General features: G+C 59.2%; 58 protein-coding genes (2 of these 58 only partly in view). 39 read left to right on the top strand and 19 right to left on the bottom strand.

The features are described from left to right. A protein-coding gene (locus NDI79_RS21960; RefSeq protein WP_310930767.1) for an ArsR/SmtB family transcription factor crosses the window boundary here: on the bottom strand, positions 1–59 show its start. It extends 292 nt beyond the left edge of the window; only the first 59 of its 351 coding nucleotides appear in the window; its start codon is at positions 57–59; its stop codon lies off the left edge, out of view. A gap of 116 nt (positions 60–175) precedes the next feature. On the opposite strand from NDI79_RS21960, the gene NDI79_RS21955 reads away from it, so the two are divergent. Further along, entirely contained in the window at positions 176–820 is a 645-nt protein-coding gene (locus NDI79_RS21955) for a plastocyanin/azurin family copper-binding protein (RefSeq protein ID WP_310930766.1), read from the top strand. 36 nt (positions 821–856) lie between these two features. On the opposite strand, the gene NDI79_RS21950 is transcribed toward NDI79_RS21955, so the two are convergent. Then, on the bottom strand, positions 857–1,327 hold the full coding sequence (locus tag NDI79_RS21950; protein ID WP_310930765.1) for a hypothetical protein: 471 nt from the start codon (positions 1,325–1,327) through the stop codon (positions 857–859). Positions 1,328–1,536: 209 nt separating this feature from the next. On the opposite strand from NDI79_RS21950, the gene NDI79_RS21945 reads away from it, so the two are divergent. The 5 genes from NDI79_RS21945 (at position 1,537) to NDI79_RS21925 (ending at position 7,772) form a co-directional block, all read left to right on the top strand. After that, complete coding sequence (locus NDI79_RS21945; RefSeq protein ID WP_310930764.1) at positions 1,537–2,271, top strand: S16 family serine protease; 735 nt, start codon at positions 1,537–1,539, stop codon at positions 2,269–2,271. A gap of 102 nt (positions 2,272–2,373) precedes the next feature. Next, on the top strand, positions 2,374–5,154 hold the full coding sequence (acnA, locus tag NDI79_RS21940) for an aconitate hydratase AcnA (protein WP_310930763.1): 2,781 nt from the start codon (positions 2,374–2,376) through the stop codon (positions 5,152–5,154). A 109-nt stretch (positions 5,155–5,263) separates the two neighbouring features. Further along, complete coding sequence (locus tag NDI79_RS21935) at positions 5,264–6,433, top strand: NAD(P)/FAD-dependent oxidoreductase (protein ID WP_310930762.1); 1,170 nt, start codon at positions 5,264–5,266, stop codon at positions 6,431–6,433. Between the two features lie 97 nt (positions 6,434–6,530). Then, complete coding sequence (locus NDI79_RS21930) at positions 6,531–7,085, top strand: DoxX family membrane protein (RefSeq protein ID WP_310930761.1); 555 nt, start codon at positions 6,531–6,533, stop codon at positions 7,083–7,085. Between the two features lie 6 nt (positions 7,086–7,091). Continuing rightward, positions 7,092–7,772 (top strand): methyltransferase family protein, encoded by a 681-nt coding sequence (locus tag NDI79_RS21925; RefSeq protein ID WP_310930760.1) that lies wholly within the window; start codon positions 7,092–7,094, stop codon positions 7,770–7,772. A 172-nt stretch (positions 7,773–7,944) separates the two neighbouring features. Here NDI79_RS21925 and NDI79_RS21920 read toward each other — a convergent pair whose 3' ends face one another. Continuing rightward, on the bottom strand, positions 7,945–9,279 hold the full coding sequence (locus NDI79_RS21920) for a permease (RefSeq protein ID WP_310930759.1): 1,335 nt from the start codon (positions 9,277–9,279) through the stop codon (positions 7,945–7,947). A 181-nt stretch (positions 9,280–9,460) separates the two neighbouring features. Between NDI79_RS21920 and NDI79_RS21915 the strand changes: the two genes are divergently transcribed. The 4 genes from NDI79_RS21915 (at position 9,461) to NDI79_RS21900 (ending at position 12,006) form a co-directional block, all read left to right on the top strand. Then, positions 9,461–9,760 carry a hypothetical protein gene (locus tag NDI79_RS21915; RefSeq protein WP_310930758.1) on the top strand — a complete coding sequence of 100 codons (300 nt, stop codon included), beginning with the start codon at positions 9,461–9,463 and terminating at the stop codon, positions 9,758–9,760. Continuing rightward, entirely contained in the window at positions 9,757–10,056 is a 300-nt protein-coding gene (locus tag NDI79_RS21910) for a hypothetical protein (RefSeq protein ID WP_310930757.1), read from the top strand. The genes NDI79_RS21915 and NDI79_RS21910 overlap by 4 nt, the downstream gene beginning before the upstream one ends. Positions 10,057–10,147: 91 nt before the next feature. After that, positions 10,148–11,446, top strand: coding sequence for an APC family permease (locus NDI79_RS21905; protein WP_310930756.1), 1,299 nt, complete (start codon positions 10,148–10,150; stop codon positions 11,444–11,446). A gap of 56 nt (positions 11,447–11,502) precedes the next feature. Beyond that, on the top strand, positions 11,503–12,006 hold the full coding sequence (locus NDI79_RS21900) for a metal-dependent hydrolase (RefSeq protein ID WP_310902007.1): 504 nt from the start codon (positions 11,503–11,505) through the stop codon (positions 12,004–12,006). Positions 12,007–12,045: 39 nt separating this feature from the next. On the opposite strand, the gene NDI79_RS21895 is transcribed toward NDI79_RS21900, so the two are convergent. Further along, positions 12,046–12,624, bottom strand: a complete 579-nt coding sequence (locus NDI79_RS21895) for a hypothetical protein (RefSeq protein ID WP_310902008.1) — start codon at positions 12,622–12,624, stop codon at positions 12,046–12,048. Positions 12,625–12,675: 51 nt separating this feature from the next. On the opposite strand from NDI79_RS21895, the gene NDI79_RS21890 reads away from it, so the two are divergent. The 7 genes from NDI79_RS21890 to cyoE all read left to right on the top strand — a co-directional run bounded on the left by NDI79_RS21890 (position 12,676) and on the right by cyoE (position 19,382). Next, positions 12,676–12,984, top strand: a complete 309-nt coding sequence (locus NDI79_RS21890) for a hypothetical protein (RefSeq protein WP_310902009.1) — start codon at positions 12,676–12,678, stop codon at positions 12,982–12,984. Then, on the top strand, positions 12,981–13,571 hold the full coding sequence (locus NDI79_RS21885) for a hypothetical protein (protein WP_310902010.1): 591 nt from the start codon (positions 12,981–12,983) through the stop codon (positions 13,569–13,571). The genes NDI79_RS21890 and NDI79_RS21885 overlap by 4 nt, the downstream gene beginning before the upstream one ends. Before the next feature lie 231 nt (positions 13,572–13,802). Next, positions 13,803–14,474 carry a cupredoxin domain-containing protein gene (locus tag NDI79_RS21880; protein ID WP_310902011.1) on the top strand — a complete coding sequence of 224 codons (672 nt, stop codon included), beginning with the start codon at positions 13,803–13,805 and terminating at the stop codon, positions 14,472–14,474. Beyond that, positions 14,474–16,207 (top strand): cytochrome c oxidase subunit I, encoded by a 1,734-nt coding sequence (locus NDI79_RS21875; protein ID WP_310902012.1) that lies wholly within the window; start codon positions 14,474–14,476, stop codon positions 16,205–16,207. Before NDI79_RS21880 ends, NDI79_RS21875 begins: the two co-directional genes overlap by 1 nt. Then, positions 16,200–17,084 (top strand): cytochrome c oxidase subunit II, encoded by an 885-nt coding sequence (locus NDI79_RS21870; RefSeq protein WP_310902013.1) that lies wholly within the window; start codon positions 16,200–16,202, stop codon positions 17,082–17,084. Before NDI79_RS21875 ends, NDI79_RS21870 begins: the two co-directional genes overlap by 8 nt. Positions 17,085–17,086: 2 nt before the next feature. Further along, positions 17,087–17,902 carry a cytochrome c oxidase subunit 3 gene (locus NDI79_RS21865; protein WP_310902014.1) on the top strand — a complete coding sequence of 272 codons (816 nt, stop codon included), beginning with the start codon at positions 17,087–17,089 and terminating at the stop codon, positions 17,900–17,902. Positions 17,903–17,906: 4 nt separating this feature from the next. Next, complete coding sequence (cyoE, locus tag NDI79_RS21860) at positions 17,907–19,382, top strand: heme o synthase (RefSeq protein WP_310902015.1); 1,476 nt, start codon at positions 17,907–17,909, stop codon at positions 19,380–19,382. 38 nt (positions 19,383–19,420) lie between these two features. On the opposite strand, the gene NDI79_RS21855 is transcribed toward cyoE, so the two are convergent. The 8 genes from NDI79_RS21855 to NDI79_RS21820 all read right to left on the bottom strand — a co-directional run bounded on the left by NDI79_RS21855 (position 19,421) and on the right by NDI79_RS21820 (position 26,417). After that, on the bottom strand, positions 19,421–20,122 hold the full coding sequence (locus tag NDI79_RS21855; RefSeq protein ID WP_310902016.1) for a DUF7546 family protein: 702 nt from the start codon (positions 20,120–20,122) through the stop codon (positions 19,421–19,423). Positions 20,123–20,203: 81 nt separating this feature from the next. Continuing rightward, positions 20,204–20,584 carry a plastocyanin/azurin family copper-binding protein gene (locus NDI79_RS21850; RefSeq protein WP_310902017.1) on the bottom strand — a complete coding sequence of 127 codons (381 nt, stop codon included), beginning with the start codon at positions 20,582–20,584 and terminating at the stop codon, positions 20,204–20,206. A gap of 44 nt (positions 20,585–20,628) precedes the next feature. Beyond that, positions 20,629–21,330 (bottom strand): DUF1405 domain-containing protein, encoded by a 702-nt coding sequence (locus NDI79_RS21845; RefSeq protein ID WP_211087805.1) that lies wholly within the window; start codon positions 21,328–21,330, stop codon positions 20,629–20,631. Positions 21,331–21,343: 13 nt separating this feature from the next. After that, on the bottom strand, positions 21,344–21,814 hold the full coding sequence (locus NDI79_RS21840; RefSeq protein WP_211087806.1) for a hypothetical protein: 471 nt from the start codon (positions 21,812–21,814) through the stop codon (positions 21,344–21,346). Positions 21,815–21,816: 2 nt separating this feature from the next. Next, complete coding sequence (locus NDI79_RS21835; RefSeq protein ID WP_211087807.1) at positions 21,817–22,818, bottom strand: DUF63 family protein; 1,002 nt, start codon at positions 22,816–22,818, stop codon at positions 21,817–21,819. Then, complete coding sequence (locus NDI79_RS21830; protein WP_245333057.1) at positions 22,815–23,018, bottom strand: DUF7123 family protein; 204 nt, start codon at positions 23,016–23,018, stop codon at positions 22,815–22,817. Before NDI79_RS21830 ends, NDI79_RS21835 begins: the two co-directional genes overlap by 4 nt. 40 nt (positions 23,019–23,058) lie before the next feature. Next, positions 23,059–25,665, bottom strand: a complete 2,607-nt coding sequence (locus NDI79_RS21825; protein ID WP_211087809.1) for a heavy metal translocating P-type ATPase — start codon at positions 25,663–25,665, stop codon at positions 23,059–23,061. A 161-nt stretch (positions 25,666–25,826) separates the two neighbouring features. Continuing rightward, positions 25,827–26,417, bottom strand: coding sequence for an AsnC family transcriptional regulator (locus NDI79_RS21820; protein ID WP_211087810.1), 591 nt, complete (start codon positions 26,415–26,417; stop codon positions 25,827–25,829). 133 nt (positions 26,418–26,550) lie between these two features. Here NDI79_RS21820 and NDI79_RS21815 point away from each other — a divergent pair, with 133 nt between their 5' ends. The 5 genes from NDI79_RS21815 to NDI79_RS21795 all read left to right on the top strand — a co-directional run bounded on the left by NDI79_RS21815 (position 26,551) and on the right by NDI79_RS21795 (position 31,670). After that, positions 26,551–26,748, top strand: a complete 198-nt coding sequence (locus NDI79_RS21815; protein ID WP_211087811.1) for a heavy-metal-associated domain-containing protein — start codon at positions 26,551–26,553, stop codon at positions 26,746–26,748. A 534-nt stretch (positions 26,749–27,282) separates the two neighbouring features. Then, the gene (locus tag NDI79_RS21810) at positions 27,283–29,247 is read left to right on the top strand and encodes a copper-translocating P-type ATPase (RefSeq protein ID WP_245333066.1); all 1,965 of its coding nucleotides are present in this window, start codon (positions 27,283–27,285) and stop codon (positions 29,245–29,247) included. A gap of 5 nt (positions 29,248–29,252) precedes the next feature. Further along, on the top strand, positions 29,253–29,873 hold the full coding sequence (locus NDI79_RS21805) for a methyltransferase family protein (RefSeq protein ID WP_211087813.1): 621 nt from the start codon (positions 29,253–29,255) through the stop codon (positions 29,871–29,873). Next, complete coding sequence (locus NDI79_RS21800) at positions 29,870–31,015, top strand: succinylglutamate desuccinylase/aspartoacylase family protein (protein WP_211087814.1); 1,146 nt, start codon at positions 29,870–29,872, stop codon at positions 31,013–31,015. Before NDI79_RS21805 ends, NDI79_RS21800 begins: the two co-directional genes overlap by 4 nt. Continuing rightward, entirely contained in the window at positions 30,984–31,670 is a 687-nt protein-coding gene (locus tag NDI79_RS21795; RefSeq protein WP_211087815.1) for a class I SAM-dependent methyltransferase, read from the top strand. Before NDI79_RS21800 ends, NDI79_RS21795 begins: the two co-directional genes overlap by 32 nt. Before the next feature lie 9 nt (positions 31,671–31,679). Here NDI79_RS21795 and NDI79_RS21790 read toward each other — a convergent pair whose 3' ends face one another. The 5 genes from NDI79_RS21790 to NDI79_RS21770 form a co-directional block, all read right to left on the bottom strand. Further along, positions 31,680–32,561, bottom strand: a complete 882-nt coding sequence (locus NDI79_RS21790) for a class I SAM-dependent methyltransferase (RefSeq protein WP_211087816.1) — start codon at positions 32,559–32,561, stop codon at positions 31,680–31,682. Between the two features lie 7 nt (positions 32,562–32,568). Continuing rightward, positions 32,569–32,940, bottom strand: a complete 372-nt coding sequence (locus NDI79_RS21785) for a hypothetical protein (protein ID WP_211087817.1) — start codon at positions 32,938–32,940, stop codon at positions 32,569–32,571. 59 nt (positions 32,941–32,999) lie between these two features. Continuing rightward, positions 33,000–33,494, bottom strand: a complete 495-nt coding sequence (locus NDI79_RS21780; protein ID WP_211087818.1) for a DUF411 domain-containing protein — start codon at positions 33,492–33,494, stop codon at positions 33,000–33,002. Between the two features lie 158 nt (positions 33,495–33,652). Beyond that, positions 33,653–33,928, bottom strand: coding sequence for a DUF7521 family protein (locus tag NDI79_RS21775; RefSeq protein WP_211087819.1), 276 nt, complete (start codon positions 33,926–33,928; stop codon positions 33,653–33,655). A gap of 3 nt (positions 33,929–33,931) precedes the next feature. Further along, positions 33,932–34,282, bottom strand: a complete 351-nt coding sequence (locus tag NDI79_RS21770) for an ArsR/SmtB family transcription factor (RefSeq protein WP_310902020.1) — start codon at positions 34,280–34,282, stop codon at positions 33,932–33,934. A gap of 111 nt (positions 34,283–34,393) precedes the next feature. On the opposite strand from NDI79_RS21770, the gene NDI79_RS21765 reads away from it, so the two are divergent. Together NDI79_RS21765 and NDI79_RS21760 are read left to right on the top strand one after the other, a co-directional pair. Continuing rightward, complete coding sequence (locus NDI79_RS21765; RefSeq protein WP_211087821.1) at positions 34,394–34,960, top strand: DoxX family protein; 567 nt, start codon at positions 34,394–34,396, stop codon at positions 34,958–34,960. Between the two features lie 30 nt (positions 34,961–34,990). Beyond that, entirely contained in the window at positions 34,991–35,380 is a 390-nt protein-coding gene (locus tag NDI79_RS21760; RefSeq protein ID WP_211087822.1) for an SHOCT domain-containing protein, read from the top strand. Between the two features lie 118 nt (positions 35,381–35,498). Here the strand turns inward: NDI79_RS21760 and NDI79_RS21755 are convergent, their stop codons facing one another. Then, positions 35,499–35,792, bottom strand: coding sequence for a PadR family transcriptional regulator (locus NDI79_RS21755; protein WP_092893800.1), 294 nt, complete (start codon positions 35,790–35,792; stop codon positions 35,499–35,501). A 136-nt stretch (positions 35,793–35,928) separates the two neighbouring features. Here NDI79_RS21755 and NDI79_RS21750 point away from each other — a divergent pair, with 136 nt between their 5' ends. The 5 genes from NDI79_RS21750 (at position 35,929) to NDI79_RS21730 (ending at position 38,340) form a co-directional block, all read left to right on the top strand. Next, the gene (locus NDI79_RS21750; protein WP_211087823.1) at positions 35,929–36,096 is read left to right on the top strand and encodes a DUF1931 domain-containing protein; all 168 of its coding nucleotides are present in this window, start codon (positions 35,929–35,931) and stop codon (positions 36,094–36,096) included. A 75-nt stretch (positions 36,097–36,171) separates the two neighbouring features. Continuing rightward, the gene (gene xseA, locus NDI79_RS21745) at positions 36,172–37,224 is read left to right on the top strand and encodes an exodeoxyribonuclease VII large subunit (protein WP_310930755.1); all 1,053 of its coding nucleotides are present in this window, start codon (positions 36,172–36,174) and stop codon (positions 37,222–37,224) included. A 3-nt stretch (positions 37,225–37,227) separates the two neighbouring features. Next, positions 37,228–37,410 (top strand): exodeoxyribonuclease VII small subunit, encoded by a 183-nt coding sequence (gene xseB, locus NDI79_RS21740; RefSeq protein WP_092635467.1) that lies wholly within the window; start codon positions 37,228–37,230, stop codon positions 37,408–37,410. A 147-nt stretch (positions 37,411–37,557) separates the two neighbouring features. After that, a complete protein-coding gene (locus NDI79_RS21735; RefSeq protein WP_310930754.1) occupies positions 37,558–37,932 on the top strand; it encodes a hypothetical protein in 375 nt (124 codons plus the stop codon). Positions 37,933–38,115: 183 nt separating this feature from the next. Beyond that, a complete protein-coding gene (locus NDI79_RS21730) occupies positions 38,116–38,340 on the top strand; it encodes a hypothetical protein (protein WP_245333058.1) in 225 nt (74 codons plus the stop codon). A 20-nt stretch (positions 38,341–38,360) separates the two neighbouring features. Here NDI79_RS21730 and NDI79_RS21725 read toward each other — a convergent pair whose 3' ends face one another. After that, the gene (locus tag NDI79_RS21725; protein ID WP_211087827.1) at positions 38,361–38,564 is read right to left on the bottom strand and encodes a hypothetical protein; all 204 of its coding nucleotides are present in this window, start codon (positions 38,562–38,564) and stop codon (positions 38,361–38,363) included. Between the two features lie 139 nt (positions 38,565–38,703). On the opposite strand from NDI79_RS21725, the gene NDI79_RS21720 reads away from it, so the two are divergent. From NDI79_RS21720 to NDI79_RS21675, 10 genes are all read left to right on the top strand, one after another. Further along, positions 38,704–39,126, top strand: coding sequence for a hypothetical protein (locus NDI79_RS21720; RefSeq protein WP_004594540.1), 423 nt, complete (start codon positions 38,704–38,706; stop codon positions 39,124–39,126). Between the two features lie 25 nt (positions 39,127–39,151). Next, complete coding sequence (locus tag NDI79_RS21715) at positions 39,152–40,807, top strand: DUF8186 domain-containing protein (protein ID WP_310930753.1); 1,656 nt, start codon at positions 39,152–39,154, stop codon at positions 40,805–40,807. 179 nt (positions 40,808–40,986) lie between these two features. Next, positions 40,987–41,718, top strand: a complete 732-nt coding sequence (locus NDI79_RS21710; RefSeq protein WP_310930752.1) for a hypothetical protein — start codon at positions 40,987–40,989, stop codon at positions 41,716–41,718. Beyond that, a complete protein-coding gene (locus tag NDI79_RS21705; RefSeq protein WP_310930751.1) occupies positions 41,708–43,054 on the top strand; it encodes a TrbL/VirB6 family protein in 1,347 nt (448 codons plus the stop codon). The genes NDI79_RS21710 and NDI79_RS21705 overlap by 11 nt, the downstream gene beginning before the upstream one ends. Positions 43,055–43,060: 6 nt before the next feature. Continuing rightward, the gene (locus NDI79_RS21700; protein WP_310930750.1) at positions 43,061–44,074 is read left to right on the top strand and encodes a TraC-like domain-containing protein; all 1,014 of its coding nucleotides are present in this window, start codon (positions 43,061–43,063) and stop codon (positions 44,072–44,074) included. Continuing rightward, on the top strand, positions 44,071–46,155 hold the full coding sequence (locus NDI79_RS21695) for a VirB4 family type IV secretion system protein (RefSeq protein ID WP_310930749.1): 2,085 nt from the start codon (positions 44,071–44,073) through the stop codon (positions 46,153–46,155). Before NDI79_RS21700 ends, NDI79_RS21695 begins: the two co-directional genes overlap by 4 nt. Then, positions 46,148–50,518, top strand: coding sequence for a primase-like DNA-binding domain-containing protein (locus NDI79_RS21690; RefSeq protein WP_310930748.1), 4,371 nt, complete (start codon positions 46,148–46,150; stop codon positions 50,516–50,518). Before NDI79_RS21695 ends, NDI79_RS21690 begins: the two co-directional genes overlap by 8 nt. A gap of 39 nt (positions 50,519–50,557) precedes the next feature. Next, complete coding sequence (locus NDI79_RS21685; protein WP_310930747.1) at positions 50,558–52,582, top strand: hypothetical protein; 2,025 nt, start codon at positions 50,558–50,560, stop codon at positions 52,580–52,582. Between the two features lie 191 nt (positions 52,583–52,773). After that, the gene (locus tag NDI79_RS21680) at positions 52,774–56,973 is read left to right on the top strand and encodes a protein NO VEIN domain-containing protein (protein WP_310930746.1); all 4,200 of its coding nucleotides are present in this window, start codon (positions 52,774–52,776) and stop codon (positions 56,971–56,973) included. Positions 56,974–57,489: 516 nt separating this feature from the next. Continuing rightward, positions 57,490–57,671 carry the 5' portion of a DUF8069 family protein gene (locus NDI79_RS21675; protein WP_310930745.1) on the top strand. 109 nt of this gene lie beyond the right edge of the window, so 182 of the gene's 291 nt are visible here — the first part of the coding sequence; its start codon is at positions 57,490–57,492; its stop codon lies beyond the right edge, outside the window.

Raw genomic sequence — 57,671 nt, 5'->3', positions numbered from 1 at the left:
CGTGCATAGTCGTCGTCAAGGATTTCGAGGATCCCCGAGATGTCTCGCTCCTCACTCACAGTTCCTGTTGTTGTGGATGGGTATATAAAGGAACGCCGATTTGCCGACCCAGCAAATCTGCTTTCCGGACTATATGCCCAGCCCGTGTAGGTTCACCTGTAAGGTGACCGATGCCATGACCGACTCACTCACGCGTCGACGGATGCTCCAGCTGACTGGCGGTGCGGCAGTCGTTGGACTCGCCGGGTGTACCGGAACGCAGAACAACGACGGCGGAGCGGCGAACGGATCGCCAACCGAGAGTGGCCACGACGACGGCACTGAGACCGGGCACAACGACGAAGAAAGTAGCCACGACGATGGCGGTCACGACGAGGCGGTCGGAGCGCCGTCCGATACGGCCGAAGTGAGCATGATTACTGAGGACGGGAGCTACCACTTCGAGCCACACGTCGTGCGGGTGAACGTCGGTGGGACTGTGACCTGGCACAACGAGAGCGGGAGCCACTCGACGACCGCCTACCACCCCGATAACGATCAGCCCCAACTCGTCCCCGACGGCGCAGCGGCCTGGGACAGCGGCATCCTCTCCGAGCAGGGCGTGACGTTCGAGCACACGTTCGAGACCGAGGGTGTCTACCACTACTACTGTACGCCCCACGAGAGCCTCGGGATGATCGGGAGCGTCATTGTGGGCGAGCCGGACCCCCACGAACAGGTCGCTCTCGAGGAACTGCCGGCTGACAAGCCCGACCGCGTCCGCGAGAAGCTCGAAGAACTGAACGGGATGATTCGGACAGCTCTCGGCGACGACCACTAATCCTTCTGTACTTCCTTTTTAGCGGCGTTTCAATTCCTACCGTACGAGTAGGTTGTATCCGACGTGAACGACCGCGAGACCGAGATATCCGAGAAGGAGTATCATCAGAGTTCGTCGCGAGATCGACGGAAGACCGATCTCGTCGGTGCCGTGGATCTGCTCGCCGAGCGCGTATGCGAACCGCCCAGCAAACAGAGCGAACGGCAGGTGAATGAATACCAGCGGTAGCACCAGCGAGTCGAACTGGGCTGTCGCCTCCAGACGCGATAAGTACTCGAGTTTGAGTACGAGTTCGAGAAGTGCGACAGTCAGCCCGGAGACCACAGTCGCGAGTAGTCCCTCGGTTTTCGAGAGGAGCTGGCCTTGCCGGTAGCTCCATCCATAGAAGACGAGTATCAGCGGAATGAATCGGACGAACGCCTCCTCAACGAGCCCGACCAGAAGCGTCCACGTGGTGACGGTCGTTACCTGGAGCAGGGCGAGTTCGAACTGGTAGGCGCTCCACACACCGATACCGGTCACGACGCTACTTATGACGACGAGCTCGCCCAGTGACCGATACCGTGGTAGCATGAGTGACGACGGACGTATTATACGTGGGAGAGCGGCCAAAATAGGCGTACCCGTTCGAAGTCGGTGCTGCGAAGAGTCTTTACTATCGAGCCCCGTGTTACACGATAACACAAATCCCAACCGTAGCCGCTCACCATACTGCTATGTCATCCGACGAATCCGCGTCCGTCTCTCGACCGGCCGATACGGAGCGCGACGTAATCGACCGGATTGAAGAGACGGTTCTATCACGTCGGGCGTTTCTTGCCGGACTCGGCCTGGGGGGTGTGGGCGGCGCTGGGGCAGTTTTCGGTCTCACGCGAGCAGGGGAGGGGTTTCAGTCGCTGGCGACGCTCGCTGGTGGGGCCACGCTTCCTGCACCAACTCGGTACTATCTTCCAGCAGTCGACGGCTCCGATAGTGGCCTCGTGATTCCTGTGACATTCGAGTTCGCCGATGGGGAGGGCGAGCTGTTTGTGAATCTGAACGGGATCGAAGTCCGCCACGATCTCCAGCTCGCCCTCCGTGAAGCGACCGCGACAGCCACGCGACTCACCGATAGTTCACTCGCCAACACGGCGACGCACGTCACGTTCGATCCTCCCACGTCCGGCGTGCTCGCGCTTCGCGGGAAGAGCTGGGAAGCAGGACTCACGATCGCCCTCGTCGCCAGTCTCCGTCGGCAGTCGCTCACACAGGAGACGCTCATCACGGGAGTCGTCGACGACGAGGGAGCGTTGCTTCCCGTTGGGGAGATCGAGACGAAAGCCCGTGCCGCACGTGCTGTCGGTGCACAGGAGCTGGTCGTTCCGGCGGGCGAACCGACGGAGGTGGCTGTTCAGGGACTCCGAATCATCAGGGCGCGCTCTATCTCGGAGGCGCTCGATCGGATTCTGTGACCGCAATGTCCAGCGATTGACTACGCCGAGTGCATGTATTGCCCAGTTTTTGCGATTGCTGCTGGGCTATGATTCAAGGCCTGGGTCGGTGTAGTCCACGGTATGGTCAAAATCGATCCATTCGACGCAATACGTGAGTTCGAGTTCGACGGGGATGCCTACCGTATGGCGGACCTCACCGCTCTCGAAGAAGCGGGCCTTTGCGAACTGGACCGTCTTCCAGTCAGCATCCGGGTGCTCCTCGAATCCGTCCTTCGGAACGTCGACGGGGACACCATCACCGCCGACGACGTTCGGAACGTCGCGTCATGGCAGCCCGACGTCCCGGACGTCGAACTCCCGTTCACTCCCTCACGAGTCGTCCTTCAGGATCTCACCGGTGTCCCTGCCGTCGTCGACCTCGCAGCGCTCCGAGCAGCGGTTGACCGGAAAGGCAAGGATCCCGCGATCGTCGAGCCAGAGATTCCAATTGACCTCGTGATCGACCACAGCGTCCAGGTCGACTATTTCGGCTCCGAGGACGCCTACGAGAAGAACGTCGAACTGGAGTACGAGCGCAACGGCGAGCGGTATCGAGCGCTGAAATGGGCGCAGCAGGCCTTCGACGACTTCCGCGTCGTCCCACCGGGAACGGGAATCGTCCACCAGGTCAATCTCGAATACCTCGGACAGGTCGTTCACGCCCGCGAACAAGGTGGGGACGACTGGCTGCTCCCGGATACGCTCGTCGGCACGGACAGTCACACGCCGATGATCGGCGGCATCGGCGTCGTCGGCTGGGGCGTCGGCGGCATCGAAGCCGAAGCCGCCATGCTCGGCCAGCCCATCACGATGAAACTGCCCGAGGTCGTCGGCGTCCGCCTCACCGGCGAACTCCCCGAAGGGGCGACTGCGACCGACCTCGTACTTCACGTCACTGAACAGCTTCGCGAGGTCGGTGTCGTCGATCGGTTCGTCGAGTTCTTCGGCCCGGGCGTGTCGAACCTGACTGTTCCGGATCGGGCGACCATCGCGAACATGGCACCCGAACAGGGCTCGACCATCAGTATGTTCCCCGTCGACGAGGCGACACTCGACTACCTCGAACTCACGGGCCGTGACGAGGAGCACATCGACCTCGTTCGTGAATATCTCGACGCACAGGGACTGTTCGGTGAACAGAACCCCGAGTACACCGAAACGGTCGAACTCGACCTCTCGACGATCACGCCGAGTCTCGCAGGACCGAAGCGGCCCCAGGATCGCGTCCCGATGGACGACATGAAGACGCACTTCAGGGGGCTGGTCCACGGCGAATTCGAGGACGAACTCGACGAGGTCGACGAGGACGCACTCACCCGATGGCTCGGTGAAAGCAGTGCGCCCGACACCGATCGACCTGACCCCGACCTTCCGGGACCGGATGTTGGCGACCTCACCAAACGAGTCGAAGTCGATGTGAACGGTGAGACGACCGAAATCGGCCACGGAAGCGTCGTGGTGAGCGCCATCACCAGTTGTACGAACACCTCGAATCCGTCCGTGATGCTCGCGGCGGGCCTCCTCGCTCGCAACGCTGTTGAGCGTGGGCTCGACGTCCCTGCGTACGTCAAGACGAGTCTGGCCCCGGGCAGTCGCGTGGTCACCGAATATCTCGAAGCGTCGGGACTGCTCCCGTACCTCGAGGACCTCGGCTACAACGTCGTCGGCTACGGCTGTACGACCTGTATCGGCAACGCCGGGCCGCTCCCCGAGCCCATCGAGCGCGCAATCGATGCCGAGGACCTCTGGACGACGAGCATTCTCTCGGGCAATCGCAACTTTGAGGCACGCATCCATCCGAAAGTGCGAGCGAACTATCTCGCCAGTCCGCCGCTCGTGGTCGCCTACGGCCTTGCTGGTCGGATGGATATCGACCTCGAACGTGACCCGCTCGGAACAGATGACAACGGCAATCCGGTGTATCTCTCGGATATCTGGCCTGACGCCGACGAGATCCACGCGGCGGTTCACGACAGCGTCGACTCGTCGATGTTCGAGGAGAAGTACGCGGAGGTGTTCGAGGGGGACGAGCGCTGGGAAGCGCTCGATGCACCCACCGGTGATGTCTACGGGTGGGACGATTCTTCGACGTACATCCGCGAACCGCCCTTTTTCAAGGATTTCCCGCTGGAGCAACCGGGCGTCGCGGATATCGAGGACGCTCGGACGCTCATGTTGCTCGGTGACACGGTTACGACCGACCACATCAGTCCAGCGGGACCGTTTTCTCGCGAGCAGCCGGCCGGGGAGTGGCTCGTCGAACAGGGCGTCGAACCCCACGAGTTCAACACGTACGGCGCTCGCCGGGGCAACCACGAGGTAATGATGCGCGGCACCTTCGCCAACGTCCGTATCGAGAACGAGATGCTCGACGACGTCGAGGGTGGTTACACGATTCACCAGCCAACGGAAGAACAGACGACCGTCTTCGAAGCGAGCCGCCGCTATCGCGAGGACGACACGCCGCTGGTCGTGTTCGCCGGCGAGGAACTCGGCACCGGGTCGAGCCGCGACTGGGCCGCAAAGGGGACTGACCTCCTGGGCGTTCGAGCGACCATCGCCGAGAGCTACGAGCGTATCTTTCGTGACAACCTCGTCGGCATGGGTGTCCTCCCACTCCAGTTCGCCGACGGTGACTCGTGGGAGTCGCTCGGCCTCGACGGTTCGGAACGAATCGCGATTCACGGGCTCGACGACGGCCTAGACGTGAACGACAATCTCACAGTCGTTGCAGAACGTACCGATGGTTCAACCGTCGAATTCCCGGTTACGGCACAGGTCGGGACGCCCGCAGCCGTTCGATACGTCGAAAATGGCGGAATCCTTCATCTGGTGCTCCGCCGATTGCTTACCGTGGAGTAGCAAGTAGCAACCAAAGTGACAAATAATGTTGAATGCATTATCTTTACGATCTGAGGGTTTCTCCCTTCGCTCACAGCCGCCGTCAGAACCGTCCCCGCGAATCCAAAGCGTGGCAGTAATCGGTGGGGCAGTCGGCGGCCTCGCCGCTGCTGAAGGCTTTTCCAAGCGAGGGTTCGAAGTAGACCTTTTTGAACGCCAGTCGTACGATGACAAACGAGTCAACTGCGGGGAAGCGATGACGGCCGTCTCTAAGATTCCACTCAGTTCGACGCCAACGAATGGGTTCGTCAATGCTCTTCCGGAGTTACGTGTAGAGATCTACGACGGAACGGCATCCCGAAGACAGCGCACCGGAGAGGGAACGTTCCCGGCCTCCGATACGTACATCACTGACAGAAACGTCGTCGAACGGCGATGGGCCGAACGCCTCGCTGAAAAGGGCGTTTCGATTCACGAGAACCACCAGATCACGAAGGCGAAGTTCCGGACGTTGGCCGACGAATACGACCTCTTGGTTGACGCGACTGGCCAACCGTCGATCACCAGCAAGATTCGAGGGAGAACGGACGAGTACGCGGGTCGGATGATCGCCATTAACGCTGACGTGGAGGGCGACTTTTCGGATCTCTACCCGAATAGCCAGATCATTCTTGAGGGCTATACCGGGTACGCGTGGGCGTTCTCGAAATCGCCCGAGCGGGCCAACGTCGGCATCGGGTGGACCGAGAGCGAACGCCCAGCCGATTACATGGCCGAATTTGTGGCGGCATGCGAACGAAACGGCTGGCCGATGCCATCTCGGAGTCAGACGAATATTGCTATCATTCCCGAAGGACCGAGTCTCGATCCTGCGCTGACCTATCTACCTGAGTGGCCCGTCGTTCGCGTCGGGGATGCGGCTGGAATCGCGAATCGGCTGACCGGGAAAGGGATCTCGCAAGCAATTCAGTCGTCGTATCTCGCAGCCAAGTTGACGGCGGAGGGAAGTCTACAGGAGTATCCAGACCGACTCTATCGGATGATGAAAGGAGAGTACCTGCTCGCCCGAATTATGCGGCACCTCGTCGAGACTCGTCAGATGACCGTTCTCGGTGATGCCGTCCAAGTGGTGTCTGGAATCGACATTGAAGACATCGATCGATCCCCACGGGCGGTTCTCCGTCGCTTCTTGCGGCATCCACGGGTGGCTGCTCGGATTTTCTCCAACCCGGCTGTAATCAAGCAGACGTATGCCGCCGTCACAGACGCTTGGGAATACGATACTATTCAGCCGGTATGACGGTATCGGGGAGATCACCCCGAAAAGGGCGCTCTATTCCGGTCTGGCGAGATCCCACCGCGATTTTATAACCCTTTGCCGGGAATAGGCACACGATATGGCATCTCAAGAAGTTCAATTAGAAAGTACAATTGGGGGATTCACCGCAAGCGGTCGACTACACACGTTGAGTGTCTGGTTTATTTTCGGGCTTCGGTTGATGATGGGACTGGCGTTCTTCCAGAGTGGTCTCGACAAGGTCCTCTCGGGGAGTTTTAGTGCCGGTGGATATCTCACCGGGGCCGTTCCGAACAGCGGGAGCCCACTTGCTGATCTGTTCGTAGCGATGGGGAACACGCCGTGGTTCGTCGACTTCGTGAACGTCGCAGTACCGTGGGGAGAGCTGCTTATCGGGCTCGGGTTGTTGTTCGGTGCCCTCACTCGACTCGCTGCGTTCTGGGGGGCATTTATGATGCTCATGTTCTATTTCGGCAACTGGGATGTCGCACATGGCTACATCAACGGGGATTTCGCGTACATGCTCGTTTTCCTCTCAGTCGCCGCGTTCGGAGCGGGACGGATCCTCGGTCTCGATGCGTATATCGAACAGTATGAGGTCGGCGGAGTGCCGCTCGTCGAACGGTATCCATGGACTCGATATCTACTCGGGTAAGTAAGCGTGTCATCAATAGATCCCACTATTACGAATCCCGGTGCTTGGGGCCTCGCGATTATCTTCATTGTCGTAGTTTCTTGGTTCTTCTATCGGTACTTCGCTCCTGATAGCTGGCGGGAGTGGGTCGGCGCAGGAGTGGTACAGGCGTTCATCATTGCATTATATGCGGAGATGTATGGGTTTCCACTGACGATCTATCTGCTGGTCCGGTTTTTCGGTCTGGATCGCGAGTACGTCAGTACCAATCTCTGGTCCACACTGATCGGGTTTGGCGAGACGGGTATGTTCGTATCAATGCTCCTCGGCTACGCTGTGGCGTTTGTCGGCATCGGCCTGTTTGCTCAGGGATGGCGACAAGTCTATCGTGCCCGGCAGGACGACCGACTGGTCACAGACGGGCTTTACAGGTACGTCCGTCACCCACAATACACCGGCCTGTTCATCGCCCTGTTCGGCGAGGGCATCATTCACTGGCCGACGATCTTCTCTGTCGCTCTATTTCCGCTCGTCGTTGTGATTTTTACGTGGCTTGCACGGAGGGAAGAGCATGATATGGTCGATACATTCGGTGATGACTACCGCACTTATCAGCGTAAGGTACCGATGTTTATCCCTCGATGGGAGCAGTGGCGCGATCTCGTTGCTGAATCTCGTAGTAGCAGTGACGATTTCAAAGACCCGTGACTTCGGTGAGGGCGATCTGGAATGAATGGTGTTCGTATCGAAACTGTGTTCGCGAGGTGGACGGGAGGTCAGGGACCAATAGCCCGAAATCGTAGATGTTCCTTGACCGAGTCGTCGAATTATCGATCGACGAAATCGTTATTGTAAAGTACGTGAGCAGGTGGACGGCCCGTCAGTCCGTCGTAGCCGCGTACTCTTCGCCACCGCGTTCCCCGCCGGCGACCGAATCTTGGCTATGGAGCCAGTAGAGGAACGCAAAGAACGCAGTCGCGAGGACGTTCAACACCAGCTTGTAGTTGAGCTCGATGGATACCTCGGCGATTTGGGCAGAGGCCCGCGACGGGATGAGTCCCAACCCTAGGAACAGGAAGTGAACCACGAACCCGACGATAACGGCGCTGATGAAGATCATCAGACTGAGTACCGCCGCGAACGTCGTCCCGTAGTACTCGTCGTAGGCCTTCATGATGGGTGGGACGATGAGATCCGCGAAGATGTACGAGAGAACCGACCCGAAGGGAAGTCCGCGGGTCCAGAGGACGGTCCCGAACGGGACGTTGCCGACCGAGCAAACGAAGGTGACGACGCCGATGATCGCACCGAGCGCGGCCGTCCAGAGGACGTACACCGGCAAGCCGAACACGGCGCCGGAGAAGACGCTCGTCCAGACGGACTCGGGGATGAAGCCCGCGATGAGCCCAGCGAAGATGAAGCCGATAGCGATTTCATCCCAGAGCATCGCCCACTCCTTCCACTGTTTGTCAGCGAGCCCCTTCCACCCCGACCAGGACGTCGCTTTCTCCCGAATCGAGGTATTCGCTTCCTTCGGGTCGAAGCTGTCCTTGCAGGATTGCGAACAGAAGTAGTACGTCTGCCCATCATGCTCGATGGAGTGGTCGGTCTCCTCGGGGTCGACCTCCATCCCACAGACGGGATCCTGTACGGTAATACCCTCCTCATCGGTGACGTTCTTGCGTGCTTCGTCGAGAATCTCGTCGGGTACGAGGTAGACGAAGCCGACCGACATCAGGCCGATGAGGAGCAGGCCACCGATCACGTCGGCGAGCAGGAACTCCCAGCCGAGCAGCAGCCAGATGACGATCCCGATCTCGATGACGAGATTCGTCGAGGCGAACTGGAACGCGGCCAGTGCCGCTGCCGCGGACGCGCCCTTCTTGTAGAGGTTTTTCGCGGTGGCGATGGCCGAGTACGAGCACGACGAGGAGACGAACCCGAAGAACGTGGCGAGTCCAATCTCTCGTGGGCCGTGGCCTTCGAGTAGCTCCGAAATTTGTTGGGTCGAGACCCACGCCTCGACGCCGCCGGCGATGGCGAAGCCGATCACGAGTGCCCACCAGGTAATCCAGGCCATCGCGGCGGTCGTCGTCGCAGCTTGGCGGGTGCTCTCCACGAAGAATCGCCCGAGTGGTTGGTTAGTCGTTACGACACCTATGAGGACGGTGACTACGCCGATAACCGAGAGGATCACGTAATCTGATCTGTCCATTGTCTTGGTGGCCTACATCTAGGGTCTCCTCCCCTAATGCGATTGTGGCTACATCTGTGGGATATATCGTGTATTATTTTTTGGAGACCGGCGTCACAACCCTAGCAGAATTTGGAATCCAGGAATGGGACACCTCAGGTGAGGAGTAATTGACTTGTGGCTGGCTGGAGAGGGTAGCCGTATGCTCACGTCCCTCAGCGAACTTCTCGTAACGGGTACCATTCTCGCGAGCACCGCGTACACGGTGAGTAAAACGCCCGCTATCTGGCACCAGTACGAGGGAATATATGGTCTCCTTCTCGTTGGAGTACCGCTCGTTGGGCTGCTGTTCGGGATCGCCCATCTCGGGATGCTCACGCCGCTTCCGCATAGCCTGCTCGCTGCAGTGGAAACCGGAGCTCTCCTCAGTGTCGTAGTCGTACTCGGCGCACTCGGGTACATTCACCCGCGACTTGGGTATTCTGGGGGAAAATCCCGATGACTGCGCTCCTCTTTTCGTTACTCTCGGCAGTCGTCGCTGGTGGGCTTGCGTTCCTTTGTTACATCCTGCTCTACGGGGACACCGTGCTGGTGATTCAGCGGCCGTTCTTTTTCAGAATCGGCGTTGGGGCGCTCTGCGCTGCCGTCCTCGGGGCAAGTACAGTAGTGGTCGGCTGGGTTCCGACGCATCTTCTTCACGCTGTCTTCGCAGTGTCAGTCGCTGCGGCGATCCGGGCAGTCCATAACGGTCTCCATCCGGACACTGAAACGTGGTTCTACTCGCTCTTCGGAACCTGAGCATCAAAGCAAACGATTTCTACTCCCAGACTGTGGTGGTTTGGATTCGTAACGACAAGAAGTCTAAAGATGGCACCCCAAAGGAGAGACGATGAGCGAGAAGTTGGGCCTTCTCGGTACAGTCTCGATTGCGCTCGGTGGTATGATTGGTGGTGGAATCTTCGCCGTACTTGGCGTGGTTGCAGAAATGTCGGGGCCTGCTGCGTGGCTCGCGTTTACCGGCGGCGGTGTCGTCGCGTTCTGCGCTGGCTACTCGTACGTTCGTCTCCAGCGGCTTGGCGATGTATCCGGCGGTTCGGTCAGTTTTTTACAGGAGTTCGGTGAGTCGACGACGGTCGCTGGGATGGTCGGTTGGACGCTTCTGTTCGGCTATATCGGGTCGATGGGTATGTACGCGTTCGCATTCGGTAGTTTCGCGACGAAACTCCTCGGCGTCGAAACCGTACTCGGGATTCCACTCCGTCCCGTTGTGTCGGTTCTCAGCGTCCTGGGGTTTGTACTGCTGAACGTCCTTGGTGCCCGAGCGAGTGGCGTGACCGAGGTGCTCCTCGTCGCGGCAAAGGCCGGGATTCTCCTCATTTTTGGTGTGTGGGGGTTCTATTTTGGAGCGCGGACAGAACAGCTGACGACCGGGTTCTCCTCCGTCGCGACGGGCGGGTTACTCATGTCCGCTGCCCTCTCGTTCGTCGCCTTTCAGGGCTGGCAGCTACTCTTTTACGACGAGGGGAGTCTTCGAAACGCTCGGACGACCATCCCGCAGGCAATCTATCTTTCAATCCCCGCGTCCCTCGGGCTGTACGTCCTCGTGGCAGTCGTCACGACGGGTCTGCTTCAGCCCGAAACGATCGCCGCGAACCCCGAGGTGTCACTCGCCATCGCGGCCGAACCGTTCATGGGGCAAATGGGGTTCATCCTCATTTCCGTGGCGGCGCTGTTCTCGACTGGGAGCGCGATCAACGCCACGCTGTTCTCGGCGGCCCACTTTGCGACGGGAATGCTTGAAGACGACTTACTTCCCGATCGGATCGGAGACACCGATGCCGACGGTGCTCCTACGCGAACACTTCTCGTCTTGGGCTTGATAACAGCCGCGTTCACCGCCTACGGTAGTCTTCAAGGAATCACGTCGTTCGCGTCGCTTGCGTTCATCACCGTCTTTGGGTTGATGTGTTTCCTCGCGTTCCGGCATCGAGAGGGCCTTCGCACAGGTATCCTCCCCGTCGTCGGCGGGGTTGGTGCAGTACTGTTCTTCCCTTCGTTAGCGTATCACCTTGCCGTGATGGAACCCGCCGTTTTTAGTGTGGTTCTTGTTGTGACGGTCGTCCTCCTAGGACTGGAAATCCTCTACTTCGAGCGAGAGACTATTCGCTCCGAAATCGATGGCATATGACGCTGACGGTGTCGCAGTCCTTGAACGATTAAATAGCTTGGGCAGTATTGTTGAGTGTGCTCTTTTGGGTCCACGCTGCAGTCGCGTATCTCGTTTACCGAGGCATTTCTGGTGGTTCTACTGACCGAAGTGACGATGCCCCGATCATTGCCCTGTTCGGGGGTGCGTTGCTCCCGGATATCGTCGACAAACCACTCGCGTTTGTACTTCCATCGCTCCCGAGTCGGTCGGTCGCACACTCGGTGTTTACTGCGGCACTCGTCGTCCTGATCGTCCTCTACGTCACGAAACACAGAGACCAGTGGGAGGTCGGCGCGGCGTACGCGCTCGGATATGGATCACACCTCGCTGCGGACCTCATTGATTACCTGTTCGTCCCCGAGGAGACTCTACTGTTTCTGTTCTGGCCGGTCGTGACTGACTATCACCACGTCGAGACGATTGGAGACCTGCTCGCGCTGGTTAGACCCACCCCGTACGTCGTCGGCCAGACTATTGTCACATTGCTCGCAGTTGCGCTCTGGTTCGGAGCTGGCAAACCGGACACATTCACCGAATGAGCCGGCGTTCTTATCCGTGTCGTATGCTTCCATCCGTCGTCACGCTGTGCGTGAGCGTGGAACGGTCCAGAGCATATTGTCGATCTTGAGCGAAAGCGTCTCGATTTCGTTCTCGATGTCATCGAATCGGTCGCACGGAATATAGACCGATGGATACGTACTCATCGAGTATACTTCCGTGTCGAACTCCGCCCTGAACAGTTCCATAGTCTCTCCGTTGGATCGGATGCTAGTAAACCGGTAGGTGTCCGCCGGTGCAAGACCAGTCCGCGATTCGACACTGGTCACGTGGGTCGGTTCGCCATCGTCAAGGTCGAAGGCCTCCCGACAGGCCTGCTCGAACCGCGACTCAATCCCTTCCGTGACGTGGTTGACGTATCCGACCGACGCTCCCCACGTGAGCAACCCCATTAGCACCCCTCCGACCGAAAATAGTGCCGCAGTACCGAGACCGTCTCGCCCGAGAACGAACGAGCCGGGGATCATGAACGCGTTCCCCAGCGCGAAACCGAACACCCAGATACCGCCGATCGTTGCCAGCGGGTGCCAGGCCGAACGCCAGAATATCCTAGAAATAACGCCCTCCGGTACGGCGTTTGAGCGCATCGGCGACTCCATAGTGTTAGATACTCCCAAACATACATATAGTTTCTCCGGAGAGAACGAGGTATGTTCGGGGAGTTCGGTTACGTCACGACGGCTCTGTTCGCTCTCATCGTCGGGTCGGTTGCCGGAACAATGGCTATCCTCACTTGGGACGTCTTTCGCGAATCCACGTTTGGAACGGCAATTATCGTCCTCGTAGTCGTATTTTCGATATTCTCCCTCCATCACGTCTTCTTGCTGAGTGTGGAGCCACGACTCGCTGAGTCTCGGTTGTACCAAGCGCTCCTGAACACCGTCGTCGTGATCTTCGTCGGGTTAGTGATTCGTCATCGAAACCGCCTCCAAGCGACAACGGGGGGATCTCGAACGTGATTGATATACTCGGTCTCTACAACATCGTCACTGGTGTCGCCGCGGGAGCTGGCTTGTTGTATCTCCTCTCCGAACAGCATTTCGTCCACCAACACCAGCGGTTCGTCGTCGTGATGCTTGCGGGACTTCTTCTCTACGTAGCGGTTTCACCTATCGTGAACGCCGTCGCACCGCATCTAACGCATCTGATCCATATCTTCGCCGGACTGCTGATCATTTGGGGGTTGTACAGCCCTCTCCACAACGATTTACGAACCAATCAGTGGGATTCCCTTCTCTTTCGTAATCCACAATCGGTTCGGAAGTCCGAAGAGTGGATGACGCCGATGGACGACGAAATTCTCCAGGTATTCCACTCGACACAGCTCGTACTCTCCCCGTCGATTATCTCACGGAATATTCACCGGAGCCGAGATGAGGTCAACCGGCGTCTTCGGACGTTAGAGAAACACGGCTTCGTCTCAAGGGTTGATCGCGGACGATACAAGCTCACGTCACAGGCGGAACGGTATCTACACGGAGGGGCATACGAACCCATCTTCCAGAAGAAAGAAAATATATCTGATACGTCGGGTCAAGAGTTGTAATCGACAGATAGAGGCGCCCCACATGAATTAATGTGTGACCGTATCGGCCAGTAGTATCATCTGAAAGGTCATTATATTATATTACCCCACACGAGAATGGGCTGCCCATGTCAGTACGACTCATGGGTGATTGGCGTGGCTAACGAGATAGATCGTCGTCGTTTCTTGCGACGTGCTGGCACTGCCGGAGCGATAGGAATGATGTCATTCGCTGGTTGTCTCCAATCGCAGATGACCGAGGGTTCCATCGGTGCGAACATGCAGCCGATGATGCAGATGGGGTTCGAGGCGATGGTGGGATCACCGGCGATGGATGAGTATCCGGCTGAGCCGAACGACGAGGGGTTCGTGGATGTTGCGATGATCGCCTACGATGACGACACGAACAACTATCACTTCATGCCGCACGTGGTGTGGGTGGAGCCCGGAACAACGGTTCGTTGGGCGCACACCGCCAAAGGCATCTCTGAACGACGGACACACTCTGCGACAGCCATCACGCCTGACCTTATGGCAGGCTATCCGCGGTTGATTCCTGAAAACGGAGCCTCGTTCGACTCCGGGTTGCTTCCAGGCAGTCACGACAGCGAGTTCGACGCGGTGGGCGAGACCGAACTCATACGATATGGACCATATACCCACACGTTCGAGGAGAAGGGGGTCTACTTCTATCTCTGTCAGCCCCACTACGGGGTTAGTGGGATGGCCGGCGCCGTTGTGGTCGGGGAACTCTGGGAAGAGAACCAAGGCGAGGGCTGGTCACCCGGCATGACCGCTGACCTCTCGCCCATCGTTGAGGCAGACCCAGTCAACGGGCCCGTAATCAAGGAGAAAATCGAGGGCGATCTCCGAACCATGGTACGTCACGGTGAGGAGGGCGGCGAAGGCGGAGGTGGACACTGATGACAGAACACGCTACGGACGACGGTGGGAGCGACTACGACGACCACGACGGCCACCACGGCCCGTCTGGATGGCGGTACTGGCTGTATACGACCGATCACGAAATCATCGGCATCATCTACCTCTGGAACGCGCTGTTCTTCTTCGCGGTTGGCGGGCTGGCAGCACTGGTGTTTCGGACGGAACTGGCACTCTCCCCTGCCAACGCGATTCTCAACTCCGCGGGGTACAACAGCCTCCTCACGCTCCACGGATTGACGATGGTCTTCTTCGTCATTCCGCCGCTGACAGGGGCATTCCAGAATTACCTCATCCCTCACTGGGTTGGAGCCGAGGAGATGGCCTATCCGCGCTGGAACGCGCTCGGTGCATGGTCAATCACCGCGGGTGGGCTGCTCCTCTGGCTCCCGCTGTTCACAAACGCCCTCGGACTCACAGGGCTCCCAGCGAACGGTGGGTGGTTCCAATACCCACCACTCACGACGATGCTCAACTCGTCGGGGATCGACGCGGAGATTGTCGGACTCACGCTGCTTCTGGGCGGCGGCTCGATCCCCGGCGGCATCAACTTCTTCGTCACCGTCGTGAACGAGCGACGGCCGGATCTCGGGTGGTTCGACATTCCGATGGCCTGCTGGGCGATCGGTATCATCACGCCCGCACTCGGATTCTATACGTTCCCGTGGGTCGTCACCGCACTCAACCTGAACTTCCTCGAACGGGCGCTTGAGATGACGTTCTACAACGCCCGAACTGGGGGCGCACCCTTACTCTACCAGTGGATATGGTGGACATTTGGTCACCCGGAGGTGTACATCCTCGTTATCCCCGGTATGGGGATCGCAATGGAGATCATCGGCCGGTTCAGCGAGCGCCCCATCTTCGGGAACAAGTGGGTCATCGTCAGCTTTGTGACGCTCTCACTGTTCTCCGCGGGCGTGTGGGCTCACCACATGTTCACCACCGGACTTGGGGCCTCTCGGTACGCCTTCATGGTGTTCTCGATGGTCATCGCCCTCACGTTCAGCCTCTATCTCTTCAGCGCTCTCGCAACGATGTACAAGGGACGGGTTCATCTCACGACACCGATGCTGTTCTCTATCGGGCTTCTCGTTGGACTCGTCTACTCCGGGATGGAGGGCCTTCAGCTTGGTCAGCCCGCGTTGGACCAGAAGCTCCATTCGACGTACTTCGTCGTCGGGCACTTCCACTTCACACTCTTCATGGTCGGCGTTATGGGCCTCCTCGCGGGCGTGTACTACTGGTATCCACTCATCACTGGGCGGATGTACAATTCCCTCGCCGGCAAGTACCACGCAGTCACGACGCTGGGAGGACTTCCACTATTGTTCTTCCTGATGGCCCGGCTGGGCGAACTCGGGATGATGCGGCGCTACGCGACCTACACCTACATGCCGGAACTCCAGTTCTGGCATATACTGACCACCGGAGCCGCGTTCTTCGTCGCCTCCGGACAGCTTGTGTTCTTCGTCAATATGCTCTGGAGTCTTCGATATGGAGAACAGGTCGATAACCCGTGGGAAGACGTCCTCTCAGGACAGAATATGCCCTCTCCCGAGTGGGACGGCTTCCCGCACCACGCGCCGACGCCGGAGAACGTCTACGACGACATTCCCGATGATGCCGTTGACGTTGACCTTGACGACGATTCTGGGACGGTCGTGTCGGATGGTGGCGTCGGCGTCAATCTCGGAGGTGATAACGATGAGTGACGCGGACGACGACGTTACCGTGCCGGACGACAGCTCATACGGCACGCTCTCGGGAGCATTCTGGGCGCTTGTCATCGCGTTCGGACTCGGGCTGTTCTTCTATGACTTCGGGGTCGTTACGCTCGAAGAGGTCGCCAACGGTCAACCCATCGGAATCATCCACAACTTCCGTGTGACGATGTCCGTCATCGCGATGGTTGGTGGCGGGGGGTTCGTCGCTGTGACTGGTTGGTTCGTCTATCGATACGCCGCTCCACGCCGTGAAACTGCCGCGAAACTCCGTCCCGGCAGTGGTCGCTACACGTTCAGCGTGTGGAGTCTGGGCATCGCCTTCTTGGTACTGATGACCGTCTTCATGGGGGCGGGCGCGCTCGCACAGACCGACCAAGCCGCCGACCCGACCACACAGGCCGGAACGGACCGCGTCCTCGAGATGGACATCACCGCAGGCCAGTGGTTCTTCCGGTACGACGTTGCTGGCGTCCCGTTCACGCAGGGGAATCACGTCGTCCTGCCTGCGGACACCGTGATTAAATTCAGAATCACATCAGCCGACGTGATTCACTCCTTCGCAATTCAGGAACTCGGCGTGAAAAAAGACGCCATGCCGGGACAAATCAACTCGGCGTGGTTCTCCGTTGAAGGGGTTGAGGGAGAACGGACCATCACGGTAAATGGAACTGAAATCCCCGCCGACACATATCAGGTCACGTGTGCCGAACTCTGTGGAAAGGGCCATTCGCAGATGGTCTCACAGGTGTTCGTCGTCTCGCCAGAGGACTACCGGACGTGGGTGGAGGCCAACGGTGGGACAGTTCCGGAGAGTTTCGAGGCTAGCGAAGGCGGCCACGGTGAGGAAGAGGAAGGAGGCCACTAACCATGTCAAACGAAGATATGTCTGATCGACCCGGTGAACCGGTTCGCCGAGGGGAGGGAGCCGAGGGCTTCCCCCACGGTAGCAAGTACCCGCTGTTCGTCGCCCTGGGCATGTTCTTCACGGGGCTCGGGCTTTCGATGTTCACCGTGGCGCTGGTCATCGGGATTCCGGTCCTGATATACGGTATGTGGGGTTGGACGAAGGAATACACGATCGAGGAGTTTGAGACGGGTGTTGTTCCGGCGCAAAAACGTCAGCTGCTCGGGTTCAAGTCCGGCTACATCTCGATGTTGCTGGTCATACTCGGCGAGTTGATAATTTTTGCCTCGCTGTTCGTCGTCTGGTTTTACCTCAAGGCGACGCGTGGGCCGTTCCCTCCCGAGGGAATGCCGGGACCAGATCTGATGCTTGGAATCGTGATGACGGTCCTGCTACTCGCGGCCAGCGTCGCTCTTGGCTACGGCCGCTACGCTATCGCACGAGATGAGCGGGCGCCATTCAACTGGGGACTCGCGCTCTCGATGGTGTTCGGTGTGGCGTATCTCGTGGTGTTCGCGCTTGACTGGATGAATATGGCTGCTGGCGGCGCAGTTCCCTCTCAGGGTCCGTATCCAGCTGCCTACTACGTGCTGACAGGGACACACGCGGCTCACCTCTTAGCAGGCCTGGTGTTGAGTGGCATTATCGCCTACAGGGCGTGGGGGCGAGATCACTTCAGTTCGAACCGTCACCTCATGGTCAAGACGACGGAGGCGTATTGGCACTTCCTCACCTTCCTTTCCATTCTCATTCTGGCCTTCGTCTACTTCCCGGGGTGAGCGTATGCCAGCCCACACCGATTCTGTCGACCGGCGTACGACTGACGCCCTGTTCACGCTCGTGCTCGGCGTCTACGCACTTATGCTGGCTGGGGCGACGACTGCCGTGACGGGGGCGTCTGCCGCGTGTCCGACCTTGCCTGCCTGTGATGGGCTGACCTTCGAAGAGGGAATATCCGCGCTCGTAATCGTTGTTCTCTCTCACCGGGTGCTCGCACTGATCGTCGGCCTCGGTCTGCTTTGGCTCACGTGGCATGTCCGTGGCGACAGCGTCGCCAAGGGAGTGCGCCGCCCCATCATCGCTGCCGTCACACTCTACCCGGTTCAAGTCGCGGTCGGAGCACTGGCTGTAGGAGCAGACACGTCGGTTTCGGTCAGCGGGGCGCATCTGGTTGTTGCCGTGGCCATCTTCGGCGCATTGACGGTCGCGCTGGCACGGCAGTTAACCGACGTCTCGGACGAGTCCGATATTCCGAACGCCGGTGTGTTCGACCGCCATGACGGTGTCGAAGCGGAGATGGCTGGTGACGATCTATCCATCTCCGCGGCCGAACCGGGCTCTGCTCGCGGGCCGAGCGCTTCGAGTAAGTCGACGCGGATGGGCGTTCGTTCGCTGTTTCCGGGACGTTCGTGGGAGTATCTCCGGATGACCAAGCCCCGGCTGATGTGGCTGCTTTGTCTCGTTGCACTCGCGGCGATGCTACTGGCCGGGGGACGCACCGTTCCGATGGACCGCATCGCGTGGACGCTCCTCGGTGGTGTGCTGGCGGTCGGTGCGAGCGGTGTGTTCAACAACGTTCTCGAACGCGATGTCGACGAGCAGATGAATCGGACGGCGGACCGCCCCCTCGTGGAACAGCGGGTCTCGGTCCGGCGTGCGACGGCTTTCGGGATTGTGCTCGCGTTCGCCTCGCTGGGGGTGTTAGCAGCCCGCGTCAATCTCCTCGCAGCGCTGCTCGGTCTGCTGGCGATCCTATCCTACAGCGTTGGCTACACCATCCTGTTGAAACCGAACACCACCCAGAACATCGTCATCGGCGGCGCAGTCGGGGCGTTTCCCGCACTCATCGGGTGGAGTGCCGTCAGAGGTTCGATCGGGTTCGAGATTCTCCTGTTGAGCGTGGTCATCTTCCTGTGGACGCCCGCTCACTTCTACAATCTCGCACTTATGTACAAGGAGGAATACGCAACTGCCGGGTTCCCCATGTTGCCCGTCGTGCGGGGCGAGGAGACAACCCGACGACATATTGTGCTGTACCTCGCGGCGACGATGGTTGCGGTCGCGTTCCTGGGTGCGTTGACGGCCCTCGACTGGCTGTTCGCCGTGAGCGCCGTCGTCGCCGGCGCCGTCTTCCTCTGGTTCGTCGTCCGACTCTGTCGTCGCAAAACCGATCGGGCGGCCAGGAACGCGTTCGTCTCGGCGAACGCGTATCTCGGTGTGCTTCTTGTGGCCATCGTGGTAGACTCCATCTTCGTGTGAGCATTACGGGCGGTGTCCCTGTCCGTTGTCCTCAACAGTCACCCGTCGCCGGCGGGTACCCAGCGGGTGAGCCTCGCTCCGAGTTCGTCGCTCCAGTACAGCATCCCGACTGTCGCCACGAATACGAGCGTCGAGAGGTCCCATGAGAGCCACGCAATCGTGCTGAATGTGGAGGCGCCGAGTAACGGCACGAGTAGCGAGAAGGAACAGCCGACGCACGAAACGAGACCGAACACCCCGGAGAGGGCGCCCTTCGTCGCGTCGAGTAGCCGAGCGTACAGGAGGTACGCAATCGAAAGGTACCCCACGAGTTTGAACGGGACAATGACCGTTTGTACCAACGTATTTCTGAATACGATGATTGGCCCCCAGCCAGGAGTGACCCAGGAAATACGAAACTCCGCTCCGGAACCGAGGTGTTGGAACAATCCGAGCTGAAGTAACCCACCGAGCGTCAGCAGTACGAACAGATATATTCCCGTTATGGACGCCGCCGAAGCGCGTACACCGAATCGACGAGCGGATGGGCGTGTCCGGGAAATTGCGAGTGCTCCGAGATTGATCCAGACGAATGGATATACCACATACCTCGGTTCAGTCACGGACGTTTGGGTAACGAGGAAATACCCCCAGACCACCGCTAACTCGACCCCCAAGACCGCCCCCCAGCGGACGATATCGCTACTCTCGATGCCAAAACGAACACGGATCTCGTCCAGATATTCCGTTGCTGTACTCATCAGTTCAGCTTTCGGTACTGTGTATTATACACCGTACTCAATAAGCGTTGTTCGCCCATTTGTCTCGCCTACCCGATTTGTTCATTCCACGACGACACGACCAATCATCCTGTTCTCCTCGTGTGGCAAGCAAAAATATCGGTACGTTCCTGGGATATCGAACGTGTGGCTATATGTCTCACCTCGTTCGAGAAATCCTCTCGACGACGTGCTCTGTCGGACAGCCCGTTCGGATTCGTAGCCACCGCTGGCGAAATACGCCGCCTCCTCTGGCAGCGACTCTTCGTATGCTGATGCCGTATGGGGAGCAGGACTCTTGTTCTCCCAGGTAACTTGCTGGCCGGGTTCGATTGTGATCTCAACAGGATCGAACCGAAGGTCACTCGTCATCGTGACTATTGGCTCCGGCGGGCCTCCCCCTCCGAGGCAGCCAGCAATTCCGGCCATCCCGGCAGTTAGCACACCCCCGCTCCGACGAAGCACCGTTCGTCGTGAGCAGCAATTCATTAGTCCAGCCCTCGTTTGGAGGGATCACCGCTCGGTTCGAGTTTCTTTATTCGCGTCGCTAGTGCCAGAAACGTCGCGGCAAGCGTCAGCGTCACTGCCGCGGCCGCTGCGAAGTCGTGGGCTTGCCCCGAGTGATCAATGATTCCGTTGACGAGTTCGGCCCGCAGGAACGTGTGATGGAACTCCCCAACGAGCGGCGCAAAGTAATCCACGATGTCGTTAAGCCCGTACCAGACGGTAGCGACGGCGACCGCACTGACTGAGAACTCGGCGTAGCGATAGATCAGGAACGACTGCAGACTCATCGCGAGATGGCTCACGATGAGAAACCAGTAGAGCCAGGGTTCGATATCGCCCGCCCCGTTGAGAACCAGCTGGACGAACGGCGTCCAAAGCCCGAGTTTGATGTTTCCGAAGAAGGCGAGCATATGGAGCCACTCGACGTCGTAGTCCAGTTTCCACGCGGCGAGACTAAGCGCGACGAACAGCGTCGCAGCGGGGCTGTCGGGGACGAACGGCCACATCACTATCGGGGTTTGGGCCAGCTGGAAGCGGTAGTACCAGAACCCGAACGCAGTCCCGGCCAGATTAATCGCGACGATGGCCCACGCGTACCGAAGTGCGAGGTCCTCGACGCGCCGGGGGAGCGGGGCGAGGTAGCTGGGCAGTCGATTCGTTGTCGCTGTAGGTACGGACGTCATTCGTCTCGCCGAATTACATCCCTGAGCTGTCGTTTCGCCGGTTCATCATGATGATCCCACTGAACAACATCAGGACTGCGAGCGCGACCATTCCGAGGTCCCAGGCCATCCCGGCGGTCATCGTCGAGCCCATGCCACCGCTCATCCCGCCATCCATTCCGCCGTTCATACCGGACTCCATCCCGCCACCCATTCCCCAGTTCATACTCCCGGTAACACCGACCAGTGCCTGGTTGAGCAACATCACGAGCGAGTAGCCGATCATCAGGGGACCACTCGCGTTCCCGAGCCGACTCGCGTAGGGCGTCAGCAGGACGACGCCGTGGACGACCACGACGACGCCGAGGAGTGCCATAAGGAGCCCGCTGTTCGAGCTCATCATCCCGCTGCCGGTTGTCGCGGAGAGCAGCGAGTAGACTCCCGAAACAAGTGCGATTGCCGCGCTGTACTGCCGTATCGTATCGCTCGTGTTCATCGTCTCCATTGTCAGACCCCGAGCATCATTCGAAGGGATCCACGGACGCCCATTGGGAGTCCGATCGCCCCGATGAAGAACGTCATGAGCCACCACCACGTGTGATTCATCTCGTCTTTCACGTCTGCGAGGTACCACACGATGCCACCGGTTACGAGGAGTTTGAGAACGAATGTTGACCCCGAGAATCCAGTCGCTTGATACACGAGATTCGTAACGACCAGCTTGGGGGAATAGCCGAGGAAGGTCACGCCGACGAGATTCTGCGCAGCGTCCCACATCTGCCCGAAAACGGCCAACAGGAACAGCGGATGGCGGAGATGTGCAATATCGACGAGGCTCGCCCCCCAGTAGTAGAGCGCGGTCACGCCGAGGGCGATCCCCGTCGTCGCAACAGGAACCCACAGGCGGAATGTCGCTGCCGTCGAGAGTCCATACCAGAGTGCCCACCCGACGGCTCCAATCGCCCAGACCGACCCGACGAGACCGACGATCGACGGGATGGACCCGATATTCCGATTGCGAGCGAGTGCGCCGACGCCGAGTGCGAGGACGGTGACGGCGGTAACGACGAAGTAGATCGAGGGCGTGATGAACCACACTGCGTAGTCGCCGAGCAGTCCGATATCCTCGAGGGCGCGCATCGCCCCGCCGGCGACGATGATTGGGGCGAACCCGTACGCGAGCCGCGCATCGAACGTGACATCGAGGTAGTCGAGATATGCCCGGAGTCCTGGGAGACTGTACACGACGGCCGCGAGATAGGCCACCGTGTTCACGGTGTTGTATCCGCGGACGGCCTGTATTCCCTTGTGTGTGACTGGCTGGCCGGCAGCGTCGGCGACGACCGGGCCCCAGAGATACTGCCAGACGAACCGGTCGTAGACGAGCGACGGGAACGCGAGGAGTGCGGCACCGACGAGGACGACCGGGGCAAGCAGATACAGCGCCCACCATTCTCGGGTGCCGGTGTCGGGGAGGACGGTTTCGACGCGCCCCGCAACGGTACTCACGATTCGCTCACCTCAATTCGCCACGTTGTGCTCTTCGAGCGCCCCCACTGTTCGAGCGACACGTCGGTGAGGTCGTCTTGGAGCTGGCTCAGATACTGTGCGACGGCTTTCGGTGACCCATCGAGGTCGCTGGCGATATCCCGAGCCCGAAGGTACGTGGGCTCAGTATCGGCGTTCTCGACGAGATACGCGTGTACCATGCGGCGGGAAATAGATGACATGAGTCGAGGGCAGTAGTGTTCAGCGGAGTTTCCCGAGCAGTTTGTAGTCGTGATCTGGGGTGTACCGCCGGAACAGCAGGCTGTTCGACAGCACCGACACGCTGGAGAACGCCATCGCGCCCGCGGCGAGCACGGGTTGCAGGAGACCGAGTGACGCGAGCGGGATCATCGCCGTGTTGTAGCCGAGCGCCCAGACGAGGTTCTGCTTGATCTTCGCGAGCGTCGCGTCCGAGATGCGGATCGCTTTCACGACGTCGACTGGGTCGTCGCGCATCAACGTGACGTCCGCGGCCTCGATGGCGACGTCAGTACCCGAGCCGATGGCCGTTCCAACATACGCGACGGCAAGGGCGGGCGCGTCGTTGACGCCGTCACCGACCATCATCGCCTGCCGCCCCTCGTCCTGGATGGACTCGACGGCGTCGGACTTGTCCTCGGGGAGGACCTCCGCGCGGACGTTCTCGGGGTCGATGCCGACCTGTTCGGCGACGGCGCGGGCGGTACGCTCGTTGTCGCCGGTGATCATCATCACGTCGACGCCGCGCTCCTGGAGCTGACTCACCGCGTCTTTCGCGCTCTCCTTGATCGTGTCGGCGTCCGCGACCACACCCACGAGTTCGCCCTCGTAGGCGACGAGCATCGCCGTCTTCCCCTCGTTCTCGAGGCGCTCCATCGTGTCCTGCGCGGGCGACGGGTTGATTCCGTTGTCACGGAGGAGCTTCCGATTTCCGACCAGGACCTCGCTGTCACCGACGGTCGCTTGGATGCCGTGGCCGGGGACGTTCTCGAAGTCGTCCGGGTCGGTCACGTCGATCCCCCGCTCTTCGGCGCCGTCGACAATGGCACGGGCAAGCGGGTGTTCGCTCGCATGTTCGGCCGTGGCCGCGAGCCGCAGGACATCCTCCTCACCGAGACGGTCACGAGCGGTCAGTTGGCCACCATCGGCAGCAGTATCGCCGCCATCCGTGAGCGGCTGTCCGTCACCGTCGAACACGACGACGTCGGTCAGTTCCATCTCACCTTTCGTGAGCGTCCCAGTCTTGTCGAAGACGACCGTATCGACGTCCTTCGCGCGTTCGAGGATGTCACCACCCTTGAACAGCACGCCATTTTGTGCGCCGATAGTCGTCCCAACCATCGTCGCGGCGGGCGTCGCCAGCCCCAGCGCGCAGGGACAGGCGATGAGCACCGCGGAGGCGAAGACGATAACGGCGAACTCGAAGACCGAGACGGCCCCACCTGCGACGGCTGGCCCGCCGGCGACGAGGCCCCACAGCGGGAGCCACTCGACGAAGCCGGCGAGCACCTCGGGGAACAGGAACCACACCAGCCCCCAGAAGACTGCGTTCCCGATGACCGCCGGCACGAAGTACGCAGAGATGCGGTCCGCAAGATTCTGGATGTCGGGCTGGCGCGACTGCGCCTCCTTGACCGTCTGCACGATCTGCTGGAGTGCCGTGTCCTCGCCGACCTTCGTCGCCTCCACGACGAGCACGCCGTTCTCGTTGATGGTGGAGCCGACGACCTCGTCGCCCTCGCTTTTCTCGACGGGGACGGATTCTCCGGTGACCATCGACTCGTCGACCGCCGACTGGCCGTCGATGACCACGCCGTCCGTCGGGATTTTCTCGCCGGGTCGGACCTTCATCCGGTCGCCGACCTCGACGTCTTCCAGCGGAATTTCCTCCTCGTTGCCGTCCTCGTCGACGACGGTGGCCGTCTCGGCTTCCATCTCCAGCAGTTTGCGGAGTGCTTCGCCGGCCTGGCCCTTCGAGCGGGCTTCGAGGTAGTTCCCGAGCGTGATGAACACGAGGATGAGCGCTGCGGTGTCGAAGTACAGGCCGCCCGCGATGAGCCCGGAGAGGACGGCGACGGAGTAGACGTACGCGGTGGTCGAGCCCAGCGCGATCAGCACGTCCATGTTGGCGCGCTTGTTGTTCACCAGCGCATTGTACGAGTTCTTGTAGAACGGCCAGCCGAGCACCAGCTGAACGGGCGTCGCCAGCAAGAACTCGACCCAGCCGAACTCGACACCAAAGACCGTCTCCGGGACGACCCCGCCGCCGAGGAGGTACTTCTCTAGCAGGAAGAAGAGAAGCGGAGCGGCGAGTACCGCACCAAACAGGGTCAGTCGAAGCTGTTTGCGGATCTCAGCCTGTCGCGCGGCGTCGCGCGCGTCCTCACCGGAGTCGCCGTCGGCGCTGTCCTCTCGGACGGGCGAGTAGCCCGCGCTCTCGATGGCATCGTAGAGTGCATCCAGCGACGTGTCCGCGGGGTTGTACCGGACTTGGGCTTCGTCGGTGGCGAAGTTCGCCTCGGCCGCGATGACACCTGGTGTGTTCTCTAGGGCAGTCTCATTGGTCTGTACACAGTTGGCACAGGTCATATCGGAGATGCCGATTGTCACGGTGTCAGACACCGCACCGTACCCGGCATCTTCGATGGCCTCGAATATCTCTTCGAGCGATACCTCGTCAGGGTCGTACTCGACGGAGCCCTCGTCAGTGGCGAAGTTCGCGTTCGCCTCGACAACGCCGTCGAGGGACTCGAGCGCATCGCCAACTGTCGCCGAGCAGTTAGCACAGGTCATCCCTGTGATGTCGAGATGTGCAGTTCGCGTTCCCATTCCTGTCCTATACTACGTGGTCCTTCCTTAGTGCAGTTACTGTTTCGAGACTAGGGCTTTAGACTGGTGTAGAATTTAGATTCAAAGGTCTACTTCCATTTCACCGCCGAAGGATGCCAATGTCGACCCCATCGACTCGGAGCGGAAACCGCGACTACAGCTTAGGCCCCTTCTTCGAGACGCTGATACTGGTCTTCGAAGCGACTACGGCACGACGGACAACAGAAGTGATAGACATCATCGTCGATTCGAACGGATTCGCCCTCGCTATCGACCGTATTCCCACACTCGGCACATGTGATTGCGAACTCAGTGCCGTCGAGTGAGGGCGTCCATTCGAGGTCATCGACGAGCGTCACCGAGTAGTCCGTCGATGGCGCATCTTCGAGGAGGCTATTGATCCACCGTCGAACGTTCTGCCCCTCCGCACGGCCGTAGAACCAGATTTTCCCCTCGGCAGTGACGAAGAGGTGTTCGATACCCTCCGCATCCTGGAGTCGGCTTCGAAGCGGCTCGATAGCCGATGTGTCGTTTTCAAACCGGACGAACACCGGAACGCCAGCTCGCAGCTGTGCCCGGTTCACGTCGATGGTGAAGCCGTTGATGATGTCGGCTTCCTCTAACCGTTTCACACGGTCCGAGACGGCTGGCCCTGAGAGATCCACTTTCTCACCGATGCTACTGAACGAGCGCCGTGCATCCTCTGCCAGTAACGAGAGGATCTCCATGTCTGTCTCGTCTAAATCACGCATATCTACGCATAGAACCCCCGCATCACAAGACTGTTTCCCAGCGTGAGATTTCGAATGCCATTTTCCAATACCGGATAGACTTTGGATTCGAAGCAGAAAATGACAAAGAGGTCCCTCTCGTATGTATCTGTGTATGTCGACGACCATCACCGTTGAGGGAATGACCTGCGGCCACTGTGAACAGACCGTCGAAGACGCGCTTCGAGAAGTGAGCGGCGTGACCGACGCGAACGCTGATAGAGAAGCTGAACAGGCGAGCGTCGATGGCGATGCTGACGTCACGGCACTCGTCCAGGCCGTCGAGGACGCTGGATACACCGCCTCCGCCTGAGAACCACCGGAACGCACGCCACCGACCGCCCCGCCGTTCTCGTTCGTTGCCGACCCTTTCGATGGCACCGCGCTGTATCAGGGTCTGGACAGCATAATAAGGGACGGCACCAAAACCCACGCCATGAGCAACAATCCAGACCACGAGACCTCCGAAAATCCCTCTAAAGAGGGCCACACCTCACATCAATCCGAAGGACCCGTCTACTGTTGTCGAATTTGCCGATTAAAAGCAGAGTCGGAACCACGAGCATCAGCCCACGCGTCATCAGAGCAGCATTCCCACTCTCCTGAGCACGAAGCACAACCTACGGCGGATGAGGCCCCCACGGAATCAGAACCCCCGGACGAACACGCGCAACACGAGCACGATGCCGAACACGCGCACCGCCCCGCTGCGGCCGAGCACGCTCACTCTACAGAAGCAGAGCACGTACACGACGAGCACGACCATGGTGGTAACGCCCACGAGAAGGGACACAGGGGTGGAAACGGGGACCACAGCGATCACACGGATCACTCAGGCCACGAGGCAATGTTCAGGCGACGATTCTGGGTGTCGCTCGCGCTCTCGGTGCCAGTCCTCATCTTTAGCGAATTCATTCAGGACGTCTTCGGCTATACGGCCCCTACGTTCCCCGGGAGTGCGTGGATAACGCCGGCACTTGCGGTCGTGATCTTCGCATACGGTGGTGTGCCCTTCCTCTCGATGGCCCGGACGGAACTGAAAAACCGCGAGCCGGGCATGATGATGCTCATCTCGCTGGCGATCTCGGTCGCGTTCGTCTACTCGGTTGCGAGTCTGTTTCTCGAAGGGACGACACCGTTTTTCTGGGAACTCGTCACGCTGATCGACATCATGCTGCTGGGCCACTGGGTGGAGATGCGGTCGGTCCGAGCAGCCTCAGGGGCGCTCGACGAATTGGCGAAACTCATGCCCGACACTGCCGAGCGCATCACAGAGAGTGGGGATACCGAGGAAGTGCCTGTCTCCGAACTCGGCGAGGACGACATCGTGCTCGTTCGCCCGGGCGCGAGCGTGCCTGCCGACGGCGAAGTCGTCGAGGGCGAGTCGTCCGTTGACGAGTCGATGATTACCGGCGAATCCAGACCAGTCGGGAAAGAGCCCGGATCAGAGGTGGTCGCCGGAACGGTCAATCAGGACGGGAGCCTCCGCGTCAAAATCACGAAGACTGGCGACGAGACGGCGCTTGCGGGCATCATGCGACTCGTCGAAGAGGCCCAACAATCCAAATCTCGGACCCAGTTGCTCGCCGACAAGGCAGCTGGCTGGCTGTTCTACGTGGCACTCGGCGTCGCGGCGATTACGGCCGTCGCGTGGGTCGTCGCCACCGGGTACAATATCACCGTCCTCGAGCGTGTCGTGACGGTCCTGGTTATCGCGTGTCCACACGCACTCGGCCTGGCCGTTCCACTGGTTGTCGCAATCAACACCTCGACGGCTGCCAAGAACGGGATGCTCATCCGCGACCGCATTGCCATGGAGGAATCCCGCAACCTAGACACGGTGATGTTCGACAAGACCGGGACCCTCACGAAGGGCGAACAGGGCGTCGTCGGTGTCGAGACGGCGGGTGACTGGAGTGAAGAGCGAGCGTTCGAAGTCGCCGCTGGTGTCGAGGGTGACTCCGAGCACATGATTGCTCGCGCCATCCGGGACGCCGCCGAGGAACGGAACGTCCAGCGAGCGAGCGTTTCGAACTTCGAGAACTTCCGCGGTCTCGGCGTCAGAGCCACTGTGGACGGCGAGACGGTGCATATCGGTGGACCGAACCTGATTGAGAAATTCGGTATCGAGCGGCCCAACGAAATCGCTGCCTTCGCGGAGGAAGCTGGCTCGAACGCAGAGACGGTTATCTACCTGGTTCACGACGAATCCGAAGTCGTCGCAGCATTTGCGCTGGCGGACGTTATTCGGGAAGAAAGTCGGCAGGCCATCGAGGCGCTACACGCGATGGACATCGAGGTGGCGATGCTGACCGGTGACTCGGAGGACGTCGCACGGGCTGTCTCGGAGGAACTCGGTATCGACCAGTACTTCGCGGAGGTACTCCCCGACGAAAAGGACACGAAAGTCGAAGCGCTCCAGTCCGAGGGGAAACTAGTCGCGATGGTCGGCGACGGCGTCAACGACGCGCCAGCACTCACGCGAGCTGACGTCGGTATTGCCATCGGTTCAGGGACCGACGTCGCCATCGAGTCTGGCGATATCATCCTCGTCGACAATAATCCGCTGGACGTGGTGCGGCTCATCAAGCTCTCGAAGGCGAGTTACCGGAAGATGCAGGAGAATCTCGTCTGGGCGACCGGCTACAACGTTTTCGCGCTCCCACTCGCTGCCGGAGTCCTCGCACCGATCGGCATCCTGCTGTCGCCGGCCATCGGTGCCGTGTTCATGTCGCTGTCGACGATCATCGTCGCTATCAACGCCCGTCGTCTCCGCAGCGCCGATATTTCCGTGCCCGACATTGGTGCGTGATCCCTATGGCACTCCAGGCGACACAGACATTGTTCAGCGTCGGTCTCCTATCTGGGGGACTCCTACTGGGTGGCCTCCTTGCTACCATCGTCAGTCCAACATTCCAGTTCTGGCCGCACGGAACGCGGAACTGGACATTCTGGGTGAGCTGGAGTGCGTGGATGCTATACGGTGTTGGTCTGGTCGGCGTTGCATACCTCGACTGGTGGCACTGGTACGAACCACCGGTGGTGGTGCAACTCGTCTGTGTGCTTGTTTTCGTAGCAGGCACAGCGCTGTCCATCTGGGCGATGTGGACACTCGGATTCTGGGAGAGCAGTGGTCTCGAAGGCCACCTTCAAACTGAGGGACCGTATCGCTTCTCTCGCAATCCACAGTACGTGGGGTTCATCGCCATGCTCGCCAGCGGAGGCCTCCTCGCAGGTTCGATTCAAACGGTCATTCTCGCCATCGGTGGAATCGTGTGGTTCCTGCTCGCACCACTCGCCGAAGAGCCGTGGCTCCGCGAGCAGTACGGCGACGCCTACGAGGAATATCTCAGATCGGTGCCGCGGTTCCTCGGCCGAACGCACCGCGAACCACCGCAGCAGGAACAGACCGACCGAACGAAGGGAGGGAACCAATGACCAGTGATTCACCACACCAGATCGAAGTCGGGGGTAGGACGATTCCATCCGGTGAGAAGTCTCAGTTCCGGTATGCCGTCGCGACAACGTTTCACGACGACGCGATTGAACTGCCAGTCACTGTCGTCAATGGTGACCAAGCGGGACCGACAGTCTGCTTGACAGCCGCAGTTCACGGCGACGAACTCAACGGGGTCAAGATCATCCAAGAGGTCGCAGCCGAGTACGAACCGAGTGATCTTCACGGGACGCTTGTCTGCCTCCACGTACTGAATGTCCCAGGATTTCTGGCCCAGCAACGGTACATCCCGATCTATGACGAAGATCTCAACCGCTCGTTCCCTGGCAGTGCTCGAAGTACGCTAGCAAAACGGCTCGCAAACACGATTTACGAGGAGTTCATCTCGAAGTGTGACATCGGGCTTGACTTCCACACGTCGACGCGCAACCGCACGACGATGTACCACGTCCGCGCAGATATGCGCGACCCGGCTGTGGAACGACTCGCCCGCGCGTTCGGCACGAGCGTCATCCTCGACGGCGAGGGTTCACGAGGGACACTCCGACACGTGGCCTGTCAGGACGGTATCCCCACGGTCACGGTTGAGATGGGGCGCGCCCATCGATTCCAGACCGCGCACCTCGACCGAGCGCTCCACTGTGTCGCGAGCGTCCTCGCCGAACACGAGGTCCTTCCCAACCAACCGGTGTCCTGGCCCGGGTGGACGCGCGTGGTCGCCCGCGACGGTGAGAAAACGTGGCTCCGTGCCGAAACTGGGGGGCTCGTCGAGATGGAGTGGGGCCCGCACCCTCTCGTTGAGGAAGACGAGCCGCTGTTCACGATTTCCGACCACTTCAAGAACGACATCGAGACGATTCGCGCTCCATCGACCGGCATCGTTGTCGGTGTCCTCGAAAATGCAGTGGCGTACCCGGGCCACCCGCTGTGTCACTTCGTGAGCGTTGACGAGGGAACCGCCGACATCATTCGCGACGACATTGAGCGGGGCGTGTTCGACGTCTACCGTGAAGGTGGATTCCAATGGCCCGAACCTCGCTGGTACGCCCACCACGAACACGAAACTGATTCAACACACTCTGAAAACACTCATGACACTGAACGAGAGAATAGAGACGACTGAGCCGTCTCATCCGATATTCGCGCGGCTGTATGATCCGGTGATGAAACCGGCAGAGAGAACCGTGCTTGCCGAACACCGCCGCTATCTCGTGGATGATATCGCCGGGGCGGTTCTGGACCTTGGTGCGGGGACAGGTGCGATGTTTCCGCACGTTAGAGAAGCAGCTGCTGACAGCGGAACTGTCACACTGTTCGCGATTGAGCCAGACCCACATATGCGCCGGAAAGCGCTCGAACGAGCACGCGACCTCGGGCTTGAAATCGAGATCGAAAGCGCCGGTGCAGAAGCACTCCCGTTCGCTGACGATTCCTTCGATGTCGTCATCGCGTCACTCGTGTTCTGTACCATCCCCGATTTTGATGCCACACTCTCCGAGGTGGCCCGGGTACTGAAGCCAGGTGGTGAGTTCCGGTTTCTCGAGCACGTCCGCGGGGAAGGCGCCGTGGGTATCGCCCACGACGTACTCGCGCCCGCATGGCACACCGTCGCTGGCGGGTGTCACCTGAATCGTGAGACGGACGAAATATTTCGAGACGACGATCGATTCGAACTCGTAGATTACACACGGCTGGAGGACATCCCGCGGATCGTTCCAATCGTCCGTGGGACGCTCAAACGCCGACGTATGGGTTCGATTCTTTCTCGTTTCGTGTGAGTAACCACGTCAGAGCGGCTTCGCTTTCGCAACGAGGATGACGTGCTGCAGGAACGGCAACGCACGGTGCGCGGCCCTCACCTGTTCGGTAATCGCCGTTGGATCGAGGTCATACGCTCGTAACAGTCGTTCGATGAGCGACCGAATCGGACTCCCGAGAAGCTGAAGGTACAGCGTCGTCCACTTCCGAAACCGCCCGACGCTGTGGTTCGTGATGTTCTCGACAGTCTTGAGTTCGAGATTCGCGTCTTCGAGACCGGCCGTGTACTGCTCGACCGCCCCTATTGACGGCATGTCCCACGCGTCTGCAAACGAGTCGACGAACCTCCGTTCTGTCTCAGTTACGTCGGACTGCACCACGAGGTCGGAGAGGACGAGAACTCCCTCCGGTTCGAGAACATCCGCGACCGCGGCGAAGACGCTGTTCCGGTCGGGGAGATAAACGAGGGCATCGATGGCTGTGCACGCGGTAAACGAGTCCGTCGCGAACGGAAGCTGTGTGGCGTCGCCGCCGACGAAATCGGTTTCGACGCACTTCCCGCGTGCGTTCTCGGTTGCCCGCTTGAGGTTGTACGGAACGAGATCCAGTCCAGTAACTCGGAAGCCGAATCGGTCGGCGAGGTGGATCGCCGGCCCCCCTCGGCCACAACCGACATCGAGGAGACGAACTCCGTCCGTTGCGGATAGATGTGACGAGACTCTCGATCCGACTTCCGTGACGAGTCGACGCTGACTCGATCCGACAATATGTGGCTGGTACCACTCCGAATAGCCGAGATTGAGGAACTCGTCAGTGTCGAGCAGGAGATCGAAGGCCCGCCAGATGTCGGCTCGTTCACCGCGGTAGGAGAACTGATCGGTGATTCGGTTGCGTAGAGTACTCTGATCCATCGGTCACCTATTCGAGTTCGGAAACCTCTGAATAGCAGTACTCAGATTCGTCGCAGTACGCGAGGTCGGTACACCCGCGAGGACGCTGGTAGTCGATTCCCTTGTGCCGTCGGAGATACGTCACGTATCCATCGTCGATACGGTCGAGGATGTCATGACAAATCCACTTCTCCCCAAACCAGTTGGCACCCAAATTCCGATACGGACAGAGAAAGATCGTCCGCTCGACTGAATCGACCTGTGGTGTCTCGACGATCCGGACGCCGACGAGGCGGTACGCCACGCGGAGGCGCTTGACGACCGAATCCGGTGTGTTTGCGCCGACGAAGAGAACATACGCGATCACGTATCCGATATCGTGGAGGAGTCGTCTAATCATCGTTCAGACCATCGTCTGCCGTCCCAAAGAATCTTGACCAGTTTCACTCGATCAGGCTCCTATATTTCGGCGTACACCTCATCCGTCTTCCCGTCACCGAGTGCGTAGACGATGAACGAGTCGGACTTGGACCCGCCCATTCCCGGCGACCCGGCCGGCATTCCGGGCAGCGCGATGCCGTCGATGGCCGGCTCTTCGTCGAGTAGCGTGGCGATAACCTCGGCAGGGACGTGTCCTTCGACGACGTATTCGTCGAGAACGAGCGTGTGACAACTCTGTAGTTCCGTGGGAATGTTGTGTTGCTGCTTGAGGGTAGTCACGTCCTCAGCCTCGGTTTCTTGGAGCGTCGTGTCGAGGTACTCCCGCAAGTACGACGCGTACTGTCCGCAACAGCTGCAGCCTGGCGAGCTGAACTGTTGGGCGTTCGTCACTGACAGCATCCCCTCGATTGCCCACTGGTCCTCACTTGGCGACCCCAGACAGCCGGCGACTCCGAGTGCGACGGTCGTCCCGCCGACCCGGAGTAGTCCACGGCGCGTCACATTCCGCTTCATACGTACTTCAGTTTGTCAGCAGGTATCTACAGTACGCCGACCTTTCCTGCGTATTGAGAACGGATGCAAACACGGCGGAGGGTATTAACCTTCGTTTTGCCCCAGAGACTGAGAAGATAACTACGCAGTACGTCCCACTTGATCCTATGAATTGGTCGTCAGGGGTTCGGCGCATAGAGCGCGTACAAGATTGAAAGCATTCCCGCTGCCGCGACTAGTGCAGCCACGAGACCTGCCTGGAAGATTGATACCTGGAGCAGTTCGAATAGCACTCCTTCGAGGAGCCCGCCGAGGCCAATTAGTGCGAACCCAAGGGCGACGTAGAGCATCAGCTGTGTTCCGTGGCGTTGGTAGCCGCGATAGGCTTGGTACGCGATGACCAGAGCCAACGCGGTCATGAACAGCTTGGCGATGACGAATAATGTGTGTTCCATGAATCAGTCTCCTCGCATGTTTTCGAAGATGGATGTAATCCGGTCCGCGGGATCCGGCCGGACATCGATATGGATGTCAAACCCCTCGTCTTGGAGGAGGACTTCGATACGTTCGAGACGTGCCTCATACTCCCGATAGTGCCGACCAGCGGGATCGACGTGCGTGTACTCTTCGAGAAGTCCTTGCTCGACGAGTGTGTTGACGCGACGGGAGACGGTTGGGCGTGACATATCGCATTCCTCGCTGAGTTCTTTTGCAGAGAGTCGGTCCGTCTTCGTCGCCACGAGAATATCACGAGCGTACTCGTCGTCGAGTGTGGCAAAGACGGCTGGTGGGCTCAACTCCTCAGTCACACTCGCATACTCGTCCTAGTGGGGTAAAATAGCCGCCCGGTTTTCTGACTCAGAACACTGGCTTACCGGTATATCGTCTCTCCCTGCGTACACTCACTCGGTGAAGTAACAATGTCTACGATCAACTCTGGCGTCAACCAACTTGAGAGCAAGGTCGGCGGACTGACCGTCGGTGGACGTGTCCACAGCCTGAGCGCGTGGTTCGTGCTCGCGCTACGTCTCATGATGGGCTACGCGTTCGCGTACTCGGGATTCACGAAGATCGTGGCTGCCGAGCCGTTCTCGGCGGGTGGCTACCTGGCGAACGTCGCGGCGACCAACGGCAACCCCCTCGCGGGAATGTTCGCGTGGATGGGTTCGACCCCGTGGTTCGTCGAGTTCGCGAACGTAGCTGTCCCGTGGGGCGAGCTGTTCATCGGTCTCGGACTGCTCGTCGGCGCTGTCGTCCGCCTCGCGGCGTTCTTCGGCGCGCTCATGATGGTCATGTTCTACTTCGGGAACTGGGACATCGCCCACGGCGTCATCAATGGCGACTTCGCGTACATGCTCGTGTTCCTCGCGGTTGCGGCGTTCGGTGCGGGCCGCATCCTCGGGCTCGACAAGTACATCGAACAGTACGAGGTCGGCGGCGAGGCGCTCGTCGAGCGCTACCCCGTCCTCGAGTACATCCTCGGCTAACCACGCCGAACCATTTCAGGAGAAATATACATGACAAACTCAATTCAACCACGCGGTACTCGTTCCCTCGGACTGATCGTCGTCGGTGCGCTGACGGTCGCGGTTATCGGGGGTATGGCCCTGACGCACGCAGCCGTCCCGGACGCGGTGATGTGGGACTGGCACTACGGAATGTGGGACGACGGCCACATGACCGGCTGGGGGCTATGGGGATGGGGCATGATGCTGTTCGGCATCCTCTGGATGGCCCTCATCATTGGTCTACCCATCTATCTCGTCTATTGGCTGGCTACCCAATCTCAGGCTGACGGACCCGCCGAGGATAGAGCCCTCGTGACTCTCCGTGAGCAGTACGCCCGCGGTGAGATCGACGACGAAGAATTCGAACGCCGCCGTGGCCGCCTCGCGGCGAATCGCTAACATACGTCGCTACCGAAGAGGAGAGCTACTACCGACATCCTCCGAGATGGAAATCACACCCATCGCGGATTTTCAGATAATTCATGGACATTGGAGTAGCTGATCTGTACGAGAGAACCTACGCAGGCGCAGACTCTCCAATCTCGATGTACTGATGCTCCCACTCACGGCGAGCTTCGATTTCACGGCGGCCGCGGCGCGTGAGCGTATAGACGTTCGTCCGGCGGTCCTTCTCACCTTTCTCGACGAGGCCTTTCTCGACGAGCGTGTCCAGATTCGGATAGAGCCGGCCGTGGTTGATCTCCTGTTCGTAGTAGTCGTCGAGTTCGGCCTTTACTGCGAGCCCGTGTGGTTCCTCAAGCCCGGCGATCACGTACAAGATATCCCGCTGGAACCCGGTTAGATCGTGCATCCGTCCGTTCCCTATCTTTGAGGGGTGGCATATGTTCTCTCTGGTGCTCGAAGGCCAATATTCGATACGACGAGGCGAGAACCCTGCGTGAGAACTTCGAACCTTTATATAGTGGACAAGAGAAGTCCGCGATGGAATGTCTGACCTAATCGTCAAAGCAGCCGTGAAGGACGCACTCTCGGACCACAACGTCTCGGCAGATTTCTACGATTCCCTCAACGAAGAGGTCGCCGAACTGCTCGACGACGCCGCAGAGCGTGCTGAGGCCAACGACCGGAAAACGGTCCAGCCCCGCGACCTGTAGGCCTGCGTAACGCAGCCAAACCCGGCACTCGAACGTAGCTTTTTGAGGTTCCTGTTCAGAAGTTAGGAAACGGAGATGGCGGACGCACCGGATACCGAACGGCAGGCGGTCGAACCCGATGCGAGAGAAGTCCTTAGCGTGTCCCAGCTGAACGACCGGATCGCGTCGGTCGTCCAGGACACGCCTGCCCTCAACGGCGTCCGCTGTATCGGAGAGGTCACTGACCTCCACAAGAACAGTACGGCGCTCTACTTCACGCTCACCGACGGCGACGCCGAGCTCCCCTGTATGATCTGGGCGAACCGCTATCGGAAGATGGACGCCGACCTCGAGGACGGCACCGAGGTCATCCTCGAAGGCGATATCGACTACTGGACTGAGGGCGGGAAAATCGATCTCAAGCCGTGGGAGGTGATCGTCGTCGGCGACGGTGACCAGGCGGCTGCCGTTGAGCGACTGCGAAGCGAACTCGAAGAGCGTGGCTGGTTCGACGACGAGCAGAAACAGCAACCGCCGGCGTTCCCGGAGCGGGTCGGTGTTGTGACCTCACTCCGAGGGGATGCTCGGTACGACATCCAGAGCGCGATCCACGAACAGGACCCCACCGTCGACATCCTGGTGAAGGATGCGACCGTCCAAGGGTCAGAGGCACCGACGTCTATCGCGAACGGGATTCACCATCTGGACCGCTCCGAGGACGTCGATTCCATCATTGTCGGGCGGGGCGGTGGAAGCGATTCGAACCTCCAGGCGTTCAACACCGAGCGGGTCGCGGAAGCGATCTTCACTGCGAACACGCCGATCGTGACCGCTATCGGCCATACTGACGACCGGCTAATCGCGGATCGGGTGGCAGATATGGCCGCGATCACACCGACAGCGGCCGGCGAGTACATCGCGAAGTCTCGGAATGATTTCCTGGCTAGCGACATTGACCCGCTTGAGCAACAGCTTGAGGGCGCGTACGAGACCTTTGAACAGGAGCACGAACACGAACAGAAACTGGCCGAGGTAGTCGAAGAGGCGACCGCGCCTGAAGGTCTGTCGCCGGTTTACTACAAAGTTGCAATCGCCGTGCTGCTGGTGCTGTTGCTGCTCATCACCGCACTTTGGCTGGGGGTGATCTAAGCGATGGCGAAAGACTCGGACATCAGGAGTCGGATGAACCGCATCGAAGAGATTATCGACCAACTCGACGCGGATGAGGTATCACTTGATGAAGGGAGTGAGCTGTACGAGGAAGGGCAGGAGTTGCTGACTGAAATCCGCGAGCGACTCCACGAAGGCCAGGGCGAGGTCATCGAGATCGAATGAGGAACGGGGACAGTATCGACTGTCTCTCCGCGTTAACCAACAGCCTGCCGTTGATCACAAGATTGTTGGTTAAGGTCGCTGCCCACGGCTACCCTTCAGGCTTAACTGCGATGTGCTCCCATCTCGAACCGTTCGGCGAGAATTCCAATGTTCCATGAGACGGTTCTGATATTCGGCGTCTACCTACTCGCGTGTGGTGTAGCGTGGATCCTCCACGAGTCCGCACACTACGCCGTCCACAGGCTCTATGCGGAATCAGTCTCGTTCGGTGTCAATCGACGTGGCCCATACGTCGACGCCGTTTACGCCCCGTCTGCTCCGACAGTCGCTATCCGACTCGGTTCGATCGCACCGACTCTCCTCTATACCCCTATTGTCGTACTCGGAATCATAGTCTATCTATCATCGTATCCGATTCCACAGCTGGATCCAGTCGGGTGGTCGCTTGTCGCCGTTCCCCTCGTGATTTTGATTTTTCCGACAGCTGCTGATATCCAAGCGTGTCTCAACGCCTCAGAATAGCGTTTCTTAACGTGTATTCGGTCTCCGTCAGACAAACACTTCATTAGTTACATAGTCAGATTTTAAGAAATTCACTGGCCGTCAGTATTTAGTAGATAAGACGCAAGTATGTGCAAATGTATCATGGCACAAGCCAGTCCCCGCAGTACCCCCCGTGAACCTGATACGGACGAGCGGTCCTCCGTGTCAATTGAAGCGTGGTTGGAGGCGGTCAGTAGAGAACTGGATCCCGCCGAGTGCGAGGGCCTCTCCGAACTCGGCATCTACTCGATCCACGAACACAGCAGCGCCCGCACGATCACCCTTCCCGAGGATGCGGACGAGTTCGAGGACGCGACGACGGTAAAGCAGTACTATTTCGAGGGCGAGGATTGCCCGCTTCTCATCGTTGCTCCGCTGCAGGTCTAAGTCGCCCTGTGGGTCGTAGATCAGCAGTCGGCGTCGTCTTCTTTGTGGTCGGAATAGAATTGGATGAGATACTGGAATCGGCCTGTATCACTCGTGAATGAGTCGAGTTCTTCCTGTAACCACTCGTATTTGTCCTGCGGGATTCGCATATTGATTCGGGCCACATCGTCGCTAACATCCGAGCCGGAGTTGCTGGCGCTGGTCGCTGTGTCTGCGTCTGACATTAGTTCGACCCAAGCTATGCGGTCGCATATATCCCAGTAGAATGAGAACTTCTCTAGAGAACTTGGAGAACTTTGAAGATCTCCAAATTCATTCAAATTTTCTGACCTCTTTTAGTCGTGCTATCCGTTCCCACAAACGATGTGTGCTAAGGTCCCCTCCGGTGAGACGCCGGCCAGTACTGAGGAATCGACGTCCGTCATTCGGATCATCCACAGGTCCATCGGCCCGATCCTGCTGGCGCTCCTCCCGCTGATCCTGTTCGTAGGGACGGCGGCCGCACAGTCGGATCCAGGGAGCGCATTCTGCGACTCGAACATGGCCGATACCATCCAGAACATCTTCACTATCATCCAGTTCGGTGGGCCGCTCATCGGCGGCGTCCTCGCGCTCGGCGCGACGGTGGCGATCCCGTTCACCCGTCGCTCGGACTGGAAGAAGGAGATGAAATCTGTCCGGAATCAGGGCCTGCTCTGGGGCGTGATCGTCGCCCCCCTCGGGACGGAGATCGTCCAGTTCATCCTGAACAACATCGTGGTCGGTGGCACGAGTTGTGGGTTCTAACTACGCAACAGGATTCGCACTCGTCATGTCCGCCGTCCTCGTCGCATCGACAGCCGCCGTTCCAGTGGGCGCCCATCCCCCAAATAGTACTGACCACGGCGTCCCGGAGGAGACCTTTCACAAACTGTGGTCGGGGGATCAAGACGGTGCGACCGACGGTGCGAATCTGAGTAACGGGTCGGCGGTTGAGCAGCTTGGCGAGGGGACTGATGTCCCGTTCGATTCGCCCCCGCGGGCAGTTGAGCGATGGAACCGTGGTGACCACCAGGAGTTCCCGGCGACCAACAGCTCCGTGTCGATCCATCCACCAGATGCGGACCTCACCAGCGACCAGTTCATCAAGGAAGCCTATACTGAGGTGTTCGCCGTTCAGCCGTCCACCCGAGCGCGCCTCTCGTCGTCCAGACAGCCGCTTTACGTCGCTCCAGACGGGACGCTCCGCGGGACCGTCGATTACCGGGTGGCGGTGCCGCCTGACGACACATCCGGCGATCGACGCGTCTACTGGAGTCTGGAGAGCCACCAGGTTGAGGAGACGAAACTCCTCGTCGACGGCGACGAAGAGACGACGGCTGGTGGTTCCCACACGCCGGCACTCTCGTACTCCTTGGATGGATACGCCGGCGAGGACCACCAGCTCACGCTCCAGGCGAACATCTCCGTCCGGCTTCGGAAGGAGGTCGAAGTGTGTACCGCCCACAACGACGAGGGCGATTGTACCAACCGGGAGAGCTCCGTCTCATACCCGACCGAGACCGTCACGGTAACCGATTCTATTGAGGTCACGAAGTACGACCTCGCGGTATCAGGGTTCATCGCCGAGTATCCAAACGGCGACCTCGGCCTCGTCGTCTACAAGAACCAGCCGTGGCTCGGCTACCAGTTGCCCAACGGTGACGTCCGAGGTGTCTGGCGGTTCTACTCGGCCCGAGACAAAGACTGGGATACACTGGTCTACAGCTCGGACGACGGACAGCGGACCGCCCACTCACCGCTCCATCCACTCCAGGTGAACGCGTACCCCATCGAGACGGGGCCGACGCCGTCGCCTCGCCGGAACGTGACGATACTGGACGTGTACGGCACGGCGACGTCGCCGCCGACCCTCCCGTCGAACATTTACCTGGACGTCCTCACGGAACCGTACACCGCCAGCTACGGCATCGCGACCCGGGCCACGACCGACGAGCAGCCCGAAACCGTCCGTGCGTGGGGACTCGTCAGAGGTGTCGAGGCAGAGCGGCCCGCCGATGAGTTCGCTCGAATCCAGATCTACGAGAGCAACCTCACCCTTGGGGTGGTGAACCAGACCGAAGACACCGTCACCGTCCGGGTTACGCTCCTGAACGCGAATACCGACGCACCAATCAACACCGCCGAACGGGACGGCTACGTTGTCGTCAACGGGCAGCGGGTGAACACGACCGGCAATGGAACCGTCACGACGACGATCGAACGGCCCCCAGGCGGTGTGTCGGCCCGATATGAACCCGGTCACTGGTGGCTAAATTCCCCGGGATATACCAGCGACTCGGACACTGTCCTGCTACAAGGGACCGTACTCCAAATCCTGTCGACGCTGTTCCGAATCGGCGTCCCAGTCTCGCTGTTCCTCCTTGCGGTATTCTTCGTTGACCGCATCACTGGCTGGAGGATTTGGCCCCCATGGAGGTCACTATGATGTCGGGAAAACACCTCACAACTCACGACTCTGAGTCGGAACAGTGCGTTAGCCGACGGCGTCTCTTGGCGTGGTCCGGGACGGCGATAATAGGTGGATTAGCAGGTTGTGCTGGAAATGGCAACCAAGGGAACAATTCCGAATCGCCAGCTACGACCTCCTCACCGTCTGAGGATTCGGTGTTCGAAGAGACCCGTTTTGATGGCCCCGAACTCGTTGTGACACTTAGTCAGGACCACGACGTCAGCCGTCTCAATCTCATCGCTCCTGATGGAAGTCTCTACACCCAAGCCGACGTTGCGGAGGGCGCCACGACGGTTCGACTCCGAGTAATGGATATTCAGCCTGGACTGGGAGACTATGAACACTACAATCCTGGTACGTACGAGCTGACCGCAGTCAGAGAAGAGTCCTCTCAAAGCAGAGAGCTGGAGATGCAGCCAAATCTCCAACTTACGGAAGCATCCCATTACCAAGAGGGAGCAAACCGAGGAAATCTCGCGTTAACTATCAGGAACACTGGAACTGCGCCAACGTGGCCCTATCAGATCGTCTATCGAGATGCACCTAACGAAGCAGCCAATGCGGAACTCAACGACAGGAAGGGGATTCCGCAGTTCATTACTCCCGAAGATCCAGTGGAGAACATCATCGGTCCGGGGGAGGCTGTTGATTTTGTGGGTAACACCCCACCGATTGTATTCACTGACGACGATTCGACAGAGCAGACCTGTGACGGTCAAGCGGTTGAATTCGTGGCTGTCGTTGGAACAGTAGTCGGTTCTTCACTCGAACAAACGATAGAAGTGTCTCTCAACGGAGAGCGGTCAGGTATCGGGACTTCAGACACGTACACCTGTTCTGAGATCACAGCAGAGCTCATCGCCGGAGGTGAGAACGATGCGTCCTAGTCTCAGGAGGGTCTCTACGATCGTCTGTGCCTCTGTGGTTCTGTTATTATTAGCAACCCAACCAGCGCTTGCACAAAGCGGTGCTTCCGGAGGTGGAGGAGCATTAGTCGACATTATTATAGAGGCCTTCCGGCAGCTACTGCGAGCTCTGTTTAGTCCGGTTGAAACCATCCGGAGTCTCGGAGATTCACTTGCCAGGCTTGTTGTCGGGACTCCTCATCCAGATTCTACGTTCAGCCGTCCATCCAATGGACCTTGGCCCAACATCTACGATTACTACTGGGGCACGATCATCCCGCTCTCGCTTTCCCTCTATGGGCTGTCGATTGGATTGGTTATTTTCTTCGAATCGACCAGCCATCTCTTCAGCAGCTACCATCGATCTAAGCTCAAGAAGCGGGCCTTCGCTGGTCTCTTGGGGATTCTCTCATGGTGGTGGATGGCTGCGCTTTCGCTCCGGTTCATCGATGCGTTGAGTGGTTTCCTGACCCCGAGTCTATCCAATATCAGTTGGTTCCAGACTCTGTCCTTCAGTGCTATCGGTCTTATCGGACTCGTCCTGAGCTGGGCAGTCGACATCATCCTCTTCCTGCTAATTGCCCTGATTTACCTGGTTAGACAGCACGCACTCTATCTCTATGTCCTCCTGATGCCTCTGCTGATCGTTCTCTGGATTCCGGGTGTGGGCCCGTTCAAGCTCGTCTCGAAGTTTATGAAGAAGCTCGCCAGTTTCTACGTTCCCTTCCTCTTTATGACGGTTCCTGTGGCCCTCCTCTTCCGGCTAGGTGATTTGCTCGGAACCAGTGCTGGGCCGACGCTCGGTGGGATCGGAATATGGATATCAGCACTTGTGATTCCTTTCTTGGCTCTCGTGTCGCCACTAGTGCTCTTCTGGCAGGCTGGAGCCCTGTTTTTCATTGGCGACCGGATGGCCCATCACTTCTCCGCCCAACGGGCTAAAAATCGTGCCCGTCGGGTTAAGCAGGGGATCAACACAGGAAAACAGGGCAGTCGGAACTTTGTGAGAGGACTTCGGGATGAACCCGCAATCACCCAGAGTGGTCAATATGTCTTCGACTCGGGAGGTTCGCGAGCACATTCAGCCGGTCAACGTTTGAACAATGTTGGGTCCCGCCTCCGGAATCCCGAGAATGGGAGCGGGGGGAATAGCGGAGGGAACCTCGGAGGGGGAGGAGCGAGTTCCCCATCTGAGACTGGCAGTACAGACTCTGGAGGAGACGCATACGACCGTAGTAACCAAGATCAGTTCAGAGATCCTGAAACTAGGGACCGATCCCGCGATTCGGCTGACGAACCGCCACGCTACATCCACTAACAACCCATGAGCTCCGCAACTGACCCCGCAAAACGCATTCCGAAGTCACTCGGTACCGACACCCAGTTCCTCGGGAAGTACTCGCTGACGGACCTAGCCGTTGCGGGCCTTCCCGGCGTACTGGTAGTCTTGGTGACGCAGGTCGTTATCCCACCGTCACTCACCGTTCGCGGCATTCCGGTGTCCGCGCTGACCATCCCACTCGCAGCGATTGCAATCGCCTTCGGTGGGCTGTTCGTCTACCTCACCCCCGGCTATACCAACAGTCTCGACTGGCTCGGCCTGTTCGTGAACTTCCATCGCAGCGAGACGGAGATCGCTCACGAGGAGGCGAAGGAGTACACCCACGTCGAGCGCGTCTACCCGCGACACGACGCCATCGAGCGGACAGACCGGGCCCTTGTCGGAGCCGTTCAGGTGTCGCCACCGACGATGGCGCTCGCGACCGACGAGGAGTGGGCCCAGAAGGCGGAGGCCTTCCAGGACTTCGTCAATACGACCGTCGAGTTCCCGATCCAGATTTACTCGACGACGCAGGCGTTCCCCGCCGACGAGTACGTCGGGCGGTACGAAGACCGGTTGAGCGACCCGGACGTCAAATCGAACGAGAAACTCCAGGCGCTCATCGAGCACTACGTCGACTGGTACGACCGGGAGCTGGCGCAGCGTCAGATGACCATTCGCGACCACTACGTCCTGATTCCGGTGCGACCTGAGGAGGTCCGATACGAACGGGCCAGCCTCCTCGAAAAGCTCGCTGGGATTCCTGTACTGGGCATCCTCATCCAGATTGTCACGGCGCCGCCGGAGGAGGAAGAGCGAGCCGCGATGCTTGAGGAACTGGACGAGCGGCGCCGGCGGGTCGAGCGCGGCCTCCGCGGCATCGAGGGGTGTGACACGCGCCCCGTTGATGCGGCCGAACTCACCCGCCTCATCGCGGAATACTGGACCGGCACGGAAATCGAGTACGGCGACCCCGAACAGGTGCTTCGAACGTCCCCCGTCATCAACAAGTCATGATTGGAAACCTGCTTCCGTTCACCAGCTCGGATAGTTCGGAAACCGACGACGAGGCCACGGCAGACGAGGCCCCTGACGAAGAGGGGGAAGATGCTGAATCACAGTTTACCGTGGACTACGAGGCCGACGGTGAGGCAGTCGACGGCATCCCCGAGATCCATCAGACCGTCGTCTCGCCGTCGAGTATCGAGCGAACGCCCAGCGCCCTCCAGACTGACACCCAGTGGGCGCAGAGTCTGTGGGTCGGTGAGTATCCCGATGCTCCGATGGACGGCTTCCTCGAAAAACTGTACGCGGCCGCCGAGACCCAACAGACAGATGTCAGCATCCACATCGATCCTCGTGATACGCGAGAGACGTTGGATTCGCTGGAGAACAAGATCGAGGACCTCGAAGCCGACTACGAGTACCTGACCGAAAAGCATCGTGCGAGCGCCCGGGGCGTCGAGAAAGACCTCGAGGACCACCAGGAGATGTACGACGTCCTTCGGAACACGACGATGCAGGCGTTCGACGTCTCGATGTATCTCACGGTCAGAGGCGACGACCGCGGGAACATCGACGCCGAGTCGGTGTCGACGACAGCCCGACAAGCGCCTGCGAATCTGACGCCGGTGACGCCCCGGTGGTCACAGCTGAAGACGTTCACCTCAGCGAGCCCAATCGCCCTCGATCAGTTCAACGAGACGCTCGACAGCAAGACGCCGATGCTCGGTGGGGCGGTCGGCGCGATGTTCCCCTTCGTTTCCGGTGCGTTTGCGGAACCCGGCATCGAGTACGGAACGTACGCGCTGAATTCGAGTCCACTCATCCTCGACCGATTCAAGCGGCAAACCGGTTACTGTATGATGGTTATCGGCCGGCTCGGCGCGGGCAAATCGTTCGCGACCAAGCTCCGGTTGGTGCGGCGCGCGATGTTCGACGAGGATACGGTCGTCATTATGCTCGACCCGATGCGGGGGTTCGCCGGCGTCAACGAGGCACTCGATGGCGAGCGCATCACGGTCGGTGGCCGGCGGGGGCTGAACCCGCTGGAAATCAAACCGACGCCGGACCACGTCCTGCAGGAGGTCGACGACATCGACCCGTGGGGCGAACAGATCAACTGGGTGATGACCTTTTTCGCGACGTTCTTCGAGCACGTCGCGGACCATCCGCTCGGCGAGCGCAACCAGACGCTCCGGCGGGCCGTCCAGGAAGCCTACGAGAAGCGCGGAATCACCCGCGATCCGGAGACGCACACCCGGGACTCGCCCACCATTCACGACGTCATCACGGTCCTCGAAGAGATGGTGGAAGATCCCGAAGAGTACGGGTACGTCACGGATGGGGAGCAGGAAGCCGTCCAGTCCGATGCCCAGTCGCTGCTGAAGGACCTCCGGCCGTCGTTCCGCGAAGGCGGTGAACTCGAGAATCTGGCCCGCCCCTCAGAGTTCGACCTCGATTCGAAGGTCATCTACCTCGATCTCCACCAAGAGGAGGGCACCCGTGGCCGAGCGGAAACCAGCCTGATGATGCAGGTGCTGTTCAACAGCGTCTACGAGCGGGTCAAGCAGACCGACAAGCGCGTCGTCTTCTGTATCGACGAGGCGCACTACCTGATGAACGACGCTGTCTCGCTGGACTTCCTGGAGACGGCCGTCCGACACAGCCGCCACTTCGATCTGAGCCTCGAATTCATCACGCAAACGGGGGGCGAATTCGCGCTGACGCCGGAGGCACGAACCATCGCGAACCTCTGTTCGCTGACCGTCCTCCACCGCGTCAACGAGGAGAAAGAGAAGATCGCCAAGTGGTTCGACCTCAGCGAGCGCCAGGTGAACTGGGTCACCTCCGCGAAGGCCGGCGAGGACGAGGACGGCTACTCGGAAGCGCTCGTCGGCATCGACCAGGAGGGCTGGTTCCCACTCCGAATTCGGGCGAGCGACTACGAGGCCCACGTCATCGACGGAGGCGCTGCGGACGTGGCCGAGCTCGAGCCCGAACCGACGACGAGCGTGACGAATCCAGATAGCCGACCCGCCGGCACGCGTGCCGACGGCGGTGAACCAACTAGCACTACCTCTCAGGAGGATGACTGAGCAGACCCCGTCAGAACTCCCGACAGTGGCTAACGGTAACGAGTATATCCGGATCACTCCCTCCCGGAGCGATCTCGCGCCGGAGACCGTCGTCCGTCAGCTGGCTGGCCTCCACGGCCTTGATGCTGGCAACGACGGACTCCTCGCAAGTATCGGTCCCTTCGGCGATCCGCCACCGGTGTTCGAGTTCCTCGCAGTGAGTGAGGGGGCAGACGAGCCGGTCGAGTTCTATTACGGGGCCGACCGCCGGCTGGATGCCTTCGAGGAACGCCTCCGGACGCTGTATCCTCCGACCGTCACGTTCGAGCGGGTCACCCTTGACTTGGAAGCGAAGCTACTCCCATCGACAGCAGACCCGTCTCAGGACTACAGTGCCGGAGGAGACGATAGCCACGGAATGAACCCCAGGATAGCTGAGGAATCCTCCGGAGACCCGAATTCGGATTCAGAGCCCGTGACTCTCTTCGATTCGACGGGGCAGGAACCGGTCGGTGATGGCGGAAGTGTACTGTCGGAGAGCACTACGTCGCAGGACGAGGACGAAGTCTTGTTCGAGGCCGATTTGAGTGACGAGCCCACAGCGGCTGATCCGTCAAATTCCGAGCCCGATGCCGATCACCAGCCGGCCCATGCGCAACCGACCGTCGATGAGACGACCCCACTCGGAATCAGTTGGCACGGGCAGGCTACCCGGCGGGAAGACTGGATGACGACACTACCCCAATTCACGAATACGGAAGACGACGATGACGATCACGCTCGGGCCCCGCTCGCGTCACTCATCGATCAGCTGACCCGGGCCGAACACCCGATCGCCTTCCAGGTACTCTTTCAGCGGAAATCGGACTGGACGCACGAGGCACGAGAGCGCCAGCGGAAGCTCCGTGAAGGCGAAGACCGGGTCGTCGATTGGTTCTTCGGAGAACTCCTCGGGAATACGGAGAACGAACCACAGAGCCCGTCGAACACCGGGCGACAGCGTCGGTATCTCGACATCGGTGGGCGGGAGCGAGTCGAGGCTATCGACGAGAAGGAGCCACAGCACACGTTCACGGTGAATTTGCGGGCACTTTCTCTCGTGACCTCCGACCGACAACGAGAGCGGGTTGACCATCGTCTCGACGATATCGGGTCCGTGTTTGACCACCTGAACGGGCCACACTATCGACTCCGACCGAAGCGCATTCGCCGTGGGCTTCGAAAGGGGCGGCGGGCCAAGAAGCACGCCGACCGGGTACTCAACGCTACGTTGGCTACCAAGAGCGACTGGCGGAAAACACGACCCGATCTCGTCCTCGGGCCGGCTGAGTTGGCGAACTTCGTGGTCGTTCCACCGGCGACTGACCTCACGACCGAGGGCGGGCGGGGGTCCGACGCCGAACCCGAGAGCCGGACGCCCCTGCCGCTCCCGGCGCAGGACCACATGGATGCGTTCACGGACTCCGGGATGGCGATCGGCCGCGGGCTCGGGGAGGACGGCACGCCCACGTCAGAGCCGATGCGGATTCCTCCGCATTTGCTGCCGTTTCACGTCGGCCGGTTCGCGAAGAGCGGCGCCGGTAAATCGGTCGCGCTGATCAACGACGCGCTCTCCCTGTACGACCATACCACGGGCCCAGTGTTCCTCATCGACTCCAAGGGCGGGAACCTCCCCGAGAACTATATGCGGGCTCACGCGAAGCGGTTCGGGACTGAGGACCTCGAGGAGAACGTCCTCCACTTCTCGGTGCCTGACATCCTGCCTGGCTTCGCGTTCTTCGACATTACGCCGGCGCTCGAGGATGGAGTCCGTCGCGTCGACGCGATCCAGGATAAAGCCGACCACTACGAGGAGCTCATCAAGCTCGTGATGGGGCCGGAGCGGTACGAGGACGCCATCGCCTCGCCGACGCTCATCAAGTACCTCATTAAGGCGATGTACGACGAGGAGTACGGCCTCGAAAACGGACACTTCCGGCAGGATACGAACTACTTCACCCACGACCAGTTCGAGCAGGCGGTGACCCAGTTCCATGCCGCCGGCCCACCAGATTCGACACCCGAAGATGCACCGCGAGCCAGCGACCCGCAAGTCGCGGAGAAACTGGAGCGACACCTGCGCTCGAACCCGGCGACGTTCTCGAACGTCGTGAGTGGCATCAGCAACCGGATGGACTACATCACGCAGGACGCCCACCTCCGACGGATCTTCAACAATACCCAGTCGCAGTTCGACTTCCGCGACCTCCTCGACGAGGACAAGGTGGTCATCTTCGACCTCGGCGATCTCCGCGACGAGGCCGCCCGTGTGATGACCGGCGTTATTCTGACGCAGCTTTACGACGCCGTCAAGCGTCGCGACGGCGACGAGCTGGCCCGCAAGCCGGACGACTACGTGGCGAACCTGCTCATCGACGAAGCGTCCTCCGTCGTCGTCTCGGATACGCTGACGACGCTGCTCGAAAAGGGGCGGGAGTTCCGGCTATCCATCGAACTCGTGACGCAGTTCCCCGAGCAGATGAAGGAGGCTGGCAACCGCGAGGTCTATCTGAACGTCCTGAACAACATCGGCAGTCCGCTCGTCGGGAAGATCGCCGTCGACGCCGACATCGCCGAGGCACTCTCACACGAGGCGATGGATCCCGTCGAGTTCAAGAATCGGATCAGTTCACTCCCGCGTGGCGAGTGGATCGCTCAGCTCCCGAGTCCGGAGTTCGGCGAAACCGGCCCGGACCCGTTCAGTATCGAACCCCTCCCGATTCCGCCCGGGCATCCCGATAGCGAGCAGCCTCTGACCGGGGCGCAGGAAGAGCGGTTCCAAGACGCCCTGGAGGCCGTCCACGAGCATACCCGCGAGGAGTACGGGGTCGCCGGCGGGACGACCGTGGAGAGCCGTGACGCGGCGACTGACGTCGCTCTGGAGAACGCCGACGATCTGCCGTTGGAGGTCGCGATGGCCCGTGCGATCCGCGCCGTCCAGCTGTCGAACAACGTCCGCGAAACGAACGGCTGGGTGTCTGTCGAGGACGTCGACGAGGAACTGCTCTCGCGCATCGAGGAAGGCACTATCGAGGCGCAGGGCTACGAGACGCTTCCGGAGGTGCGGGAGGCGTCCTCGCTCATCGAGGTCGATCTCCCGGACGGGGGATCGTCAGTTCAGTGTCGGCTCACGGATGAGGGTGAGCAGGCAGCCACGCCCGACACGTCAACGTCACCGACCGGCGGGGGCGAGCACCACGATTCAGTTCTTGAAACGGTCGAGCAGTCGCTCGCAACTACGGGGTTCTCCGTGGAGGTGCTCGATCAGAACGGGGAGTCCCGCCCCGACGCCATCGCGACGCATCCGGATCTCGACAGGGAGCTCCAGGTGGAGGTCGAAACCACCACCCACGTCCGGCCGGCGAAGGTCCTCTCGAACCTCCGGAAAGCCCAGGAACAGGAGCGAATCCCGCTGTTCGTCGTCGCAGACCACGACGATCAACCGGCTGCCGAGATTGCCGACCGGCTCGCGAAGATCCTCCGCGAGCCGCGAAATCAGCTCTCATCCGGTGAGACGCGGCTGTATACGATGAACCACAACGTCACATTCAACGGTGGTGCGCGAGCCGCGGATGGAGTGACGGCCGTCCGACCGGCCACTGGCGGCAGTCGCCACACCCGCTGGTTCGAGCGGGACGGTGCGTTCGTCCTCCAGGATAGTGCCGGAGACCAGCACGCCCGGATCGACTCCTTCGACGCTGTGTCGAAAGATCAGTTCCCGGCGACATACAGCTACGACGCCGAGAGCGAGACATACACCGTCTTCAGGCCGGGAGAACTCCCCGAGACCTACGAGTCCCGCGAGGCATTCGAAGCGGACTGGGTACCTGTCAAGCGCCCGTTCGTGCCCAGTACCGACCTACCCGTTCCGGAGTACACGGGTGACTCGTATGCGATAGGCGTCATCGGGGATGAGCAGAATCTCGAGCTCTACACCCCGGACTCTGACGCGACCAAAGACCTCGCTGCGCTCACAGAAGCGATCGAAAATAATGAACTCCATCTGGCAGGTGTGGAGCCAGACGAACCTGCCGATGAGCAATCCATGACTCAGGAAGACCACGAGAACGATCCGTTCGGCATCCAAGCATTCGTCCGCGATAGCATCGTTGAATCCGACGACGGGGTCGTCGCAGTCGCCGATGTCTACGATGCGTACGAGCAGTATGCGGCGACAGAGGAGTACGAGGTGAAGCCGAAAACCCGGTTCACACAGGCCCTTCGTGACCACGCTGAGTTCGAGCGTGGCAAAAAGTGGCTGGACGGACAGACGCAACGGTGTTACGTCGGAATCGAGCTGGCCGACGCCGGCGACCGGGAGGAATCGACCGATGTCAGTGTGTAATCGTTCTGCTCCCGCTCAGGAGGTGCAGGAGCACACGAGATGACGCTCTCAAAATCAGCTATCAGTGAGCACTACCGTCGCGCCAAACCCGTCTACGAGGCGCTGGCGGCCGTCAAAGACTATCCAACCATCGGGCTGAACGACTTCGTCGGGTGGTACATCAAACGCGACCACGACGACGTGGAGGCGATCAAGGCCGGGTATCCGCAGCGCGGGCGGGTTACCCGCCTCGATCGCGACTACGACGAGATTCACGACCGCCTCGAACGGACCCTCTATGCCGTCACCACCTACAAGACGCCGTCGGCCTTCCAGCGGTGGGAACCTTGTCGGTACGACCAATCCGAGGGGACGACCGTCTGGCAGGATGAGCCCCCGACCCCCGGGTATGCCGACATCCGGGCGGTTCCCGCTTGGGGCGATATTGACCTCGCTGATGATATCAAGCCGCAACGTGACCACCTCGATGCCGAGACGCGTACCCTCGTGGAGCGGACCCTCGAGGCCTACATCGAGGAGTATGCAACGCTGTACGGCACGCGAGACGCTGTGTATGCGCTGGACTCCGTCGGGGGCGCGTACATTTTCGGAGCCCCGGAGGCCACGCTCCCGATTGCGGATCACTTCAGCGATGATCCGGATGCGCTCCAACGGGTATTCGACGAGTTTCTCGACCGCTCGAACGCGTGGCTCCAAGAGGCAGAGGCCCGCGTGAACGAACGCATCGACGGCGCCGGCGACGTCATCCAGCCCGACTGGGTGAACAACAAGAATCGGCAGTACAAGCCGCCGCTGTCGGTTCACGCTGATCACGATGCTGTCGTCACGCCCATCACGACCGACGACGTTCGCTACGAGCTCCGTCCGTTCGAGACCGTCGATGACACCCTCATCGAGCAGGCCGTCAGCTGGGCCGACGAGCTCACGCAGGTTGAGCACACAGACTCCGTCGACTCGCTGGTCGCGACGCTCTGGCCGGATCTGTACGAGGACCACGACGGGTGGCGGACAACGCTGGAGGCGTGGATCGAAGCGGAGCGCGAGCGGGAACGGGAGCGAGAGCGACAGCGTGAGGCGGCGCTTCAGCGACGTGAGGAGCGGATGGCAGAACTCGATGGCGCCCTCGAAGGCCGGCCCATTACGCCGTTCAAAGAGGACGTCTACGAGGCTGTCGAGAATATCGACATCACCGAGATCGCCCGGCACTACGCGAGCGATGCCTACGATACGGATCCAAACCAGCCGCGGCCGCAGTTCGACCCATGCTGGCGGCACAGCGAAAGCGGGCAGTCCTGTTTCGTCGACGAGCAGGCCAACACCTTCGGCGATTCGAAGGTGAACGCCGGGGGCGGGCCGGCGAAGCTAATGGCGCTCGCGACGGGGATTATCTCCGACGCCGATGCGGATCTCGATGGGGAGGATTACTGGGCGGCCGTCGATGAACTGCGGAGCGCCGGCTACGACATTCCGGTGTGGGTTCCAGACGTCGGGTCAGACCGCGTCGACGGCGGAACCTACGACCAGATGCCCTTCTGGGCCGTTCGGAAAGCAGCTGTCGCGCTCGAGATCTGTCCAGAGGACGCGTTCGTCGATCGTGAGGGTGAGGAAGGAACCTACGAGGGATTCCCCGGGTACGAAACCTACAACGAGACATTGGAAGCCATCGAAGCGGCGGGGCTGCAGCACGGCCGAGAGCCAGTCCAGCCCGAAGAGGAAGAGGAGGATGAGGAATTGACAACGGGTACTGAAGCCCCTGAGAGCGGTGAGACAACGAGTGACCTGAACCGTGTTCACCTTCGCGAAAAGAACCGGCTGCTGTCAGCGAAGGTTGAGCAACTCGAGTCTGAATTGGACGAGAAATCAGAGGAAATTGAAGATCTGGAAGCGGAGATTGACCAGCTCCGAACGGAACTAACCACGGTACGCGCAGAACGGAATCGATTGGAGTCCGCTCTCAAGGATCGAGAGTCGGAACAGGATCTCAAATCGGGAGAAGAAAAAAACGAGACTGACGGTCCGTCCCCTCTGGATCGAGCGAAACAAATAGTTTCGTTCAACCGGTAGAGGAGCTCCTCAATACGACCTACAGAATATAATATGAGTCAGTACTGAAGATTTCCCCATCTCCTTACAACCGATCCAATCTCTCGGCCCTTAGGAACCGCTCAATCGGAAATCTGGTCAACACCAATAAATCCCCTGCCCGACTGTCTGATTGTGTGCCAAATACTTCGTCTGAAGAATGGGGGAGTTGGGTGGAAGACCAACTCCAGAAGATGGAAGACGTCTACCATCGTGACGAGGATCGACTCTTTTCGGACTATAATCGAGAGACGAAGCATATTGACGGATATTCTGGTCGTGGACTACTGGAGCTCATTCAGAACGCTGACGATGCCGGCTGGGAATCGTCCGGTTCGGTTGATGTCCTGATAGAACTGACAGAGGAAGGCCTATTCGTCGCTAATAGTGGGGACCCCTTCTCCCGCGAGGGAATCAGTTCCTTAATGCTCAGCGACAATAGCCCGAAACAATTCCGGGAGGAGTGTATCGGCTACAAGGGACTTGGATTTCGGTCTATTTTGAATTGGAGTTCGGACGTACTCATACACAGCGGGGACGTATCGATCGGATTCTCGGACCAATTCGCATCTGAGTTTTTAAACAAACTCCGTGCCGAAAACGACGAAATTGATAGGAAAGCTAAGCGATACGAGCAGCGGGGTGCCTCAAGTCCAATCGCAACGCTGAGCACGCCACGACTTCTCTCAGAGAGCGACGTTGTAGATACACGTTTTGAGGAAGTCTACAAACAAGGGCAACAAATCAAGGCCCAAGGATACGACACTGTAATCTGCATTCCTCTGTTTGACAGCGGTAGTCGGAACCAAGTTCAGAAGGAGATCAACTCCCTCTTCAAAGAGCTCACGCTGTTCCTACGGAGCGTAGACGATCTTCGTATTCGCAGTCCAGAACGAGAAGAGGATTGGAGTGTCGAACGCGGTGAGGAGAAAGTTATTGTTGACCACGGCAGCGGTGAACCGACTACGTGGAAAATATTCGAAGACTCAGGAGAAATTCCGGAGGAATATACCACCACTTCGCAAACTAAAGACCGGTACGAGATTAAAATCGCTATCCCCGAGGACACCGGATGGACAAAGCTACCATCTGATCTCTTTGTTTTCTTCCCTACCAAGGTCTCGTTCCCATTTCCGATGTTGGCGCACGCCACGTTTCAGGTGACAGAGTCACGAAATCACCTGATAGAGAGCGATGCTAATCGATTCGTCGCTGAACGATTAGCGTCGAAGATGATTGATGCAGCGGAGGACCACCGATCTAAAGAAACCCCGTGGGCCGCTCTCCGTACAGTTTCACCCACTGGACCAATCGGTTCTACGCTAAACAACCTCGGAGCACCGGATGAAGACCAAACCTCGTTCAAGCAGTTGCTTGAGTCAAAAGTTGCTACGCGTTCTCTTATTCCAGTGCAGGATGGTTCCTTTACAACCCCCGCACAGGCAAAGCGGATTTCCGGTGATTTTGATGACCTACTCCAAGGAGAGCTATTCGACGATGTCTGTCTGCACACGAATAGTCATGATGTGAGGAACCAGCTGGATCGTCTAGACGTTGGATACATCGACTACACAGACCTACGAACCCGACTCGATAGTATTTCAAGCGACCTGTCTATGACAGCCCGAGCAGGCATCATCACCCGTCTCGTCGATAATAATCTCATTGGAGACGAGACTCCACCGCGTCTTCTGATCGATGGCGAGGGTACTACAATCCCGTCTGAACGAACGACATTCCTCCCACCACAAGGGGAGTCGATTACACTCCCTTCATGGGTTCCAAGAGATATTCTTCACCCCGATCTTGCATCAAAGCTGCAGTCGAACTGGGGATTAACCAGTATTCGAGATTTGCGAATGAAGCTATCGTCGTTTAATATTCGTGAGTACGAGCTTTCAGGGTTAGTCCAAGCGGTTGTCACTGAAGCGAACGACCGCGTTTCTCAGGATCCGGAGTCAGAGGCACATTGGCGCCGAAAGATGCTACGGGGGCTATGGAACCTCTACGAAGCCGGTGCTAAGGGCGTGAGCCTCTCAGAAGTCTCGATTTTTATTCCGACACGTACCGGGACTTTCGCAAAGGCCAACTCTCTCTATCTAACGGGTGAGTACCCCAACGGCAAATTGGTCGAACATCTGTATGAGTCAGTAGATCAGGAGCTGTTCGTCGTAAGTCCCACAGAATTAGACTTCTGTGACGATTTGAGCAGGCTAGAGTCGTTCTTGCTTTGGTTGGGTGTCGCCGATGAGCCGCGATTAGAGCAACATGAGATGAGTAATTCTGACTTCTTTGACCACGTCCTCGAGACATTAGACTATCCAGCTGAGTTCGGGAGTGAAACAAAAGAAACCCCGAATGACGTTACGTCGACACGGAATTATCGGCTACGAAGGGTCGAGACAGTCGACCGACTTGAGGAGATCGTCGAAAGCGCACATCCGTATGCGATACTCGCGTGGCTTGCGACGATTCCAGAGACGACCAATCGGTGGCGGAAGAATGGATCAGACGCGATACTTGAGATCAAACCCAAGTACCACCAAAATTGGAAATCGCTTAACGAGCAGTCTGTACCATCCCACCCTTACTGGATTCTCCGAACGAGCATGTGGCTTCCTGTCCAAAGTGGGGAGACGGATCTTCAGACTCCACAGACTTGCTCGACAGCATCGTTAGCGGAGGATATCTCGCCATTAGTTGGATATCCGGCAGTAGATCCAGAATATCCGCTCTTCTCCGAACTGGGTGTTGACGAAACTGACATCTCCAAAACGCTCCGAGACCTGGGTGTAACGAATACACTCGCCGATCTTTCGTGGGAATCGTTCTACGAAATTCTGTTTAACCTTCCTGATCGGGATCCGGACGGCAAGGTGGCAAAGCGGGTCTATCGAACCTTGCTAAAGAACCGCGAAAGTGACGAGACTCCACCAGCATCTCTGCGTGCTGATTTCGTTGAGAATGGGGAAATGTTCGGAACTCACGAGGGAGTCGAAGGGTACTATCCGGTGTCCGAGCTGCGATACACAAACACCGACTCAATTCCTGCACCAGTTGAGGACAGATACCCCTCACTGAGGCTCGATAACCGCCAAGGTACTGAGAAGGTGAAACAGTTCTTCGGCGTAGAGGGGCTCACAAACTCTGATATCAACATTTCAGACGTCGACTACGACCACCACCTGTATATGGACGAGTTTTCGCAGGAGGTTGAAGAGTTGAAGCCGTTCATTTACGCCTTCAGAGTTGATGGCGACGATAATCGCCGGGAGCTACGGGCGATACGCGACGCAGAGATCGTCCTATGTAACGCGGTAAAGGCGACTGCATCAGTTGGTAGCGATACCTTCGATATCGAACTTCAACCAGGATCGTACCTCATTGACGATTCGACAGTGTATGTTGTGCCCGATATTCTCGACGGGAGACCACAGGTGACTGATGACCATCTTGCTCGGTTGGTCGGAGATGTTTTTTCAGATATCCTTGATAAGAAGCTGAGCAAGGATATTCTCTCGCTCGCAACAGCAAATGATCGGAGTCAGCGTTTGGAGGTGCTCTTAGGTGACGAATCCGCGCATAAGCGCTTACGTGAATCTAGAGCGCACCTCACAGGTGAAACCTCTGTAGAGTCGGACTCGGTTTTCACTGCGCCTGAAGTCACGGACGGAATGGATCGAACCAAGAAAACAGAAAGAGAGCGATCGGGAGATACCCCCTCGCGTGACGGATCGGCTGTCAATTCCCAACAGACAGCTGACGAAACATCTGCTTCGACAGCACAATCTGGCATCGACGAATCGATAGAGGGCGTCTCATCAAAGCAACAGGGCTTCGACCCGGTGAAGGGAAGATCCATCACGATTCGCCGAACATCCCAGACATCACAGAGCCGGTCGACATCGGGAACATACGATGTACCCGATTCTGAAGGAGCCGAAAAACTCGCATACTGGTTCGAAATTGACGCGGGACGTTTCCCAATCCTCGTTTCACATATCCAAGGAAGCGAAAGCTATGGGTGTGACGTATTGAGTTTTGAGACGGAGGAACGCAAAGAGGCATTCGAATCAGACCCTGACAGAACCCTCATAGATCGATATATCGAGGTGAAAAGCAGTACAAGTCAACAGGGATACGTAACTTTGGATGACGGCCAGGTCCAACAAGCCCTGACCCATCAAGACCGGTTCTATCTCTATCGAGTGTATGATGGATCCAGCGAGGACGGGTCGTATGAACTGGCAGTACTCGAGAATCCGTTAGCACATGGAGACGCGGTTAAGCGGAAAGCTTCGATAGATCCATATCGCACCGAGGAGGCCATTCGCTACTCTCTGGATCTTATTTCTGACGAGCAGGACGATTGAAATCCAATCCTCAGCTTTCGAGAAGTGGTATTCGGGAGAAGAAATCCGGACAATAGTAGACCACTTTGAGAGGATGAGATATGGAATCATTCGGCCGACGTAGTAACCTGACACCTCCTCCGAACGGCACTAGACAGCCGTCAGAACTCTACCGGAATCTACATCCAAAACCGCAAGACGGCTCCACTAGACAGCTGTCTCCGAATAGGTGTGATCTCGCCTGCTCTATCAAATCAGCTGTCAGGCCACGCCGTCTTGCGATTTGAGGAGACCTGACAGCCGAAAAATCAACCGATATATGGTGGGGGTGGCCGCCCAAAGTTGCGTTCGCGGCCAACAGGGCCGAGGTGCCAGGCCGCAGGCCAAGCGAGAGTAGGCTGCCACCCAGACGATGGCGTGGGGCGTGGAGGGTGAGGGAGCAGGTCGACATCGTGCCTGAGAATGGATGGCTATGGCGACTGTTTATTGTGCCCCAGAATGGGGTGCGGGGCGGTTCGTGCGTTGCCCCTGATTCGTATGTCTGGTCCGGATAGATACGACGATACGGCAGACGATCACGAACGGTTCGAAGCGGAATTGCTCGCTCAGGATCGGGATGCGCGGTCACCATCGACGGCGGATCTTGACGACGAGACGGCCCGCCAGCTGGTTCGAGAGCTATACGATGCCGGGACAGTCACACCGGTCGTCGACCAGCG

Source organism: Halogeometricum sp. S3BR5-2, assembly GCF_031624635.1.
In the GTDB taxonomy this organism is placed as follows: Archaea; Halobacteriota; Halobacteria; order Halobacteriales; family Haloferacaceae; genus Halogeometricum; species Halogeometricum luteum.
Note: the sequence above shows the minus strand (reverse complement) of the source record. Positions and strands in the feature narration are given on the sequence as shown.

Coding starts and splice junctions, on each gene's coding strand:
- NDI79_RS21875 (WP_310902012.1), top strand. CDS start 14,474: ATGACAGAACACGCTACGGACGACGGTGGGAGCGACTACGACGACCAC.
- xseA (WP_310930755.1), top strand. CDS start 36,172: ATGGCGGACGCACCGGATACCGAACGGCAGGCGGTCGAACCCGATGCG.
- NDI79_RS21855 (WP_310902016.1), bottom strand. CDS start 20,122: ATGAGTACAGCAACGGAATATCTGGACGAGATCCGTGTTCGTTTTGGC.
- NDI79_RS21725 (WP_211087827.1), bottom strand. CDS start 38,564: ATGTCAGACGCAGACACAGCGACCAGCGCCAGCAACTCCGGCTCGGAT.
- NDI79_RS21905 (WP_310930756.1), top strand. CDS start 10,148: ATGAGCGAGAAGTTGGGCCTTCTCGGTACAGTCTCGATTGCGCTCGGT.
- NDI79_RS21890 (WP_310902009.1), top strand. CDS start 12,676: ATGTTCGGGGAGTTCGGTTACGTCACGACGGCTCTGTTCGCTCTCATC.
- NDI79_RS21810 (WP_245333066.1), top strand. CDS start 27,283: ATGTTCAGGCGACGATTCTGGGTGTCGCTCGCGCTCTCGGTGCCAGTC.
- NDI79_RS21915 (WP_310930758.1), top strand. CDS start 9,461: ATGCTCACGTCCCTCAGCGAACTTCTCGTAACGGGTACCATTCTCGCG.
- NDI79_RS21735 (WP_310930754.1), top strand. CDS start 37,558: ATGTTCCATGAGACGGTTCTGATATTCGGCGTCTACCTACTCGCGTGT.
- NDI79_RS21765 (WP_211087821.1), top strand. CDS start 34,394: ATGTCTACGATCAACTCTGGCGTCAACCAACTTGAGAGCAAGGTCGGC.
- NDI79_RS21895 (WP_310902008.1), bottom strand. CDS start 12,624: ATGGAGTCGCCGATGCGCTCAAACGCCGTACCGGAGGGCGTTATTTCT.
- NDI79_RS21795 (WP_211087815.1), top strand. CDS start 30,984: ATGACACTGAACGAGAGAATAGAGACGACTGAGCCGTCTCATCCGATA.
- NDI79_RS21695 (WP_310930749.1), top strand. CDS start 44,071: ATGATTGGAAACCTGCTTCCGTTCACCAGCTCGGATAGTTCGGAAACC.
- NDI79_RS21690 (WP_310930748.1), top strand. CDS start 46,148: ATGACTGAGCAGACCCCGTCAGAACTCCCGACAGTGGCTAACGGTAAC.
- NDI79_RS21910 (WP_310930757.1), top strand. CDS start 9,757: ATGACTGCGCTCCTCTTTTCGTTACTCTCGGCAGTCGTCGCTGGTGGG.
- NDI79_RS21945 (WP_310930764.1), top strand. CDS start 1,537: ATGTCATCCGACGAATCCGCGTCCGTCTCTCGACCGGCCGATACGGAG.
- NDI79_RS21785 (WP_211087817.1), bottom strand. CDS start 32,940: ATGATTAGACGACTCCTCCACGATATCGGATACGTGATCGCGTATGTT.
- NDI79_RS21685 (WP_310930747.1), top strand. CDS start 50,558: ATGACGCTCTCAAAATCAGCTATCAGTGAGCACTACCGTCGCGCCAAA.
- NDI79_RS21880 (WP_310902011.1), top strand. CDS start 13,803: ATGACCGAGGGTTCCATCGGTGCGAACATGCAGCCGATGATGCAGATG.
- NDI79_RS21825 (WP_211087809.1), bottom strand. CDS start 25,665: ATGGGAACGCGAACTGCACATCTCGACATCACAGGGATGACCTGTGCT.
- NDI79_RS21760 (WP_211087822.1), top strand. CDS start 34,991: ATGACAAACTCAATTCAACCACGCGGTACTCGTTCCCTCGGACTGATC.
- NDI79_RS21870 (WP_310902013.1), top strand. CDS start 16,200: ATGAGTGACGCGGACGACGACGTTACCGTGCCGGACGACAGCTCATAC.
- NDI79_RS21865 (WP_310902014.1), top strand. CDS start 17,087: ATGTCAAACGAAGATATGTCTGATCGACCCGGTGAACCGGTTCGCCGA.
- NDI79_RS21955 (WP_310930766.1), top strand. CDS start 176: ATGACCGACTCACTCACGCGTCGACGGATGCTCCAGCTGACTGGCGGT.
- NDI79_RS21805 (WP_211087813.1), top strand. CDS start 29,253: ATGGCACTCCAGGCGACACAGACATTGTTCAGCGTCGGTCTCCTATCT.
- NDI79_RS21700 (WP_310930750.1), top strand. CDS start 43,061: ATGAGCTCCGCAACTGACCCCGCAAAACGCATTCCGAAGTCACTCGGT.
- xseB (WP_092635467.1), top strand. CDS start 37,228: ATGGCGAAAGACTCGGACATCAGGAGTCGGATGAACCGCATCGAAGAG.
- cyoE (WP_310902015.1), top strand. CDS start 17,907: ATGCCAGCCCACACCGATTCTGTCGACCGGCGTACGACTGACGCCCTG.
- NDI79_RS21715 (WP_310930753.1), top strand. CDS start 39,152: ATGTCCGCCGTCCTCGTCGCATCGACAGCCGCCGTTCCAGTGGGCGCC.
- NDI79_RS21720 (WP_004594540.1), top strand. CDS start 38,704: ATGTGTGCTAAGGTCCCCTCCGGTGAGACGCCGGCCAGTACTGAGGAA.
- NDI79_RS21830 (WP_245333057.1), bottom strand. CDS start 23,018: ATGGTACACGCGTATCTCGTCGAGAACGCCGATACTGAGCCCACGTAC.
- NDI79_RS21840 (WP_211087806.1), bottom strand. CDS start 21,814: ATGGAGACGATGAACACGAGCGATACGATACGGCAGTACAGCGCGGCA.
- NDI79_RS21790 (WP_211087816.1), bottom strand. CDS start 32,561: ATGGATCAGAGTACTCTACGCAACCGAATCACCGATCAGTTCTCCTAC.
- NDI79_RS21800 (WP_211087814.1), top strand. CDS start 29,870: ATGACCAGTGATTCACCACACCAGATCGAAGTCGGGGGTAGGACGATT.
- NDI79_RS21705 (WP_310930751.1), top strand. CDS start 41,708: ATGCGTCCTAGTCTCAGGAGGGTCTCTACGATCGTCTGTGCCTCTGTG.
- NDI79_RS21775 (WP_211087819.1), bottom strand. CDS start 33,928: ATGGAACACACATTATTCGTCATCGCCAAGCTGTTCATGACCGCGTTG.
- NDI79_RS21920 (WP_310930759.1), bottom strand. CDS start 9,279: ATGGACAGATCAGATTACGTGATCCTCTCGGTTATCGGCGTAGTCACC.
- NDI79_RS21780 (WP_211087818.1), bottom strand. CDS start 33,494: ATGAAGCGGAATGTGACGCGCCGTGGACTACTCCGGGTCGGCGGGACG.
- NDI79_RS21930 (WP_310930761.1), top strand. CDS start 6,531: ATGGCATCTCAAGAAGTTCAATTAGAAAGTACAATTGGGGGATTCACC.
- NDI79_RS21755 (WP_092893800.1), bottom strand. CDS start 35,792: ATGCACGATCTAACCGGGTTCCAGCGGGATATCTTGTACGTGATCGCC.
- NDI79_RS21750 (WP_211087823.1), top strand. CDS start 35,929: ATGTCTGACCTAATCGTCAAAGCAGCCGTGAAGGACGCACTCTCGGAC.
- acnA (WP_310930763.1), top strand. CDS start 2,374: ATGGTCAAAATCGATCCATTCGACGCAATACGTGAGTTCGAGTTCGAC.
- NDI79_RS21815 (WP_211087811.1), top strand. CDS start 26,551: ATGTCGACGACCATCACCGTTGAGGGAATGACCTGCGGCCACTGTGAA.
- NDI79_RS21845 (WP_211087805.1), bottom strand. CDS start 21,330: ATGACGTCCGTACCTACAGCGACAACGAATCGACTGCCCAGCTACCTC.
- NDI79_RS21820 (WP_211087810.1), bottom strand. CDS start 26,417: ATGCGTGATTTAGACGAGACAGACATGGAGATCCTCTCGTTACTGGCA.